Source organism: Streptomyces djakartensis (assembly GCF_014651075.1).
In the GTDB taxonomy this organism is placed as follows: Bacteria; Actinomycetota; Actinomycetes; order Streptomycetales; family Streptomycetaceae; genus Streptomyces; species Streptomyces djakartensis.
On sequence record NZ_BMWE01000030.1, the window covers coordinates 1 to 57122 of the forward strand.

The 57122-nt window shown below is 72.3% G+C and carries 38 protein-coding genes and 1 rRNA gene; 24 read left to right on the top strand and 15 right to left on the bottom strand.

Translation table 11 applies throughout. From position 1 onward, the window contains the following. The 9 genes from IE212_RS31970 to IE212_RS32010 all read left to right on the top strand — a co-directional run. Window positions 1-2791 (top strand): FtsK/SpoIIIE domain-containing protein (locus tag IE212_RS31970; RefSeq protein WP_229864668.1); only part of this gene is annotated, 2791 nt, incomplete at its 5' end. Window positions 2792-2975: 184 nt separating this feature from the next. Further along, window positions 2976-4379 (top strand): ABC transporter substrate-binding protein, encoded by a 1404-nt coding sequence (locus tag IE212_RS31975; RefSeq protein WP_190201482.1) that lies wholly within the window; start codon window positions 2976-2978, stop codon window positions 4377-4379. Between the two features lie 5 nt (window positions 4380-4384). Next, on the top strand, window positions 4385-5731 hold the full coding sequence (locus tag IE212_RS31980; RefSeq protein ID WP_190201483.1) for a carbohydrate ABC transporter permease: 1347 nt from the start codon (window positions 4385-4387) through the stop codon (window positions 5729-5731). After that, window positions 5728-6642: a carbohydrate ABC transporter permease gene (locus IE212_RS31985; protein ID WP_190201484.1), complete on the top strand. Its 915-nt coding sequence runs from the start codon at window positions 5728-5730 to the stop codon at window positions 6640-6642. The genes IE212_RS31980 and IE212_RS31985 overlap by 4 nt, the downstream gene beginning before the upstream one ends. Before the next feature lie 142 nt (window positions 6643-6784). Further along, entirely contained in the window at window positions 6785-9046 is a 2262-nt protein-coding gene (locus IE212_RS31990) for a bifunctional glycosyltransferase/CDP-glycerol:glycerophosphate glycerophosphotransferase (protein WP_190201485.1), read from the top strand. Between the two features lie 82 nt (window positions 9047-9128). Next, a complete protein-coding gene (locus tag IE212_RS31995; RefSeq protein ID WP_190201486.1) occupies window positions 9129-11330 on the top strand; it encodes a bifunctional glycosyltransferase/CDP-glycerol:glycerophosphate glycerophosphotransferase in 2202 nt (733 codons plus the stop codon). Between the two features lie 8 nt (window positions 11331-11338). Beyond that, window positions 11339-13579 carry a bifunctional glycosyltransferase/CDP-glycerol:glycerophosphate glycerophosphotransferase gene (locus tag IE212_RS32000; RefSeq protein ID WP_190201487.1) on the top strand — a complete coding sequence of 747 codons (2241 nt, stop codon included), beginning with the start codon at window positions 11339-11341 and terminating at the stop codon, window positions 13577-13579. Continuing rightward, window positions 13576-15381: an arabinofuranosyltransferase AftB family protein gene (locus IE212_RS32005; protein ID WP_190201488.1), complete on the top strand. Its 1806-nt coding sequence runs from the start codon at window positions 13576-13578 to the stop codon at window positions 15379-15381. The genes IE212_RS32000 and IE212_RS32005 overlap by 4 nt, the downstream gene beginning before the upstream one ends. A gap of 113 nt (window positions 15382-15494) precedes the next feature. Beyond that, entirely contained in the window at window positions 15495-17051 is a 1557-nt protein-coding gene (locus tag IE212_RS32010; RefSeq protein WP_190201489.1) for a hypothetical protein, read from the top strand. Window positions 17052-17062: 11 nt separating this feature from the next. On the opposite strand, the gene IE212_RS32015 is transcribed toward IE212_RS32010, so the two are convergent. Then, window positions 17063-17476 carry an organic hydroperoxide resistance protein gene (locus tag IE212_RS32015; protein ID WP_190201490.1) on the bottom strand — a complete coding sequence of 138 codons (414 nt, stop codon included), beginning with the start codon at window positions 17474-17476 and terminating at the stop codon, window positions 17063-17065. A 120-nt stretch (window positions 17477-17596) separates the two neighbouring features. Here IE212_RS32015 and IE212_RS32020 point away from each other — a divergent pair, with 120 nt between their 5' ends. Beyond that, the gene (locus tag IE212_RS32020; protein ID WP_190201491.1) at window positions 17597-18085 is read left to right on the top strand and encodes a MarR family winged helix-turn-helix transcriptional regulator; all 489 of its coding nucleotides are present in this window, start codon (window positions 17597-17599) and stop codon (window positions 18083-18085) included. Here the strand turns inward: IE212_RS32020 and IE212_RS32025 are convergent. After that, window positions 18042-19625: a glycosyltransferase family 39 protein gene (locus tag IE212_RS32025; protein ID WP_308430263.1), complete on the bottom strand. Its 1584-nt coding sequence runs from the start codon at window positions 19623-19625 to the stop codon at window positions 18042-18044. The two genes, IE212_RS32020 and IE212_RS32025, sit on opposite strands and share 44 nt — an antisense overlap. Before the next feature lie 91 nt (window positions 19626-19716). Between IE212_RS32025 and IE212_RS32030 the strand changes: the two genes are divergently transcribed. Both IE212_RS32030 and galE read left to right on the top strand, forming a co-directional pair. After that, window positions 19717-21375 (top strand): glycosyltransferase family A protein, encoded by a 1659-nt coding sequence (locus tag IE212_RS32030; RefSeq protein WP_190201492.1) that lies wholly within the window; start codon window positions 19717-19719, stop codon window positions 21373-21375. A gap of 76 nt (window positions 21376-21451) precedes the next feature. Continuing rightward, the gene (gene galE, locus IE212_RS32035; protein ID WP_190201493.1) at window positions 21452-22432 is read left to right on the top strand and encodes a UDP-glucose 4-epimerase GalE; all 981 of its coding nucleotides are present in this window, start codon (window positions 21452-21454) and stop codon (window positions 22430-22432) included. 24 nt (window positions 22433-22456) lie between these two features. On the opposite strand, the gene IE212_RS32040 is transcribed toward galE, so the two are convergent. Then, a complete protein-coding gene (locus IE212_RS32040; protein ID WP_190201494.1) occupies window positions 22457-23083 on the bottom strand; it encodes a TetR/AcrR family transcriptional regulator in 627 nt (208 codons plus the stop codon). Between the two features lie 122 nt (window positions 23084-23205). Here IE212_RS32040 and IE212_RS32045 point away from each other — a divergent pair, with 122 nt between their 5' ends. The 4 genes from IE212_RS32045 to IE212_RS32060 all read left to right on the top strand — a co-directional run bounded on the left by IE212_RS32045 (window position 23206) and on the right by IE212_RS32060 (window position 28883). Beyond that, complete coding sequence (locus IE212_RS32045) at window positions 23206-24120, top strand: ABC transporter permease (RefSeq protein WP_190201495.1); 915 nt, start codon at window positions 23206-23208, stop codon at window positions 24118-24120. Beyond that, window positions 24113-24955: an ABC transporter ATP-binding protein gene (locus tag IE212_RS32050; protein WP_190201496.1), complete on the top strand. Its 843-nt coding sequence runs from the start codon at window positions 24113-24115 to the stop codon at window positions 24953-24955. The genes IE212_RS32045 and IE212_RS32050 overlap by 8 nt, the downstream gene beginning before the upstream one ends. A gap of 80 nt (window positions 24956-25035) precedes the next feature. Next, window positions 25036-27240, top strand: coding sequence for a CDP-glycerol glycerophosphotransferase family protein (locus IE212_RS32055; protein WP_190201497.1), 2205 nt, complete (start codon window positions 25036-25038; stop codon window positions 27238-27240). Further along, the gene (locus IE212_RS32060) at window positions 27237-28883 is read left to right on the top strand and encodes a glycosyltransferase family 2 protein (RefSeq protein WP_190201498.1); all 1647 of its coding nucleotides are present in this window, start codon (window positions 27237-27239) and stop codon (window positions 28881-28883) included. The genes IE212_RS32055 and IE212_RS32060 overlap by 4 nt, the downstream gene beginning before the upstream one ends. 208 nt (window positions 28884-29091) lie before the next feature. Here the strand turns inward: IE212_RS32060 and IE212_RS32065 are convergent, their stop codons facing one another. From IE212_RS32065 to IE212_RS32075, 3 genes are all read right to left on the bottom strand, one after another. Next, a complete protein-coding gene (locus IE212_RS32065; RefSeq protein ID WP_190201499.1) occupies window positions 29092-34047 on the bottom strand; it encodes an NAD-glutamate dehydrogenase in 4956 nt (1651 codons plus the stop codon). Between the two features lie 585 nt (window positions 34048-34632). Next, window positions 34633-35301, bottom strand: a complete 669-nt coding sequence (locus IE212_RS32070; protein WP_190201500.1) for an HAD family hydrolase — start codon at window positions 35299-35301, stop codon at window positions 34633-34635. Window positions 35302-35374: 73 nt separating this feature from the next. Further along, window positions 35375-35890, bottom strand: a complete 516-nt coding sequence (locus IE212_RS32075; RefSeq protein ID WP_190201501.1) for a DUF6912 family protein — start codon at window positions 35888-35890, stop codon at window positions 35375-35377. 307 nt (window positions 35891-36197) lie between these two features. Here IE212_RS32075 and IE212_RS32080 point away from each other — a divergent pair, with 307 nt between their 5' ends. Continuing rightward, window positions 36198-36926: an Rv3235 family protein gene (locus IE212_RS32080; protein WP_229864669.1), complete on the top strand. Its 729-nt coding sequence runs from the start codon at window positions 36198-36200 to the stop codon at window positions 36924-36926. A gap of 78 nt (window positions 36927-37004) precedes the next feature. Here the strand turns inward: IE212_RS32080 and secA are convergent, their stop codons facing one another. Then, window positions 37005-39851: a preprotein translocase subunit SecA gene (gene secA / locus IE212_RS32085; protein WP_190201503.1), complete on the bottom strand. Its 2847-nt coding sequence runs from the start codon at window positions 39849-39851 to the stop codon at window positions 37005-37007. 279 nt (window positions 39852-40130) lie between these two features. Between secA and IE212_RS32090 the strand changes: the two genes are divergently transcribed. After that, window positions 40131-40700, top strand: coding sequence for a GNAT family N-acetyltransferase (locus IE212_RS32090; protein ID WP_190201504.1), 570 nt, complete (start codon window positions 40131-40133; stop codon window positions 40698-40700). A 256-nt stretch (window positions 40701-40956) separates the two neighbouring features. Continuing rightward, window positions 40957-42129: a winged helix-turn-helix domain-containing protein gene (locus IE212_RS32095; protein WP_190201505.1), complete on the top strand. Its 1173-nt coding sequence runs from the start codon at window positions 40957-40959 to the stop codon at window positions 42127-42129. Window positions 42130-42132: 3 nt separating this feature from the next. Here the strand turns inward: IE212_RS32095 and IE212_RS32100 are convergent, their stop codons facing one another. The 7 genes from IE212_RS32100 to mtnA all read right to left on the bottom strand — a co-directional run bounded on the left by IE212_RS32100 (window position 42133) and on the right by mtnA (window position 51168). Continuing rightward, a complete protein-coding gene (locus tag IE212_RS32100; RefSeq protein WP_190201506.1) occupies window positions 42133-42879 on the bottom strand; it encodes a response regulator in 747 nt (248 codons plus the stop codon). A 208-nt stretch (window positions 42880-43087) separates the two neighbouring features. Then, window positions 43088-43789 carry a ribosome hibernation-promoting factor, HPF/YfiA family gene (gene hpf / locus IE212_RS32105; protein WP_190201507.1) on the bottom strand — a complete coding sequence of 234 codons (702 nt, stop codon included), beginning with the start codon at window positions 43787-43789 and terminating at the stop codon, window positions 43088-43090. Window positions 43790-44101: 312 nt separating this feature from the next. After that, window positions 44102-44974, bottom strand: a complete 873-nt coding sequence (locus tag IE212_RS32110) for a ComF family protein (protein ID WP_190201508.1) — start codon at window positions 44972-44974, stop codon at window positions 44102-44104. A 155-nt stretch (window positions 44975-45129) separates the two neighbouring features. Then, the gene (locus IE212_RS32115) at window positions 45130-46956 is read right to left on the bottom strand and encodes an LpqB family beta-propeller domain-containing protein (RefSeq protein ID WP_190201509.1); all 1827 of its coding nucleotides are present in this window, start codon (window positions 46954-46956) and stop codon (window positions 45130-45132) included. Next, on the bottom strand, window positions 46946-49198 hold the full coding sequence (gene mtrB / locus IE212_RS32120) for an MtrAB system histidine kinase MtrB (RefSeq protein ID WP_229864670.1): 2253 nt from the start codon (window positions 49196-49198) through the stop codon (window positions 46946-46948). The genes IE212_RS32115 and mtrB overlap by 11 nt, the downstream gene beginning before the upstream one ends. Before the next feature lies 1 nt (window position 49199). After that, window positions 49200-49889 (bottom strand): two-component system response regulator MtrA, encoded by a 690-nt coding sequence (gene mtrA / locus IE212_RS32125; RefSeq protein ID WP_003990656.1) that lies wholly within the window; start codon window positions 49887-49889, stop codon window positions 49200-49202. A gap of 130 nt (window positions 49890-50019) precedes the next feature. Continuing rightward, a complete protein-coding gene (gene mtnA, locus IE212_RS32130) occupies window positions 50020-51168 on the bottom strand; it encodes an S-methyl-5-thioribose-1-phosphate isomerase (protein WP_190201510.1) in 1149 nt (382 codons plus the stop codon). Between the two features lie 140 nt (window positions 51169-51308). Here mtnA and IE212_RS32135 point away from each other — a divergent pair, with 140 nt between their 5' ends. The 5 genes from IE212_RS32135 to IE212_RS32155 are packed head-to-tail and all read left to right on the top strand — an operon-like array spanning window position 51309 to window position 56925. Beyond that, complete coding sequence (locus IE212_RS32135; protein WP_190201511.1) at window positions 51309-52655, top strand: proline-rich domain-containing protein; 1347 nt, start codon at window positions 51309-51311, stop codon at window positions 52653-52655. A 4-nt stretch (window positions 52656-52659) separates the two neighbouring features. Continuing rightward, window positions 52660-53430, top strand: coding sequence for a DUF4129 domain-containing protein (locus tag IE212_RS32140; RefSeq protein ID WP_190201512.1), 771 nt, complete (start codon window positions 52660-52662; stop codon window positions 53428-53430). After that, entirely contained in the window at window positions 53427-54626 is a 1200-nt protein-coding gene (locus IE212_RS32145) for a DUF4350 domain-containing protein (protein WP_190201513.1), read from the top strand. The genes IE212_RS32140 and IE212_RS32145 overlap by 4 nt, the downstream gene beginning before the upstream one ends. Next, window positions 54626-55615 (top strand): AAA family ATPase, encoded by a 990-nt coding sequence (locus IE212_RS32150; protein WP_190201514.1) that lies wholly within the window; start codon window positions 54626-54628, stop codon window positions 55613-55615. Before IE212_RS32145 ends, IE212_RS32150 begins: the two co-directional genes overlap by 1 nt. Further along, window positions 55615-56925 carry a DUF58 domain-containing protein gene (locus IE212_RS32155; RefSeq protein WP_190201515.1) on the top strand — a complete coding sequence of 437 codons (1311 nt, stop codon included), beginning with the start codon at window positions 55615-55617 and terminating at the stop codon, window positions 56923-56925. Before IE212_RS32150 ends, IE212_RS32155 begins: the two co-directional genes overlap by 1 nt. Window positions 56926-57004: 79 nt before the next feature. Here IE212_RS32155 and rrf read toward each other — a convergent pair. Then, window positions 57005-57121: ribosomal RNA gene (gene rrf / locus IE212_RS32160) — 5S ribosomal RNA — on the bottom strand. Between the last annotated feature and the right edge of the window lies 1 nt (window position 57122).

Sequence of the window (57122 nt, forward strand, 5' to 3'; positions counted from 1 at the left end):
GGCCGCGCGGGCGGCCGGCGCCCGTCCGGAGGGCGGCGGACCCGGGGACCGCGGGACGCGCGCGTCCCAGGCCCGGACCGACGCGGCCTCCGTCAGCTCGCAGGGTGACCTGACGCGCCCCGCCGCACCGGACGGCGGCACTCCGCAGCGGCGCGATGCGACGCAGGCCCGGCTCGGTGCCGGGGACACGCACGCGGGACGCATCGGCGCCGAGGCGCTGGACGGGGCGTTCGGCGCAGGCACGAACGGCTCCGGTCGGCGGGGAGGGACCGAGGGCCTCGCTCCCGGTACCGACAGCTCGGGCCGGCGGGGCGGAGAGGCGGGCGGCCATGCGCCCGGCACCGACGGCTCCGCATGGCACACAGGGACGGACGGACGCGCTCCCGGTACGGACGGTTCGGGCCGGCTGGACGGGGAGGCCGGCGGAGTCGGCGGTGGGCGCAAGGGCACGCCGCTCCGGGGCACCGAACTGCCGCAGGGCACGCGCAGGCGGGGCGGGCTCGGGGCGTGGGCGCGCCGGTTGGCCGGTGGGCGTGGTGAGCAGGACTCCGCGGCCCCGAGCGAGACGTACGAGGACGAACCGGCCGGAGTCGCCGTACAGCGGGCACCGGTCGCCCCGGCGGTGCCGGAGACCTGGCCGGACCCGGCGGCCGTGCTGCTGACGGCGCTCGGGCCGGGGCCCCGGCTGTGGGAGCGCGGGCCGGACCACCCGGAGGCGCTCGCGGTGCGCCTCGGGACGGCCGACCGCGCGGCGCCCGACGGCTCGGGTCTGCTGCCCGCGGTGCCGGTCACCGCCGGGCTGCGCGAGGTCGGCGCACTCGGGCTGGCCGGGCCGCGGGCGCGGCTCGCCGGGCTGGCCCGTGCCGTGCTGGCCCAGCTCGCCGTGCTGCACTCCCCCGACACGCTGGAGATCGTCCTGATCGCCGCGGACCGCTCCCGTCCACTGGAGGAGCGCACCGCCGAGTGGTCCTGGCTGGGCTGGCTGCCGCATGTCCGCCCCGGGCACGGCCAGGACTGCCGTCTGCTCCTCGCCCACGACCGTGAACAGGCTGCCGCCCGCACCGACGAGCTCCTGCGCCGTCTGGAGGACGAGCTGGCGGAAACGGGGCCGGCGGCCGGTGACGCCCCGGAGAGCGGCATCCGTCCCGGTGGAGCCCCCCGCCGTCCCTCCTGGGCCCAGGACGACCCCGGCACGGACGGAGCGCGCGCCTACCGGGGCCCGTACACCGTCCTGGTGGTGGACGGCGACCCCGGTGGCTCCGGCCTGCGCGACGCCGTGGCGCGGCTCGCGCTGGAGGGCCCCCGGGCCGGTATCCACGTGGTGTGTCTGGCGGAGACGGCCGCCGCGTCCCCGGCGTCCCCGGTGACGGAGACCTATGAGGCGGCCTGCTCGGTCTCGCCGACGTTCCGGCAGTGCGGCGCGATCGCACTGCTCAGTGGGGACGTGGCGACGGCGCTGAGGCTGATGCGGGTGGCCAGGGCCGGCGGTTCCGCCCCGGCCGGGCCCGTGGGCCACGGCACCGTCGCCACGGTCGACGCCGTCTCCGCCGCCTGGGCCGAGCGGTTCGCCCGGGCGCTGGCGCCCCTGCGTACGGACGGCGCGTCGAGTGAGCGGCAGCCGCGCGTCTCCGCGCCGCTGCCCCAGGCGGCCCGGCTGCTGGACGAACTGGGCCTGGCCCGGGCGACCCCGGCGTCACTGATGGCGCGCTGGGCGGACGCGGCCGACGACGGCGAGGCGCTGGGCGGGCGGGTGCGCGCGGTGCTGGGCGCCGGGCCGCGCGGCCCGGTCTGTGCGGATCTCGCCGCCCAGGGACCGCACCTGCTGGTCGAGGGCCCGCCGGGCAGTGGCCGGACGGAGCTGCTGCGGGCGGTCGTCGCGTCCCTGGCCGCCGCCGAGCGGCCGGACCGCCTGAGCGTCGTGCTGGTCGACGGGCGGGGCGGCCCCGGCGCGGTTGGCGGCGAAGGGCTGCGTGTGTGCACGGACGTACCGCATGTCACCACTTATCTCACCGCCCACGACCCGGTTCTGATGCGGGAGTTCGCGCAGTCGCTGAGCGCCGAGCTGAAACGGCGCGCCGAGCTGCTGGGGCGGTCCGGCTTCACCGAGTGGCACACCGGGCGCCAAGTGTCGGGCCGTATGGTCGCGCAGCGCACGGCGATATCCCGGGGCGGCGCCCAGACCGAGGCCGCCGCCGGTGCCGGGGATCTCGACAGCCCGGCCAGTTCCACGCTGCGGCTGCGGCCCGGAGCGGCCAGGCGGCAGACGCAGGCGGCGCCGCCACTGCCGCGGCTCGTCGTGGTCGTCGACGACCTGGACGCGCTGGTCTCCCCGGCGCTCGGGTCCACCGGACGGCCCGCGGCCGGATCGGTGATGCGCGCGCTGGAGGCCGTGGCCCGGGAGGGTGAGCGGCTGGGCGTGCACCTGGTGGCGGCCAGCGGGCCCTGTCCGCGTACGGCGGAGACGGAACCGGCGCGCCGCGCCACCCTTCGCGTGACCCTGGACGCCCCGGCGGCGGGCCCCGACGAGCCGGCTCCGGGTCGTGGACGCCTCGACCGCGCGGACGGGCGGAGCACCCCGTTCCAGGGCGGGCGCGTCACCGGCCGTATCCCCCGGACGGCGACTCTGCGCCCCACGGTCGTCCCACTGGAATGGCACCGCATGGGTGACCCTCCGGCCCGGCGTCCGGTGCGGGAACTCGGAAACGGCCCGACCGACCTGGCACTGTTGGCCAGCGCGCTGGAAAGGGCGGCGCGGGAGGTCTCGGCGGCCAAGGTGCCGTCACTTCTGTAGCCAGGGGGCACTGGCCGAATGCCGACCACGTCCTTCGATCAGGGACGAGCCCGCTGGTCACGACGGTGTCACGATCCCCCGCTTGACAGCCGATGCCATCTTGCCGCCCCCGCACACCGGGCGTAGACCAGATCGCACGGGAGCGCGCTCGACGTTCGACGAGGGAACGAAGAACGGGGCAGTCATGCGCATGACGAGCAGCACCATCCGGACACGTTGGTCGCCCGAGCGGAACAAGGCGACCCCTCACAGCCGCAGGTCCACCAGGGCCGCGGCGGCCGTCGCCGCGGGAGCGCTCGCGCTCTCGCTCACCGCATGCGGAGGCGACGACAACGGCAACAGTGGAAACACGGGCGGCACCGAGGAGACCGCCAGCCAGGTCACCCTGCCGAAGCTGGACGGCACGAGCCTGGAGATCGCCGCCGTGTGGAGCGGTACCGAACAGGCCAACTTCAAGAAGGTCCTCCAGGAGTTCGAGAAGCGCACGGGCGCCAAGGTCACGTTCGTGCCCGCCCAGGACCCGATCATCAACTTCATCGGCTCGAAGGTGGCCGGCGGGCAGCCGCCGGACATCGCGATGCTGCCGCAGCCGGGCGCCATCAAGCAGGCCGTCGACCGCGGCTGGGCCAAGCCTCTCGGCTCCGACGCCCAGAAGGAGCTCGGCGAGAACTACTCGCAGGGCTGGCAGGACATCGGAAAGGTGAACGGCAAGCCGTACGGCGTCTACTACAAGGCCGCCAACAAGTCCTTGATCTGGTACAACAACCAGGTCTTCGAGAACGCCGGGGCGAGTGAGCCGGAGACCTGGCCGGATCTGCTCAACACCGCGCAGACGGTCTTCGACTCCGGCGTCACCCCGTTCTCCATCGGCGCGGCCGAGGGCTGGACGCTGACCGACTGGTTCGAGAACGTCTACCTCTCCCAGGCCGGACCGGAGAAGTACGACCAGCTGGCCAAGCACGAGATCAAGTGGACGGACCCGTCCGTGAAGGACGCGCTGACCACTCTCGCGCAGGTCTGGGGCAAGCCGGACTGGATCGCGAACGGGGCGTTGCAGACCGACTTCCCGGCCTCCGTCACCCAGGTCTTCACCGGCGGGGACCAGCCCAAGGCGGCCATGGTCGCCGCGGGTGACTTCGCACAGGTCAACATCCCGTCGAGCATGAAGATCGGCACGGACGCGAAGGTCTTCCCGTTCCCGGCCGTGGGTGACCAGGGCCCGGTGGTCTCGGGCGGCGACGCGGCCGTGATCCTCGAGGACTCCAAGGGGTCCCAGGCCCTGGCCACCTGGCTCGCCTCGCCCGACGCGGCGCAGATCCAGGCCAAGCTGGGCGGCTACCTGTCGCCGAACAAGAACGTGCCGAACTCCGCGTACCCGAACGCGGTGCAGCAGAAGATCGCCAAGGCGCTCATCGACGCCGGTGACGACTTCCGCTTCGACATGTCCGACCAGGCCCCGCAGGCCTTCGGCGGCACCCCCGGCAAGGGTGAGTGGAAGATCCTCCAGGACTTCCTGAAGAACCCGAAGGACATCGCGGGTACGCAGGCGAAGCTGGAGGCCGAAGCGGCCGCGGCCTACGGGAACTGACGGAGATGACATCGGCCACGGCGGCAGGGGGCACCAAGCCCCCTGCCGCTCCCAAGTCGCGCAAGAGCGTGACCGGCACCCGCAGGATGGTGGCGGCGCTGTTCCTGCTGCCCGCCCTCGTCCTGCTCGGCGCGCTCGTGGTGTACCCGATCGGGTACTCGGTGGTCCGAAGCTTCTACGACCAGTCCGGCGACGGCTTCGCCGGCATCGACAACTACAAGGCCCTCTTCACCGACGAGGGCATCCGCACCGCGCTGAAGAACAACATCATCTGGGTGGTGTTCGCGCCGACGATCGCGACGGCGCTCGGTCTGATCTTCGCGGTGCTGACCGAACGGGTGCGCTGGGGCACGGCCTTCAAGCTGGTCGTCTTCATGCCGATGGCGATCTCGATGCTGGCGGCGGGCATCATCTTCCGCCTGGTGTACGACCAGGACCCGGACAAGGGCGTGGCGAACGCGGTGTGGGTGGGCGTGCACGACACGTTCGCCCAGTCGTCGGCGTTCCCGAAGGCCCACCCGGGCCGCCAGTCGCCGCTGAAGCCGGCCGGCGGCGGCGCGTTCATCACCAAGTCGCCGGTCAGCGCGGGCGAGGCCGTCTCACTGCCCCTGGTGGGTGTCGCGCCCGACCAGATGCCCGACGACGCGAAACCGGCCGTGGCGCCGAAGCCCGAGCCGGGCGAGGTCACCGGCACGACGTGGCAGGACTTCACGCGTGGCCGGGGCGTCGGCGAACTGGGCGGGGTCGATCCGTCGGAGCTCGGTTACGCGGGAATGAGGATCGAGGCCGTGAAGGACGGCAGGGTCGTGGCGTCGACGACGGCCGGCGACGACGGCACCTTCACACTGCCGGCATCGGCCGACGGGGCCCTGCTCCGGCTGCCGGAGAGCAACTTCAAGGAGCCGTACAACGGCCTGGACTGGCTCGGCCCGTCCCTGGTCACCCCGTCCATCATCGGCTCGTACATCTGGATGTGGGCCGGGTTCGCGATGGTGCTGATCGCGGCGGGGCTCGCGGGTGTGCCCCGTGAGCTGCTGGAGGCGGCCAGGGTCGACGGAGCGTCGGAGTGGCAGGTGTTCAGACGGGTCACGGTGCCGCTGCTGGCGCCGGTCCTCGCGGTCGTCACCGTCACCCTGATGATCAACGTGTTGAAGATCTTCGACCTGGTCTTCATCATCGCCCCCGGCTCCTCCCAGGACGACGCGAACGTCCTCGCCCTGGAGCTGTACCGCAAGGGCTTCTCCGAGGACCAGCCGGGCATCGCCAGCGCCATCTCGGTGTTCCTGCTGCTGCTCGTGATCCCGGTGATGTGGTTCAACGTCAGGCGGCTGAGGCGGGAGGTGCGGCGATGACCGCGGACGCGGGCAGTCTGCCCGGCAAGGCGGCGCGGCCCTCCGGATCGGTGAAGGCGAAGCACTCGCTGGCGTCCCGGCTGGTCGAGGGGGTCAGCGGCGGACTCGTGCGGGTGTTCCTCGTCCTGGTGGGTCTCTTCTGGCTGGTGCCCACCATCGGCCTGCTGCTGTCCAGTCTCCGCTCGCCGGAGAACATCGCGGCCAGCGGCTGGTGGAAGGTGTTCACCGAGCCGTCCCAGATCACCTTCGACAGCTACTCGAAGCTGCTGCAGAACGAGGACATCACCAGCAGCCTGCTGAACACCGTGTGGATCACGGTGCCGGCGACGCTGCTGGTCGTGGTCATCGGCTCGCTGGCGGGTTACGCCTTCGCCTGGATGGAGTTCCCCGGCCGGGACTGGTGGTTCCTTGGCGTGGTCGGCCTGCTGGTCGTACCGGTGCAGGTCGCGCTGATCCCGATCGCCGAACTCTTCGGCGCCATCGGCATCTTCGGCTCGGTGCTCGGTGTGGTGTTCTTCCACGTCGGCTTCGGCCTGCCCTTCGCCGTGTTCCTGCTGCGGAACTTCTTCGCGGAGATCCCGAGGGAGCTGCTGGAGGCGGCGCGCCTGGACGGGGCGGGTGAACTGCGGCTGTTCTTCCGCGTCGTGATGCCGCTCGGGGCTCCGGCGATCGCGGCCCTCGGCATCTTCCAGTTCCTGTGGGTGTGGAACGACCTGCTGGTCGCGCTGATCTTCTCGGACTCCGGGAGCCAGCCGATCACCGTGGCGCTCCAGACGCAGGTACGGCAGTTCGGCAACAACATCGACGTGCTGGCACCCGGCGCGTTCATCTCGATGGTGGTTCCGCTGGTCGTCTTCTTCGCGTTCCAGCGGCAGTTCGTGTCCGGCGTGATGGCGGGCGCGGTGAAGTAGTTCCCGGTACACGGCAGTTGAGGGGGCGGGCCGGTCGCGGTGCGCCCCCTCGGCGTTCCCCCGGATGCCGTAGCCGCCGTAACCAAGTCGCCCCACCGGCCGTTCCCGGGCCGAACGCCCGCGCCGACCGATGGATGGCCTCTTGCCCAGGTTCAGTGTGATTGTCCCCGTGTACCAGGTTCAGGCGTATCTGCACGAGTGCCTCGAATCGGTGCTCTCCCAGTCCTGTCCCGATCTGGAACTGATCGCGGTCGACGACTGCTCGCCGGACGCGTGCGGCGCGATCATCGACGAGTTCGCCGCCCGGGACGCGCGTGTGCGGCCCGTCCACCTGGCGCAGAACGTGGGCCTGGGCCCCGCCCGCAACGCCGGTGCGGCGCAGGCGAGCGGTGACTACCTGCTGTTCCTGGACGCCGACGACACCTTCACGCCCCACGCGCTGCGGTCGATCGCGGACCGGTTGAAGGAGACGGGTGATCCGGAGGTCCTGGTCTTCGACTACGCGCGCACGTACTGGAACGGCGAGACGGTCCGCAACCAGGCGGCCCTCCACCTCACCGAGCAGGGCCCCGCCCCGTTCCGGCTGGAGGACCGGCCGGGGCTGCTGAGGCTGCTGATGGTCGCCTGGAACAAGGCCTACCGGCGGGAGTTCATCGAGGAGCAGGGGTTCGTCTTCCCGCCCGGGTACTACGAGGACACGCCGTGGACGTATCCGGTGCTGATGACCGCCGAGTCGATCGCCACCCTCGACCGGGTCTGCGTGCACTACCGGCAGCGCCGGCGGGGCAGCATCCTGCGCACCACCAGCGAGCGGCACTTCGACGTCTTCGAGCAGTACGACCGGGTCTTCGCCCATCTCGACGCCCGCCCGGAACTGGCCAGGTGGCGGCCCGACCTGTTCCGCCGCATGGTCCATCACCTGGCGGTGGTGTACTCCCGCCGGGACCGGCTGCCGCACGGTTCGCGCGCGGACTTCATGCGCCGGGCCCGTGCCCACTACCGCCGTTACCGCACGCCGGGCGTACCGCTTCCCCCTCGCAGCCGGATCCAGCACGTCCTGATCCGCTTCGGCCTGCACCGCACCTACCGCACGCTGCAAGGGGCGTCCGCTCTGCACCGCGCGACCGCCCGGACCTCCGGGCAGTTGCTGCGGGGCCTGAGTTCCGCCGCGCTCAGGTGTCACTACCGCGTCCAGCGCTGTCTCCCGCTGCGCGCCGACCGGGCCGTGTTCACCGCCTACGACGGCCGCGGCCACGGCTGTGGTCCGGGTGCTCTGGAGTCGGCGTTCCGCGACCTCGCGCCGCACATCCGCACGGCGTGGATCGCCCGTCCCGAGCACCACCACACGATCCCGCCGGGCACCCGCCGCCTCGTCCCCGGCACGGCCGGCTACTGGACGGCGCTCGCCCGGTCCGCCTACCTGGTCAGCAACACCGACTTCGACGACCGCCTGGTCAAGCGCCGGGGCCAGGTCCTCATCCAGACCGGGCAGGGCACCCCGCTGGGGCACATCGGCCTCGACCTGCTGGAACGTCCGGCGGCCGCCCGCGGCCGGGACTTCGCCCGGCTGCTCAGGGGCGTCGACCAGTGGGACTACGTGCTGTCCGCCAACCGCCACACCACACTCACCCACCAGCGCGTCCACCCCGGCCGCTACACGGTGCTGGAGTACGGCAACCCCCGCAACGACGTGTTCCGGACGGCGACCGCGGCGGACGTGACCCGGCTGCGTGCCTCGCTGGGCATCCCCGAGGGCACGGTGGCGATCCTGTACGCGCCGGCGCACCGCGACTACCGCCGCTCCCAGCGCCGCAGCCTCGACCTCCACCGGATCGTGCGCCGGCTGGGCCCCCGCTTCGTGGTGCTGGCCCGCGCCCACCAGGCCTACGACGCCCCGCTGACCAGCACCTGCGGCAGGGTCGTCGACGTCAGCGGCCATCCGAGCGTGTCGTCGCTGTGCCTGGCCTCGGACGCCCTGGTCACGGACTACTCGTCACTCATGTTCGACTACGCCAACCTGGACCGGCCGATCGTGATCCACGCCGACGACTGGGAGGCGTACGAGGCGGCCCGCGGCACCTACTTCGACCTGCGGTCCTTCCCGCCGGGCGCGGTCGCCCGCGGTGAGGACGAACTGATCGACATCTTCGCCACCGGCCACTGGCGCGGCTCCCGGTCGGCCCAGCTGCGTTCGGCGTTCCGCGAGCGGTTCTGCGCCTACGACGACGGCCGGGCCGCGGAACGGGTCGTACGCCGGGTCGTCCTCGGGGAGCCGGAACCGCCGCCGGTCGTACCACTGGGCGAGCGCCGTCCGGTGCCCTCGGCCGCGGCGTCGCTGACGCGCGAACCGCTCGCCACGATCGCCCTGCCGGTCACCGCCGCCGTCGCCGCCGACAGCGCGTGAACACGCCTCGTACCCCGGCGAGCCCACCGCCGTGCCGCGTACGGCCGCCCCGCACCTGAAGGTCTCCGACAGGAAGAGCAGAATGCCCCGCTTCAGTATCGTCGTTCCGTCCCATGGGGTCGCCGGCCGGCTGTCCCAGGCGCTGGACTCGATTCTCGGCCAGTCGTTCGGCGACTTCGAGCTGATCCCGGTGTGCGACGCCCCCGACTCACCCGCGGCGGACGTCGTGGCCGGGTACGCCGAGCGGGACTGCCGGGTGACGCCGGTGGAGTCCCCGCCGTCGGCCGGTCTGGCCGGGGCGCGCAACACCGGGCTGCGGGCGGCGGTCGGCGGCCATGTGCTGTTCCTCGACGGGGACGACGTCCTGGTCCCCGGGGCGCTGGCGGCGCTGGACGCCCGGCTGAGCGAGGCCGGCGACGTGGACGTGCTGTACTTCGAGCACGAGCGCACCCCCTGGTGGGAGGGCGAGCCGGCCAACCCCGCCGCGCTCCTGCTGGCCGGCGCGCCGGACGGGGCCTTCTCGCCCGTCCGGGCCCCGCGGCTGACGGGTGTGGCGCTGCCGGCGTGGAGCGCCACCTACCGCCGTGCCTTCCTCACGGAGCGCGGCATCACCTTCCCCGGGGAGCACTTCACCGATGTCGGGTTCGGCGGGCTGGTGGCCCTGCGGGCGGAGCGGGTGGCGGTCCTGCGCACGGTCGTGGTCCGGCACCTGCTGCGCCGGCAGGGCAACCGGCTGGGCCTCCCCGGCGGGCATCACAGGGAACTGCTCGACCAGACGGAGCTGGTGCTGACGCGGGCCGGGGAGCTCGGGCTGCCGCCGGACCGGCTGAAGCCGCTGTTCGAGCAGCTCTTCGCCGCCGTGCTGAAGACGGCCGCCCACCCACGGCGGCTGCCTGCCGGACGCCGCGCCTTCTTCCGGCGGGCGAGCGCGCTCTACCGGCGGCACCGCCCGGCCGGTTACCGGCCGCCGGGCGGCAGCCTCGGCGTCCAGCACCGGCTGCTGGCGACCGGGTCGTACGCGGCGTTCCGCACGCTGCGCGCCGCCAACCGGGGGGCGGTGCGGGCCGCCGCGCTGCTCCCCCGCCCCCGGGGGCTGCGCACCCGCCTGCGGTACGCGGCGCAGCTGCGCCGCCCGCTCGACGAGAACCTCGTCGTGTACTGCGCGTACTGGGGCCGCGGCTACGCCTGCAGTCCGGCCGCGATCCACGCCAAGGCCCGCGAACTCGCCCCGCGTCTGCGCTCGGTGTTCCTGGTGGAACCGGACGCGGTGCACAGCGTGCCGAAGGACGTGGAGTACGCGGTGATCGGCAGCCGGAGGTACTGGGAGGTGCTCGCCCGCGCCAAGTACCTCGTCAACAACGCCAACTTCGCCGACGCGGTCGTCAAACGCCCGGGCAGCGTGCACCTCCAGACGCAGCACGGGACACCGCTGAAGAAGATGGGGGCCGACCAGGCGACGTACCCGGTGGTGGCGGCGGCGACCGGAAGCATCGGCAGGCTGCTGGCCCGGGTGGACCGCTGGGACTACAACCTCACCTCCAACCGGCACTCCACCGAGATGTGGGAGCGGGCGTTCCCCAGCAGCCACGAGATCCTCGAATACGGCTACCCCCGCAACGACGTGTACTACACCGCGTCCGCCGAGGACGTCGCCCGCGTCCGCAGGGAACTGGGCGTCCCGGAGGGCAAGAAGGCCCTGCTCTACGCGCCCACGCACCGCGACTACGCCACCGGCTTCGCCTCGGGCCTGGACCTGGCGGAGTTCTGCGAGGCGATCGGGGACGACTACGTGGTGCTGCTGCGCGCCCACTACTTCTACGACCGGGGCGAGGGCCGGGGCGGCGGCCGGATCATCGACGTCACGGGGCACCGCTCCTCGGAGGACGTGTGCCTGGCCGCCGACGCGCTGATCACCGACTACTCGTCGATCATGTTCGACTACGCCAACCTGGACCGGCCGATCGTCGTGTACGCCGACGACTGGGACGTCTACCGGGAGGTCCGGGGCGTCTACTTCGACCTGATGCGGCTGCCGCCCGGCCGGGTCGCCCGCACGCCGGAGGAGCTGGCGGCCGTCTTCCGCGACGGCACGTACGCGGACGAGTCCGCCGCGGCCCTGCGCGCGGCGTTCCGGGAGCGCTTCTGCCAGTTCGACGACGGGCGGGCCGCCGAGCGCGTCGTACGCCGGGTGCTGCTGGGGGAGCCGCCCGAGTCGATCCCGCCCGTGGTCCCGCTCGCGGAGCGCGTACCGGCCCCCGCCGCCGCCACCCTCGTAAGGAGCTGACCGAAGACGTGCCCCGCTTCAGCATCATCGTCCCCGTCTACAAGGTGCAGGGCTTTCTGCGCGAGTGCCTCGACTCGGTGCTCGGCCAGTCGTACGGCGACTTCGAGGTGATCGCCGTCGACGACCGGTCGCCCGACGGCAGCGGCGCCATCCTCGACGAGTACGCCGCCCTGGACGGCCGGGTGCGGGTGCTGCACCTGCCCGAGAACGTCGGCCTGGGCGGGGCCCGCAACGCCGGCCTCGACCAGGCGGCCGGTGACTACCTCCTGTTCCTCGACAGCGACGACCACTACACGCCGGGCCTGCTGGCGGCCGTCGCCGCGCGGCTGGAGGCGACCGGCGGCCCGGACGTCCTGGTCTTCGACCATGTGCGCACCCACTGGTGGGGCCGGGGCGGGCGCAGTGAGGCGGCGGATTTGCTGGACGCGGCGGGCCTGGGGACGTTCCGCGTCCGGGAGAGCCCCGAGTACCTGAACCTGTTCCTGGTGGCCTGGAACAAGGCTTACCGGCGGGCCTTCTTCCAGGAGCACGGCCTGCGGTACGCGCCGGGGCTGTACGAGGACGCGCCGGTCACCTACAGGGCGATGGTGCTGGCGGACCGGATCGCGTGTCTGGACCGGATCGGCGTGGAGTACCGGCAGCGCAGGCAGGGCGCGATCACCAGGACGCCGGGGCGCCGGCACTTCGAGATCTTCCCGCAGTACGAGGGGCTGTTCGCGTTCGTGGAGCGGCGACCCGACCTCGACTGGGCGCGGCCGCTGCTGCTGGAGCGGGCGCTGGACCACATGTTGTTCGTGCTGGCCCGCGAGGACCGGGTACGGCCCGCCGACCGTGGCGACTTCTACCGGGAGATCCGTTCCTTCCGCCGACGTCACCTCCCGGAGGGCGGCTGCGCTGACCCCGGCGGCTGGCGCGGGGCCGAGATGCGGCTGCTGGCCTCGGCGCCCTACGCGTCGTACGCGGCGGTGCGCGGGATGCGGGGCCTGCGCGCGAGCGCCCTGGGCGGTAAGCGGCGGGTGGCCGGGAAGGTGTCGGAGACCGCCCAGCGCGCCTATTACCGCGGCCAGTCGAAGCGTCCCCTCGACCCGCACCTCGCGGTCTACTCGGCGACCCACCACCGGGGCGTGACCGGCGACCCGGCCGCGATCCACGCCAAGGCCCGGGAGATCGCCCCGCACATCCACGGCGTGTGGGTGGTCCGGGAGGACGCCGTGGACGCGCTGCCGCCCGGCATCGACCATGTGACACCGGGCTCACGCCGCTACCACGAGGTCATGGCGCGGGCCACGTACTGGGTGAACAACGTCAACTGGCCCGGCACCCTGGCCAAACGGCCCGGCAGCGTGCACATCCACACCCACCAGGGCACCCCGCTCAAGTACATGGGCGCCGACCTGCTGACCAAGCCGGGCGCCCGGTACGGCTTCGACGTGCCGCAGATGCTGCGCCGGGCCGACCGGTGGGACTACAGCCTGGTCGCCGGGCGGCACGCGGAGCGGGCCTGGGAGCGGGCCTACCCGTGCCACTTCACCTCGCTGCGCACCGGCAGCCCGCGCAACGACGTGCTGGTGGGCGCCGGGCCGGAGCGGGGCGCGGCGGTGCGCGAGCGGCTCGGTGTCCCGGCCGGTGACACAGTCGTGCTGTACGCGCCGACCCGGCGCGACTACCGGCGCGGCGGCCACGTCGACCGGTTCGACCTGGCCCGGTTCGCCGCGGACCTCGGGCCCGGCCACACCCTCGTCGTGCGCCTGCACCCCTCGCTGGCCGGGGGTGTGACGCGCCGCCTGGGGCTGACCGACCTGCACCGGCGGGGCGTGCTGGTGGACGCGACGGACGAACCTCACGTGGCGGACGTGATGCTCGCCTCCGACGTACTGGTGACCGACTACTCCGCCCTGATGTTCGACTACGTCCTCCTCGACCGGCCGGTCGTGGTCCACGCCGACGACTGGGGCGCGTTCGCGGCCAGCCGGGGCGCCTACTTCGACATCACGGCCGACCCACCGGGGCACGTGTCGCGCTCCTACCGCGAGCTGACCTGGCTGTTCGCCTCCGGCACCTGGCAGGACGCGCAGGCGGCGCGGCTGCGGGCCGCCTTCCGGGAGCGGTACTGCGAGTTCGAGGACGGGCAGGCCGCCGAGCGGGTCGTGCGGCTGCTGATGCTGGGCGAGGGCGGTGGCGCGCCGCTGCCCGCGGCCCGCCGGACCCCGGGTGTGCGTGCCCGGTCCGGGGCTCTGGTCGAGCGATGAGGACTCCCGCCACCCCCGAGGCCGTTCCCTCGCTGCCCGGTCAGCGGGCCTCCTCACCGCGGCCGCCGGCCGCCGCCGAGCGGCTGCGGCCGGTGCACTGGTGGCACGCGGCGCTGGTCGCCGTGCCCACCGCGGTGCTGTTGGTGCTGGGCTACCGGCGGCGCTGGATCTGCGACGACGGGCTCATCTACCTGCGTCCGGTCCGCCAGATCCTGGCGGGCAACGGGCCCGTGTTCAACGTGGGGGAACGGGCGGAGAGCTCCACCGGCACCCTGTGGCAGTGGCTGCTCGCGTTCGCCACCTGGGTGACCGGTGAGGACCCGGCGTTCCTCGCGGTCGGGCTCGGGCTGCTGCTGAGCGCCGCCGGGTTCGCACTCGCCCTGTACGCCACCTGCCGGCTGCACCGGAGCGCGGGGCCGCTGCTTCCGGCCGGCGTGTTCGTGCTGCTGGCCGTGCCGCCGTTCTGGTCGTACATGACCTCGGGTCTGGAGAGCGGCCTGGGCGCCTGCTGGACCGGCCTGTCGTGGTGGCTGCTGACGTGGACCCGGCGCGGTCAGCGGACCCGGGTGACGTACACGGCCGCGTTCGTGTTCGGGCTGGGTCCGCTGGTCCGGCCCGATCTCGCGGTGGTCACGGTGTGCTTCCTGGCGGCGCAGTGGTGGGTGCTGCGCCCGCCCCGGCGGGGCGTGGCCGCGACGCTGGCGTCGGCGGTGGCGCTGCCGCTGGCGTACGAGGTGTTCCGGGCGGGCTACTACGGGATCCTGGTGCCGCTGCCCGCCATCGCCAAGGAGGCGGGCGCCAGCGACTGGGGCCGGGGCGCCGGCTATCTGCGGGAGACGTTCGGGCCGTACTGGCTGTGGCCCGTCGTCCCCGTGCTCGGCGTGCTGGCCGCCTCGCTGGTGCGGCGCACGCGCGCCCAGCGGCAGTCCGGGCATCCGGGGCGGGCCTCGCTCGCGGTGCTGCTGGCGCCCCTGGCCGCCGGCCTGCTGCTGGCCGGGTACGTGGTGCGGGTCGGCGGCGACTACATGCACGCGCGCATGATCCTGCCGGCCCTCCTGCTGCTGCTCCTGCCGGTCCTGGTGGTCCCCGCGACCAGGTTCACGGGCGTGGCGAGCGCGCTGCTGGCGGTGTGGCTGTGCGCGGTGGTCAGTCCGCTGCGGGAGCCGTTCGACGTGCGCTCGACGCCGACGACCTTCAACGTGCGCAGCTCCGACGTGGAGGGCCTCGGCGACCACAACCCGGTGCGCACCGCGACCTGGGTGGCCAACTGGCCGGCCCTGCCTGAGGGGCGCGGCATGCTGGCCCGGGCCGTGCGCGCGGACCGGCCGACGCTGCTGTACTTCGACGCCGGGCGCAGGCTGCACGCCACGCCGATGCGGGCGGACTCCCCGTACCACGTGGTGATCGTCGGACGTCATCTCGGGGTCACGGGAGCCGCAGCGCCGCTCGACTCGTACGTCAACGACGCCTGGGGGCTCGCCAGTCCCGTCGGCGCGCATCTGGCACTGGAGCGGTGGAGCTGGCCCGGGCACGAGAAGTTCCTGCGCAACCACTGGATCTTCGCGGAGTGGGCGGCCGGGCACCCGCCGCGGGGCGACCTGTTGCGGGCGGGGACCTCGCGGGAGGCGGTCGGGGCGGCCCGGGCCGCGCTGGGCTGCGGTGAGCTGGCCGAGCTGAGGGAGTCGGCGCGCGCGCCGCTCACCGCCGGGCGGTTCTGGAAGAACCTCACGGGGTCCTTCGAGCGGACCCGGTTCCGCTTCGCGCGCTGGCCGGCGGCGGCGGAGCGGGCGCTGTGCGACTGACGGTGGCAGGTGGGCGTAGCCGCCTCACCCGATGAAGTGACGCGGGGTCAGGCCCGCGGCGCGGGCGGGAACATTCGGCGCATGCCCGAATCCCTTCCCCTTCCGACAGCCCGGTGAGCGCCCAAGTCGCCGTCCGGCGGACCGTGCGGGGCGCGACGGCTCTGCGCGGCGGTGTGCGGCGGCCGTCCCCGTACCAGTTCTTCGGCGCCCTGTTCTGGCTGGTGATGACGCTGGCGTACTGGCGGATCCCGCTGTGCTGCGACGCCGGGCAGCACGCCGCGGTCGTCGAGCGTCTCGCAGCCGACCTGCTCCACCCGGCGCACAGCATGGCCGACCTGCCGGGCGAGGGCAGCCCCTACTACGGGCCGTACGCCGTGGCCCAGGGGGTGCTGGCGCGGCTGACCGGGTTGTCCGGCTGGGAGGTCGTGAAGCTGGCCGGTCCGGTGCATCTGCTGGTGCTGCTCACGGGGATCGGCCGCTTCGTGAGGACCGTCACCGCACGCCCCTGGGCGCCGGTCCTGGCCCTGCTGTTCATGACGCTGCTGTGGGGCACCGCGCGGATCCTGTGGAGCGGTTACCTCGGGCTGATGCCGATGACGACGAACCTGGGGTATCCGTCCGCGGTCGCGATCGGCCTGACGTTCTGGGCGTGGGCCTGGACCGGCGGGTGTGCGCGAGCGGGGACACCGGCCGTGCGGTTCGTCGGCCCGAGCGGGCTGGGCGGCTGGTGGGCGTACGCCGCCCTAGGCGTCCTGTACGGGCTGATCCTGCTCATCCACCCCGTCACGGCGGCCTCGGCACTGGTGGGGGCGGCGGCGATGGTGGCGGCGTGTCAGCGGGGGTGGCGGCGCCCGGTCGTGGCGCGCTGGGCGCTCTGCGCGGCGGTCTGCGCGGCCGTCGCCGTGTCGTGGCCGTACTACGACGTCCTGGCACTGGTGGGCGACACCGGCATGGACGCGATGCACCTGCGGCTGTACGAGGGGATGCCCGCCAACTCCTGGCTCGCGCTGATCGGCCTGCCGGCGCTGTGGGTGCGGGCCCGCCGGTCGGCGCGCGACCCGCTGGTGCTGATGTTCCTGCTGGAGTGCGTGTTGCTGGCGTACGGCTGGGTGAGCGGGCACTACACCTACGCCCGGACGCTGTGGGCGGCGCTGGTGCCGCTCCAGTTCGCGCTCGCGGTGGAGCTGGCGGCGCCCCGGCCGTGGCGGTGGGGCCGCAGGGTGCTGGGCGGTGTGGCGGCGGCCGGGATGTGCGTCGGGTTCGTCACCGTCCACGCCGGGGCGGTCGTGCCGCGCTCGGTCGACCCGGTGGGGTTCACGCAGCCGACGCGCTGGCCGTCGTACGACTGGGCGGCGCGGCACATCGGGCCGGGTGAGGTGGTGATCACCGACGGGTACTTCGCCAGTCGCTCCATCGCCGGGTACGGGCCGAACCTTGCCGCGCCTGTCTGGCCCGACCCGGCCCTGAACGAGGAGGAGCGCAGGCGCCGGGCGGCCGACGTCCGCGCCTATCTGGCCCCCGGCTCGACCCGCGCCGGGCGTGCCGCCGTCGTCCGCCGCTACCACGTGCGCTGGCTGCTGCTGACGCGCTGGCACCCGGTGCCCGAGGAGGCCGTGGTGGTGGCGTGGAGCAGGCGGACGGGGGAGGTGCTGGCGCGGGTCGGGGGGTGAGCCGCGCGGCCCTACTCGATGACGAGGTCGACGTCGATGTTGCCGCGGGTGGCGTTGGAGTAGGGGCAGACCTGGTGGGCCTGCTCGACCAGCTTGCGGCCGGTCGCCTCGTCCACGCTGTCCGGGAGCTCCACGCGGAGGGTGACGGCGAGGCCGAAGCCCTCGCCCTGCTTGCCTATCGAGACCTCGGCGGTCACGGCGGCGTCGCTGACGTCGACCTTGGCCTGGCGGCCGACGAGGCCGAGGGCGCTGCCGAAGCAGGCGGCGTAACCGGCGGCGAAGAGCTGCTCCGGGTTGGTGCCCTGGCCGTTGCCGCCCAGCGCCTCGGGCATGCCCAGGGCGAGGTCCAGCACGCCGTCGGAGCTGACGGTCCGGCCCTCGCGGCCGTGGGTGGCGGTGGCGACAGCGGTGTAGAGCGCGTCCATGGAAAACCTTCCCTCTCACGTCAACGTTCGGCGGCCCGCTTCCGGACCGCCCGACGCCACGATTAGAGCACACAATTAAGTTGCGCGCAATTAAATGACGGTGGGAGCTACCCTGGATCCATGAACACGCCGGACGACGACTGGCTCCGCCTGGACCAGCAGATCTGCTTCTCCCTGCACGCGGCCTCCCGCGCCTTCAACAGTGTCTACCGGGTGATCCTCAAGGACCTCGGGCTCACCTACCCGCAGTACCTGGTGATGCTGGTGCTGTGGGAGCACGACGAACTGCCCGTGAAGAAGCTCGGGGAGCATCTGCGCCTGGACTCGGGCACGCTGTCGCCGCTGCTCAAGCGACTGGAGGCGGCCGGTCTGGTACGCCGGGAGCGCAGCGCCCGCGACGAGCGGTCGGTGGAGGTGCGGCTGACCGAGGAGGGCACCGCGCTGCGGCAGCGGGCCCTTCAGGTGCCGCGCCGGATCGCCGCCTCGACCGGCTTCGGGCCCGAGGAGGTCCGGACCCTGCGCGCCCACCTCGACGAGCTCACGACCGCGCTGGACGCGGCCGCCCTCACGGGGACTCCGGGCGACTCGCCGGCCGACGGGCGGTCGTAGCGGCGCCGGGCGGCTCGCCCTTGCCGCGGGGCGGCTTCCGGACGTGCAGGCGCAGGACCACCCCCTCCCGCACGTGCTGCTCACGGACGGTGAACTCCGCCTCCAGCACGGCGAGTTTCGTCCGCTCGACCGGATCCGCCGGCGACCAGCGCGGTTTCAGCGCGTACGGCTCGGCGACGACCCAGACGCGGTCCACCGCGGCGAGCCTGCGCCGCAGCTCCCCGGGGGTCGCCTCAAGGCCCCACAGCGTCCCGGACCGGGGCGCCGGCTCACGCAGCGCGATGTCCCGAGCCTGCCGGAAGCCCTTCGGGTAGGCCAGCGCGGCGAGCCTCCCGACGGACGGCAGGAACAGCACCGGGTCACCCGGGCGCACCTGCCGGACGGCGAACGCGGAGACGGCGGCGAGGTTGTCGGGGCGGTGCGCGGCGGAACGGTCCCGGCGGTGGTCGGGGAGCTGATGGACGAACGCGGCCAGGAGGGTGACGACGCCTGCCACGCCCAGCAGGGCCCGGGCCCTCCGGCCGCCGGTCCGCGCCCGCCGCCCCTCGCACAGCGCGCGTTCCAGCCGACCGGCCACCCGCCCGGCCCCCGCGGCCACCAGCAGGGGCGCTCCCGCGAGCGCGTAGAACACGTACCGCTCGTGGAACAACGGCCGGACCTGCGACACGGTCAGCAGCATCCCCGGCGGCAGGAGCAGCAGCGGGAGCGCGACCGCCGCCGGCCTCCGCTCCAGGAGCCCCACGGCCAGCAGCGCCAGGGCCGCCCAGAACACCACCCCGGCCCGGCCCGGAGAGAAGTGCCGCAGGACCCGCCCGGCCTCGTCCCACCCGGGCGTCGCCAGCCACGCCACCTGCCCGGCCTGCCCCCGCGACACCCACACCAGCGGCAGCAGGAGCAGCACCGCCACCCCCGCCGCACCACCCCAGCCGGACCACGCCCTCCTCGGCACCCGCAGCGCCGCCAGCGTCACCGCGTGCGCGCAGAGCGCCAGCACCGCCAGCTCGTGCAGCAGACAGGTCAGGGCGACCACGGTGCCGTACGGCCACCAGGCCCGGGCGGTGGCCGCGTCCACCGCCCTCAGCAGCAGCAGCGTCGCCCCGGCGACCCCCGCCGCGACGAGCGCGTACGACCGCCCCTCCTGGGCGTAGTGGCCGGTCATCGGCGTGATCGCGTAGAGGAGACCGGCCCACAGACCGACCCGGGGCCCGGCCAGCCGGACGCCGAGGGCCGCCACCAGGCCGGCCGTGGCCGTCGCCGCGCACACCGACGGCAGGCGCAGGACGACCTCGCCCGGGTGGACGGTGAGCACGGCGTGCATGAGGAGGTAGTACAGGCCGTGCACCGCGTCCACGTCGTGCAGCAACCGCCAGATCTGCGGGACCGTGCGCCGTGCGACCAGGAAGGTGACGCTCTCGTCGCCCCACATGCCGCCGCGGTCCACGCCCCACAGCCCGACCGAGGCCATCACCGCCGTCGGGACCGCCACGGGCACCACGCCCGTGCCGAACCGGCCGCTCCCCGTCGACTGCCCGATCGTCACGGGCCGATTCTCGGCTGTTTTGTGGCGGGGAATGGGGCTTGATGGTGTGTTATCACTTTCGTGTCATTCGCCCGGCTTACGATCCGTCGTGATGAACGCCGCCGTGGATGTCGCCGTGGATGCCGCCGTGAACGCCGGGAGGCCGGTCCCCGAGGTCGCCGTCGTGGTCATCGGCTACGACGACGCCGCCCATGTGACGGACGCCGTGCGCTCGGCGCTCGCCCAGGGTCCGGCCGTGCGCGAGGTCGTGGCCGTCGACGACTGCTCGACGGACGGCAGCGCCGGCCTGCTCGACCGGCTCGCCGCGTCGGAGCGCCGCCTGAGGGTGATCCGCCGCCGGGTCAACAGCGGCGGCTGCGGCACCCCGCGCAACACCGGCCTCGCCGCGGTGACGTCGCCGTACGTGATGTTCCTGGACAGCGACGACATCCTGCCGCCCGGCGCGGTCGACGCGCTGCTCGCGGCGGCGCGCGGCGCGCACGCGGAGGTCGCGAGCGGCCTGTGCGTGCGGCGGGAACTGCCGTCGGGGCGCGAGGTGCCCTGGCAGGCGCGCCTGTACGCGCACCACGCCGTGGTCCCCCACCCCGCGCGGCGCCCCCGCCTGGTCCACGACACGCTGTGCGTCAACAAGCTCTACCGCACCGGCTTCCTGCGCGAGCACGGCATCCGTTTCCCCGAGGGCCGCTTCCCCTACGAGGACGTCGTCTTCACGGCTCGCGTGCTGGCCGCGGCACCGCGCGTCGCCCTGGTCCCGGACCGGGTGTACGTCTGGCACGTGCGCCGGTCCGCCGAGCGGCTGTCGATCTCGCTGGACCGGGCCGGTGCCGACAACTGGCGAGCTCGTACGGAGGCGTGCCGGCAGGCGTACGAGGTCCTGCTGGGCGCCGGGCAGAAGGAACTCGCCCGGGTGGCGCGCGCCAAGTTCCTCGACCACGACCTGCGGATGTACCTGCGCGAACTGGGGTTGCGTGACGCCTCGTACCGGCGTGCGTGGTGGGAGCTCACGCGGGCGCATCTCGCGGAGTACGACGCGGACGACTGGGCCCGCGACCCGGCCGCTCCCGGGCGGCTGGCCGGGCGGGTCGTCCTGGCCTCCCCGGAGCCGCGCGACCTGCCGCGGCTGCGGGAACTGGCGGCGCGCCCGGCCCGGCTGTACCCGCCGTACGCCCGCGCCGCGGACGGCACGCCCGTCTGGTCGGCGGACCTTCCGCAGATCTCCCTCGAACCCCTGCTGACCCGGCCGGTGCGGGAGCTGCCCCTCGCCGTCGACGCGGAACTGCGCCCCCACGCCCGCGGTACCCGGCTGCGGCTGCGCCTGCACGAGCTGTACGGCCGGCTGGCTCAGGCGGGCCCGGAGGCGGTGGAGGTGGAGTGGCGGAACCGGGACGACGGGAACACGAGGGGCGGCGGCACGGCCGCGCTGACGGCCGACGACCGCGCGGCGGATGCGGCCGGCGGCTGGTCGGCGGAGACGGTCGTGGATCTGGCCACGCTGGCCGCGCCCGGTGTGAGCACCTGGGACCTGCGGCTTCGCATCCGCTTCCGTGAGGGCGTGAGCCGCGAGGTCACAGCGCACGCCCTCACGGGCGCCGGGGTGCTGCGCCGCAGAGCCGTCCCTGCCACCCGGCACGGCCTGGTGCTCGTGCAGCCGTACGTCACCCACTCCGGCGCGCTGGCGCTGCGCGTCGCACCCGGCGTACGCGGCGCACTGTCGGTGACACGCGCGAGACTGCGCCGCCTGCTTCACTGAGACCGGGACACGACCAGCACGACCAGCACGGACACGCGACACCGGTACAGGTCGACTGACGAGGGGACGGCCGCACATGACCTGGTTGATCACCGGCGGCGCCGGCTACATCGGGGCGCACGTCGTACGGGCGATGACCGCGGCGGGCGAACGGGCGGTGGTGTACGACGACCTGTCCACCGGAGTCCCCGAGCGCGTGCCCGGCGGTGTTCCGCTGGTGGTGGGCTCGACGCTGGACGGCGAGCGGCTCGCGCGGGTCCTCGCGGAGCACTCGGTCACCGGCGTCGTCCATCTCGCGGCGAAGAAGCAGGTGGGAGAGTCGGTCGAGCAGCCGCTGCGCTACTACCGGGAGAACATCGAGGGTCTGCGGGTCCTGCTGGACGCCGTGACGGCGGCGCAGGTGGCGTCGTTGGTCTTCTCCTCCTCGGCGGCCGTGTACGGCATGCCGGACGTGGCCCTGGTCACGGAGGAGACGCCGTGCCTGCCGATCTCCCCGTACGGCGAGACGAAGCTGGCCGGTGAGTGGCTGGTGCGCGCGACGGGCCGGGCGACCGGGCTGTCGACCGCGTGCCTGCGCTACTTCAACGTGGCGGGCGCGGCGAGCCCGGAGCTCGCGGACACCGGTGTGTTCAACCTCGTCCCCATGGTCTTCGAGAAGCTCACGGAGGGCGCGCCGCCGCGCGTCTTCGGCGACGACTACCCGACCCCGGACGGCACCTGCGTGCGGGACTACATCCACGTCGTGGACCTGGCCGAGGCGCATGTGGCGGCGGCCCGGGTCCTCAGCGCCTCCCCCGGCCGCGAACTCACCCTCAACATCGGACGGGGCGAGGGCGTCTCCGTCCGCGAGATGATCGACCGCATCACCGCGGTCACCGGTTACGACCTGCCGCCCACGGTGGCGCCCCGCCGTCCGGGCGACCCCGCTCGCGTCGTCGCCTCCGCCGACCGCGCCGCCGCCGAACTGGGCTGGAAGGCCCGGCACGACGTCCAGGACATGATCGCATCGGCGTGGGAGGGCTGGGTACGGCTGCATCCGGAGGCGGCGCGGAGCTGATCCGCGTCACCTGCCGGAAGACCTCTACAGCGCCTTCAACGCCTCCGCCGTCGCCCTGGCCAGCGACCCCAGATACCCCTTGGGCAGCTTCGGGCTGCGGATCACCACCGAGCGCCAGTAGAGCGGGCCGGAGATCAGGTCGAGGGCCAGGTCGCGGTCGAGCCCCCGGCGGAGCTCGCCGCGGGACTCCGCCGCCGTGACGATGCCGGTGGCGACGCCGTCCTGGCCCTCGCGCAGGGCCTTCTGGAGAGCCTCGGCGATCTCGGCGTTGCGGGCCGCCTCGGCCTGCAGGTCGGGGATGATCTGCGAGGCGACGGGGTGGCGCAGGGCGCGGGACGTCACCTCGTAGAGCAGCCGCAGGTCGCCCTCCAGGGAGCCGGTGTCCGGCGCGGGAAGGCCCTGCACGGCGAGTGCCGAGACGATGTCGAGGACCAGGTGCAGTTTCGAGCGCCAGCGACGGTACACCGCCGTCTTCCCCACACCCGCCCGGCGAGCGATCCCCTCGATGGACATCCGCGCGTAGCCGACGGCCGCGAGCTCCTCGAACACGGCCGCCCGGATGGCTTCCGTCACGTCCTGCCGCAGCACGGCCGCCCCCGCGGGGGCCCGGCGGCGCGGACTCGTCCGGGGCTCGTCGGCGTTGGTCGTCATGCCGACAGCATAGGGCGTCACGACGAAACGGTTGCGTTCCGACGCACCATCGCCGTACGCTCGCGTTGCGACGATACGGTCCCGTCCCGACGTAAGAAGTCCCCCGAACGAAAGCAGCGGATGTGAGCCAGGTCCTCCACACACCGCCCCACGCCCCGGCCCCGGCCGACGACGACCTCGCGGCCCTGGCCGCCCGCCACGGACTCTCCGTCAGCGGCGCCCGCCCCTCCCTGCCCGGGTACGTTCGACAGCTGTGGGCCCGCCGCCACTTCATCACCGCGTTCGCCACCGCCAAGCTCACCGCCCAGTACAGCCAGGCGAAGCTCGGCCAGGTCTGGCAGGTGATGACGCCGTTGCTGAACGCGGCGGTCTACTACTTCATCTTCGGCGTGCTGCTCGGTACCAAGCACGGCGTGCCGGACTACGTCCCGTTCCTGGTCACAGGCGTGTTCATCTGGACGTTCACCCAGAGCTCGATCATGGCGGGCACCCGCGCCATCTCCGGCAACCTCGGCCTCGTCCGGGCCCTGCACTTCCCGCGCGCCGCGCTGCCCCTGTCGTTCTGCCTCCAGCAGCTCCAGCAGCTGCTGTTCTCGATGGCCGCCCTGGTCGTCATCCTGCTCTGCTTCGGCGTGCCGGTCGGGGTGTCGTGGCTGCTGGCGCTGCCTGCGCTGTTCCTGCAGTTCACGTTCAACGCGGGTGTCTCCATGGTGATGGCCCGGATGGGCGCCAAGACCCCCGACATCGCCCAGCTGATGCCGTTCGTGCTGCGCACCTGGATGTACGTCTCGGGGGTCATGTGGAGCATCGACCAGCTGGCGGACAAGGACAGCCTGCCGCGCGTGGTGACGGTCCTGCTGGAGACCAACCCGGCCGCGATCTACATCGACCTGATGCGCTTCGCCCTGATCGACAGCTTCCAGGCGAGCCAGCTCCCCGCCCACGTGTGGGCGATAGCCGCCGGCTGGGCACTGCTCGCCGGTGCCGGCGGCTTCATCTACTTCTGGAAGGCTGAGGAGACGTACGGCCGTGGCTGAACACCCGAGCGAGAAGATACCCACCGTCATCGCCGACGGCGTCGACATCGTCTACCGCGTCAACGGCACCGGCGCCGGACGCGGCTCCGCGACCGCCGCCCTCAACCGCATCCTGCGCCGGGGACAGGCCGAGAAGGCGGCGGGCGTACGCCGGGTGCACGCGGTGAAGAACGTGTCGTTCGTGGCGTACAAGGGCGAGGCGATCGGCCTGATCGGCACCAACGGCTCCGGCAAGTCGACCCTGCTGAAGGCCGTCGCCGGGCTGCTCCCCGTCGAGAACGGCCGCATCTACACCGACGGCCAGCCCTCCCTGCTCGGCGTCAACGCGGCCCTGATGAACGACCTGACCGGTGAGCGCAACGTGCACCTCGGCGGCCTGGCCATGGGCATGTCCCGCGAGCAGATCAGGGACCGCTACCAGGAGATCGTCGACTTCTCGGGAATCAACGAGAAGGGCGACTTCATCACGCTGCCGATGCGCACGTACTCCTCCGGCATGGCCGCCCGGCTGCGGTTCTCCATCGCCGCCGCCAAGGACCACGACGTACTGCTGATCGACGAGGCGCTGGCCACCGGCGACCGCTCCTTCCAGAAGCGCTCCGAACAGCGCATCCGCGAGCTGCGCAAGCACGCCGGCACGGTGTTCCTGGTGAGCCACAACAACAAGTCGATCCGCGACACCTGCGACCGCGTGCTGTGGCTGGAGCGCGGCGAGCTGCTCATGGACGGGCCGACGGAGGACGTCCTCAAGGAGTACGAGGCGTTCACCGGGGACAAGTCCGCGAAGCCCGGTCCGAAGCCGAAGGCGGCGCCCAAGGTTCCCGTTCCCTCGTGAGGCCGTGCCGGGTCGGCCGTTTTGTCGCATTGATGGCACCATGACCGAATACGGTGCAGTCGCGAGAAGGAGTCCCCGTGATGGCCGAGCTCAGCGTCATCGTGCACGGGCCGAACGTCCAGGACCATCTGACGGAGCTCCTCGACTCCCTCGCCGCGCACCCCCTGCCGGACGCCGAGCTGATCGTGGCCGCGGTGGGCGACTGGGCCCGGGAGACAGCCGAGCGGCACACCCCGGACGTCCCCGGCCTGCGGGTCCTGCCGCTGCCGGACGGCACGGGCGACGCGGCGGCCCGGGCGGCGGGCGCGGCACGGGCCTCCGGACGCTGGCTGCACTTCGTCCACGCCAAGGACGGCCTGCCCGCCGGCGCCACCCGCACGGTCGCCGAGCGGGTGGCCGAGCTTTCCGGTGAGGTGGACGTGCTGCTCCTCGACCACGTCCGCAGCACCTGGCGCGCCTCCGGCCTGCCCTCCCCGGACGGTTTCCTGCTCGCCCGGGCGGGCCGTGCCGACGTCGCCCTGGACGACTTCGCGCCCCTGCTGCGTCTCACCCCGCTGCTCGGCACCCGCGTCCTGCGCACCGACTTCTACAGGGCGCACGAGCAACGGCTCACCACCGATGACGAGCCGTACGCCGCCCTGGCCGCCCTGCTGCTCGCCGGCCGTGTCGCCTGCCTGCCGCACGTCGCCTACGAGGACCGCAGGCTGCGCCCGGCGAGCCTGCCCCCGGTCACCCCCGAGCAGCGTTACGGCCTCGTCGAGCGCTACGAGTCCCTCCTCGACCTCGCCCGGGGCCGCCGCGCCGCGCACGCCGCGCTCTACGACGTGATGGTCCGCGACTTCCTGCGCACGTTCGCGCGCGGCGGCATGACGGAGGAGGTCGCGCGGGAGTTCTTCCGCCGGGCGTCCCTGGCCGCCCTGCGCCGCCGCCCCGAGGGCTACCGGCACCCCGCCGGTCTCGAAGGCGTCCGCCGCTCCCTGCTCGAAGAGGGCGCCTACACGAAGTACCGGGCCTTCCAGGCCGCCAACCGCACCCGCCGCACGGCCCAGTCGGCGGTACGGACCCGACGGCGCCAGGTGGGCACCAGGCTCCGCGGCCACCAGTACCGCAGGGCCCTCGGCCGCCCGGTCGATCCCGGCCTGGCGGTGTTCGCGGCGTACTGGAACCGCGGCGTCGCCTGCAACCCCGCCGCGATCGCCGCGAAGCTCACCGAACTCGCCCCGCGGATCCACCAGGTGTGGGTGGTCACCGCGGAGAACGCGGCCCTGCTCCCGCCCGGCACCGACCATGTCGTGCCCGGCACCCGCCGCTACTGGGAGGTGCTGGCGAGGGCCAAGTACCTCGTCAACAACGTCAACTTCCCCAACGCGGTGGTCAAACGCCCCGACGCGATCCACGTCCAGACCCACCACGGCACGCCCCTGAAGCGCATGGGCCTGGACCAGATGGCGTACCCGGCGGCCGCCCAGGGGATGGACTTCCAGGCGCTGCTGGAGCGCGTCGACAAGTGGGACTTCAGCGTCTCCGCCAACAGCCACACCACTCGCATGTGGGAGCGGGCGTACCCCTCGCACTACGTCAGCCTCGACCACGGCTACCCGCGCAACGACGTCTACTACACGGCCGGCGCCGAGGACGTCCGCGCGATCCGCGACCGGCTCGGCATCGCGCCGGGCCGCCGGGCCGTCCTCTACGCGCCCACCCACCGCGACTACGAGGCCGGCTGGACCCCGCGCCTGGACCTCGCCGCCCTCGCGGACGACCTCGGCGACGACACCGTCCTCCTCGTCCGCGGCCACTACTTCTACAGCGGCGCCGCCTCCCCCCTCGCCCACCTGCGCCGCACGGGCCGGATCATCGACGTCTCCTCCTACGACCCGGTGGAGGAGCTGTGCCTGGCGGCGGACGCCCTGGTCACGGACTACTCCTCGATCATGTTCGACTACGCCAACCTCGACCGTCCGATCGTGATCCACGCCGACGACTGGGAGACCTACCGCACCACCCGCGGCGTCTACTTCGACCTGATGGCCGAGGCCCCGGGCCCGGTGGCCCGCGGCCAACGGGAGCTGACGGAGATCCTCACCACCGAGGCCTGGCGCGACGAGGGCGCGGCGAAGGCCCGTGCCGTCTTCCGGCGCCGGTTCTGCGAGTACGACGACGGACGCGCCGCCGAACGCGTCGTCCGCCGGGTCTTCCTCGGCCAGGACGAGAGGGACCTGCCGCCGGTGCTGCCGATCGAGGAACGCACCCCGGCCCCGACCCCGCAGGAGGCGACCGCATGAGCACTCCCGACGTCACCGTGACGGTCATCGTCCACAACGACGCCGAACGCCTCGCCCGCGCCGTCTCCTCCGTCCGCCGGCAGACCCACACGAACCTCGAGATCATCGTCAGCGACGACCACTCGACGGACCGGACCCCGGACGTGGCCAGGCGTCTGGCCGCCGCGGACCCCCGTGTCCGCCATCTCCGTCTGGAGCGGAACAGCGGTGGCTGCGGCGTGCCGCGCAACCGCGCGATGGAGATCGCCCGGGCGCCGCTGCTGATGTTCCTCGACAGCGACGACGAACTCCCCGGCAACGCCGTCGAACTGCTGCTCGCCGCGCACCGCGAGCGGGAGATCGACTTCGCGATGGGCGCGGTGCAGCGGGTCCGGGTGGACAACGGCCGCCGCTCGACGTGGATGCCGCACCTGGTGGCCGAGCGCCGCACCCTCGCGGGCATCGGGGCCGACCCGCGCCTGTTCTTCGAGCACCTGGCGACGAGCAAGATGTACGCCCGCGCCTTCCTCGACCGGCACGGCCTGCGCTTCCCTGAGGGCATCCACTACGAGGACCAGCTGTTCTCGGCTCAGGCGTACTGCCTCGCCAAGAGCTTCACGATCATCCCGGAACCGGTCTACCGCTGGTACGTGGCCCCGTACGCCGCCTCCGACGCGGCGTCGATCTCCAACCAGCGGCACAAGCTCGCCAACGTCCGCGACCGCATCCACGTCCAGCACCTCATCGACGCGTTCCTCACCGAGAGCGGGCACGAGTGGCTCCGCGAGGACAAGGACCACAAGTTCCTCAAGCACGACTTCCGGATGTACGCCGGTGACCTGCCGTACCGGGACGCGGAGTGGCTGTCCTCCTTCGCGGACCTGGTCACCCCGTACCTGGACACGCTCGCGCCGGGCGCGTACGCGCGCCTTCCCCGCACCGAACGCGTGGTCATCCAGCTGATCCGCGACCGCCGCCTGCCGGAGGCCCGCTCGGCGGCCCGGGGCCTGGGCCAGAGCGTGGCACCCAGGCAGCTCACGACGGACGCGGAGGGCCGCGTCTACTGGGGCGGCGAGGTCCCTGCCACCGCATGGTCCCGCCGGGAACTGGACGTCTCGGATCTGGAGCTGGAGACCTGTCCCTTCCCCAGCGCCCGGTTCCGCCACGAGATCACGGAGGTCGGCAGAGGCCCGGGCGCGTCGATCGACCTGGCGATCCGCACCTACGACCCGGCGCTGCGCCTCCCCGTCGGCCCCCGGCGCGCGACGCTCCTCATCGCCCCCGGCGGCCGCCGGCTCCACGTCCACTTCCGGCTCTCCCCGGTCCGCCCCGGCATCTTCGAGGGCCACGCCCACCTGGACCTGACGGCGGTCTCACTCCCCCTCCAGGGCTTCGCGGGGATCCGTCATCCGCTGCTCCGCCTCCAGCACCAGGGCCTGACCAACACGGGCCTGCTCCTGGCTCCCTTGGCCTTCCCGGCCCTCACGGCCCAGGTGCCGTCCCACCGTGTGACGGTGGAACCGGAGGGCCACGGCCCCGGCCGCCTGCAGGTCCGCTGGGAGCCGCTGGGAGTGACGGCAAAGGTGGTACGCCCACTGGTACGCCGAGTGGCAGGGCCCAGACTGAAGCGGGCAGCACACCTGCTGGCCGGCGCCCTGAAGTAGCACCGCCCCAGCTGCGGGCAGTCGTGCCGCTGGGGCGGCACGGGTGGGCGCAGCGGCACCCCGCAACGCCGGGCTGCGCAACCCCCCGCCCCGAGCACCGACGCCGAGCACCCCTGCCACCCGGCCCGAACCACACCGGCCGACAGGAAACGCCCCGGACCGACCGACCGACCGGTCCCGGCCCGGGGCGTTCAGAACGCCGTAGTCGCTACGAGTGCTGCCGCAGCAGCGTCCGCATCGTCCGCATCGCCACCGACAGGTTCGCGAGATCGAACGTCTCAGAGCTCTGGATGTCCTCCAGCGTGGTACGGGCCCGCCCGAGAATCGCCGCGTTCTTCTGCTCCCACGCCTTGTACCGCTGCTCGGGCGTCGAGCCGCCGTTGCCCACCGCCAGCACGTCGGCGGTCAGCGCCGCGTGCGCCGCGTACAGGTCCTCGCGGATCGCCGCGCGGGCCATGGACTGCCAGCGGTCGGCGCGGGGCAACTCGATGATGCGGTCCATCAGCTGGGTGATCCGCAACCGGTCGGCGAGGTCGTAGTACACCTCGGCGACGTCCAGCGGCTCACGGCCCATGCGGTCGGCGATCGAGACGATGTCGAGCGTCGGGAAGGCGGAGGAGAAGCCGGCCACGCGGGTGGCCAGTTCGTCCGGGACGCCGGCGCCCGTCAGCTCGTCGTAGATCTTCCCGTACCACTCCAGGTCCGCGCCCCGCAGCAGCTTCGGCAGCTGCGCCCAGACCTGCTCGACACGGTCGGCGAAGAAGTCGACCGTCTCGGCCAGCCGCAGCGGCTGCGGCCGGTTGTTGAGCAGCCAGCGCGTGCCCCGCTCGACCAGGCGCCGCGCGTGCAGCCGGATGCGGGTCTGGACCTCGGCCTCGACCTTGTTGTCGAGCGCCTCCACCCCGTCCCACACCGGGGACTGGCGGAAGATCGCCCGGGCCGCGGTCTGCGCCCGCACGATCTCCTCCAGCGACGCCCCGGTCTCCTCGCGCAGGCGGTGCAGATACGTCGTACCGCCCGTGTTGACCGTGTCGTTGACCAGCACGGTCGTGGTGATCTCGCGGCGCAGCGGGTGGCTGACGAGGTGCTCGGGGAACTGTTCGCGCAGCTCGGTCGGGAAGTACGCGTGCAGCAGGGTGCTCAGGTACGGATCGTCCGGCAGCGAGGTGTGCAGCAGCTCCTCCGCGACGGTGATCTTCGTGTACGCCAGCAGCACGGCCGTCTCCGGGCCGGTCAGACCCTGGCCCTGGGCGAGCCGCTCGCGGATCTGCCGGTCGGTGGGCAGGAACTCCAGCGCCCGGTCGAGGTGACCCTCCCTGACGAGGTGCTTCATGAAGCGCTGCTGGGCGTGGAGCATGGCGCTGGACTGGGCGAGGGCGTTGGCGATCGCCGTGTTCTGCGCGTAGTTGTTGCGCAGCACCAGCCGGCCGACCTCGTCGGTCATCTCGGCGAGCAGCTTGTTGCGCTGCTTGACGGTCATGTCGCCGTCCGCGACCAGGCCGTTGAGCAGGATCTTGATGTTCACCTCGTGGTCGGAGGTGTCCACGCCCGCGCTGTTGTCGATGGCATCGGTGTTGATCCGGCCGCCGTGCAGCGCGAACTCGATCCGGCCCAGCTGGGTCAGGCCCAGGTTGCCGCCCTCGCCGACGACCTTGACGCGCAGGTCCTGGCCGTCGACGCGGATGGCGTCGTTGGCCTTGTCGCCCACGTCGGCGTTGGACTCGGCCGAGGACTTGACGTATGTGCCGATGCCGCCGTTCCACAGCAGGTCCACCGGGGCGTGCAGGATCGCCTTCATCAGGTCGGCCGGGGTCAGCTTGGTGACCTTGGACTCGATGCCGAGGGCCTCACGGATGTGCGCGTTGACCGGGATCGCCTTGGCCGTGCGCGGGAAGATGCCGCCGCCGGCCGACAGCAGGTCCGTGTTGTAGTCCTCCCAGCTGGACCGCGGCAGCTCGAACAGGCGGCGGCGCTCGGCGTAGGAGGTGGCGGCGTCCGGGTTCGGGTCGATGAAGATGTGCCGGTGGTCGAAGGCGGCCACCAGCCGGATGTGCTCGGAGAGCAGCATGCCGTTGCCGAACACGTCACCGGACATGTCACCGATGCCGACGACCGTGAAGTCCTCGGTCTGGGTGTCCACGCCCAGCTCCCGGAAGTGCCGCTTGACGGACTCCCAGGCGCCGCGGGCGGTGATGCCCATGCCCTTGTGGTCGTAGCCCGCGGAGCCGCCGGAGGCGAAGGCGTCACCGAGCCAGAAGTTGTACGTCTCGGCGACCTCGTTGGCGATGTCGGAGAACGTGGCGGTGCCCTTGTCGGCGGCGACGACGAGGTAGGTGTCGTCCCCGTCGTGCCGGACGACGTCCGCCGGGGGCACGACCTCGCCGGCCACCATGTTGTCGGTGATGTCGAGCAGCGCCGAGATGAAGGTCTTGTAGCTCCTGATCCCCTCGGCCAGCCACGCGTCGCGGTCCACCGACGGGTCGGGCAGCTGCTTGGCGACGAATCCGCCCTTGGCGCCGACCGGCACGATGACGGTGTTCTTCACCATCTGCGCCTTGACCAGGCCGAGGATCTCGGTGCGGAAGTCCTCACGCCGGTCGGACCAGCGCAGGCCGCCGCGCGCGACCTTGCCGAAGCGCAGGTGCACGCCCTCGACGCGCGGCGAGTACACCCAGATCTCGTACGCCGGGCGGGGCGCGGGCAGGTCCGGGATGGCCTGCGGGTCGAACTTCATGGAGACGTACTCGTGCGGCCTGCCGCCGGCCGCCTCCTGGAAGAAGTTGGTCCGCAGCGTCGCCTTGATGACGGTGAGGAAGGACCGCAGGATCCGGTCCTCGTCCAGGCTCGCGACCTGGTCGAGGGCCGCGTCCACCTCTTCGAGCAGGGCGTCCACGATCTCGTGCCCGGCGCGCTGCCGGTCCGGCGACATCCGCGCCTCGAACAGGGAGACAAGCAGGCGGGTGGTGTGGACGTTGTTGCGGAGGGTGTCCTCCATGTAGTCCTGGCTGAACGTCGAGCCCGCCTGGCGCAGGTACTTCGCGTAGGCCCGCAGCACCATCGCCTGCCGCCAGGTCAGTCCGGCGCTCAGGACGAGGGCGTTGAAGCCGTCGTTCTCGGCCTGGCCGGTCCAGGTGGCCGCGAAGGCGTCCTGGAACCGTTCACGGGCGTCGTCGCCGAAGTGGTCACCGCTGCCGTTCTTCGACCGGGGCATCCGCAGCCCGAAGTCGTAGATCCAGGCCACGCTGCGGTCCGAGCAGCGCAGCTCGTACGGCCGCTCGTCGACGACCTCGACGCCGATCCGGCTGAGGACCGGCAGCACGGCCGAGAGGGAGATCGCCTCGCCCGTGCGGTAGATCTTGAAGCGGCGCTCCTCGGGGGCGGCGCCCACCGGTTCGTACAGGCTGAGCGCGAAGTCCGTGCCCTCCTCGGCCTTCAGCTCTTCGAGGTGGACGAGGTCCGCGACCGCGGCACGCGGGTTGTGGTCGGCCTTGTAGCCCTCGGGGAAGGCGTGCGCGTAGCGGCGCAGCAGCTCGGCCGCGCGCTCCTCGCCGAGCTCGGCGTCGAGCGCCTCGGCGAAGGCGTCCTCCCAGGACCGGGCGGCCTCCATCAGCCGGGCCTCGATGCGCTCCTTGTCGAGGTCGGACAGCTCCGGCAGTTCGGTGCCCTGCGGGACCCGGACCACGAAGTGCAGCCGGGACAGGATCGACTCGGTGTTCCACGCGGTGAAGTCGACGCTGATGCCGCCCAGCTCCTCCTTCAGGATCTCGATGATCCGCAGGCGGACGGCCGTGGTGTAGCGGTCGCGCGGCAGGTAGACGAGGGCGGAGTAGTAGCGCCCGTACTCGTCCTGGCGCAGGTACAGCCGCAGGCGCCTGCGTTCCTGGAGGTAGAGGACGGAGGTGACGATGGACCGCAGCTCGTCGACCGGGGTCTGGAAGAGCTCGTCGCGCGGGTACGTCTCCAGGATCTGGAGCAGGTCGCGCCCGTCGTGGCTGTTGGGCGAGAACCCGGCCCGCTCGAGGACCTCCTCGACCTTGCGCCGGATGACCGGGACCCGGCGCACCGACTCGGTGTAGGCGGCGGAGGAGAACAGTCCGAGGAAGCGCCGCTCGCCGACGACATTGCCCTCGGCGTCGAACTTCTTGACGCCGATGTAGTCCAGGTACGAGGGCCGGTGCACGGTCGCCCTGCTGTTCGCCTTGGTCAGGACGAGCAGCTTGTGCTCGCGGGCCTTGGCCCGCGCGTCGGCGGGCAGCCGCTCGAAGGACGGGCTGACCGGGTGGCTCTCCTCGTCGGCGTGGTGCGGGTCGGCGCGCAGTATGCCGAGGCCGGTGCCGGGCACCGCGGCAAGCGAGTCGTCGTCGCGCAGCTGGTACTCGCGGTAGCCGAGGAAGGTGAAGTGGTCGTCGGCCAGCCAGCGCAGCAGCTCACGGGCCTCCTCGACCTGCGGTCCGGGCAGGTCACCGGGGATGGGCTCGTCCGGCAGCCCTTCCGCCAGCCGGATCGCCGCGTCCCGCATCTTGCTCCAGTCCTCGACGGCCTCCCGGGCGTCGGAGAGCACGCGCAGCAGGTCGGCGGTGATCTGCTTCAGGTCGGACCGGTCGGTCTCGCGGTCGATCTCGACGTGGATCCAGGACTCGACGTGCGCGTCGTGCGGCAGGTCGCCGGACGGCGGGGTCGGCACCACCTCGATGAGCTTGCCGGTGACGTCGCGCCGCACCACGAACTGCGGGTGGATGACGACGTGGATCCCGCGCCCCTGCCGCGTCAGCTCGTTCGTCACGGAGTCGACGAGGAAGGGCATGTCGTCGGTGACGACCTCGACGACCGAGTGGCTGCACGTCCAGCCGTTCTCTTCCACGGTGGGGGTGTGCACCCGGACGTTGGCCGTGCCCTGGGGGCGGTTCTCGGCCAGCCGGTAGTGCGAGACGGCGGCTCCGAAGACATCGACCGGGTCGCGGTCGGTCATGTCCTCCGGGGCCGTGTGCAGGTAGTAGCGCTGGAGGAATGAGATGAGGGAATCGCGGTCCGGGGCTTCCTGGGCGTCTGGGGTCTCCTCGCCCGTCGACCCGGTCGGTAGGTGCCCCCCGACCGGGCTGTTCTCAGCTACCCGGGCGGCCCTCTCGAGCAACTCGGCCTTGGCTTCGTCCAGCTTGGTCTGCATTGTCCTCTGGCTCCTGTCGCGCGCCGTTGCGTGACGTAGAAGGAAGTACGGCCTCTGCGCTCACGGCCTCACGTCCTGACACGGGGTATCCGGTCTGTTCCGACGCTATGCCGCAAGGCGAGATGAGCGGGGGTGTCTGAGCCAATTTTGAGCTGACCCGGGGGTGTGAGGCTGCTCTCTGTGGCGCCTCGGTCCGGTCGGTGCTCGGCGTCCCGGGAGCCCTCGATGCCCCGTCCCGCCCGCGAAGACCAGCGACCGCCGCCCGGACACGGATGTCGTCCGTGCTCTCCGGGCGCAGGGCAGGGACGACGATGTCCCCGCGAACTATCGCGCTGATCACGCCACCAGGCTATCGCTCCGCACAGGGGCCCCGTCATGAGCCGTATCTGTACAAATCCAGACCCAGAAGTTTGACGTTCTGCACAGTGCGGCCGCCTAGCTGCGGGCAGTCGTGCCGCCCTAGCTGCGGGCAGTCGTGCCGCTTGGGGCGGCACGGGTGGGCGCAGCGGCACCTCGCACCTCCGAGCGGCGGACCCACCCCCGACCCCGGCAACAGCGCCGAGCACCTGAAGCCGCTGGCTCGGCTCACGCCGCCGCCAACCGCTCCGCCTCCGCAACCGCCTCCTCCAGCGTGTCCACGACCGGCACCCCCACCGCCTCCAGACTCGCCCGACTGTGCGACCCCCCGGTGTACAGCACGGCCCGAGCCCCCACATGCAGCGCGGCCACCGCGTCATCCGCCGCGTCCCCGATCACCACGGTCCGCTCCGCCGCCACCCCACTCAGCGACTCCAGATGCCGCACCATGTGCTCGGCCTTGCTGCCCCCCGACGGCCCGGTCCGCCCGTCCACCCGTATGAAGTGCGGCTCGATCCCGAACCCGCGCACCAACGGCACGAGCTCCTCATGTACGTACATGCTCAGAATCGACTGGCTGCGCCCCGCCGACCGCCACCCCGACAGCAGCTCCACCGCCCCCATCGTGAGCTCACAGGCTCCCCGGTGCTCGGCGTAGTACCGGTGGAAGATGTCGTCCATGACCTCCCACTCGGCTTCCGTCGGCAACCGCCCCATGAGCCGCTCATAGAACTTCGGCACCGGCACGCAGTACAGCTCCCGGTACTTCTCCAGCGTCAGCGGCTCCAGCCCCAGCTCGGCGAAGGCCGCGTTCGTAGCGCCGATGATCGCGTCGATGTCATGGAACAGCGTCCCGTTCCAGTCCCACACGATGTGCGCGCCCGTCTTCGTCCCCATGCCACAGAACGTACCCGCCCCCACTGACAATCAAGAGGCCGGAGCCTCAACGCGCCCCCGGCCGGGAGGCGGCTCAGTCCCCGCGCCCCACCAGGTTCGGAATCTCCTGCGTGGCGAACCACAGCAGCTCGTGGTCCTCCGCGCCGTCCACGACGAACTGCGCGTCGTCGTCCCCGCCGTCCGCCGCGGGCAGGGCCTCGGCGGCCGCCGTGACATCCGCCTCCGCGTCCGCCGCGTCGACATGCACCGCCGCCGCCTTGGCCAGCGCCACGGGACCGGAGACCCGTACCTCCCCCAGCGCCGCAGGGTCGAGTCCGCGGTCGGGATCGGCGCTCGCGTCCCGGTCGGGCACGTCGACGGCGATCACGACCCGCCGCCGCGGCGCCTCCGGCTCGGCCGCCAGCCGCCGCAGCGAGGCCAGCGCGGCCCGGCTCAGCGCCGCGTACTCCAGCTCCTCGATGTCGTCGGAGAGGTACCACTCGCGCAGCGCGGGCGTCACCGCGTAGGCGACGAACGGCCCGGCTCCCAGCTCACCCGTCTTGTACGCCTCGGCGAGACCGGGGAGGGTCAGGGGCACGTAGACACGCATGGGCTGGCCGCTTTCGTGGTCGGGGAGCTCCGGAGGTCCTTCAGGATACGTGCGGGACGTCCCCTTTCGAGCCCTGCCCCGTGACGCCGGACCCGTCCACCCGACGCCGGGAATTCACCCGGCGCGCCCCCACGCCCACGGCGTCCAAGCCCCCCACATCACCCGGATAAGTGAACCTTCCGGCGCCCCGGCTCCGCCTCCCCGCCGCCTTGCCCCGCCGCCCGCTGTCCCCGTACAAGATCACCGACCCGAAGTTACTCCCCGGTACCCACCGGGCCCACGAAACGGGGACCCCATGCACAAGGTCATGACCAGGGCACGCCGTCTGCCCGCGCGCCGCGACCAGCGCAGTTCCGGCAGCGCGGCCCCGCCGCCGGGAGCCCGCCCATCCGCCGCGGAGACCAGCTCCCCACCGCGCGCCTCCGGCAGCACCGCCCCACCCCGCGTCCCGGGCGGCGGACGCCGCACCCCGGTGGCGGACGGCCGCCCCCCGGCCTCCGGCCGCGCCAAGCGCTCTCAGACCCGTCCCGCCGACACCCGCCCACCGGCCCTCTCCGGACCCCGCACAGCACCCCGCGGAACGCCGCACAACACCCACTCCGCGTCGCGGGGAACCGTCACCCGGGCGTCCGCACCGGCCTCGCCGGACGAGACATCCCGCGCCCCTTCCCCCGGCCCCCGCCATCCGATCCCCCGGCCCCTGCCCACCGACCTCTTCGCCGACCTCCTCCTCGCCGTGCTGAGCGGCCACCGGCCCGTCCACTCGATGCTCCGCCACACCCGGGGCCGTGCCTACGACGAACTCGCCTGGCTCGCCGAGCGCGGCCCCCTGCGCACCCGCGGCGCCCGTCCCGTCGTCCGCGACATCGGCTGGTGCGAACCTCGCCCCGGCGCCATCGAGGCGTTCGCCCGCATCGGGGCCGGCGACCGGCTCCGCGCCATGGCGTTCCGCCTGGAACTCGGCCAGGACCTTCGCTGGCGCTGCACAGCGGTGGAACTCGGCGGTCCCCGCCCGCCCCGCGCCGACGCCGACTGACGCCCTGCCCCCCACGGCGAAGGGCCGGACACCCTGAGGTGTCCGGCCCTTCACGCCGCTATGGTGCCGCGGTCACCGTCACTTCTTGCGGCGGCCCCGGCTCCGCGCCTGCTTGCGGCGCTCCGCGCGCGTGAGGCCGTCGGCCTCGGAACGCACCGGCTCGCCGTCCTCGGTGAAGTCGCCCTCGATCGTGCCGCCCTCACCGTCGACCGTCGGCGCGGAGAAGTGGAGGTTGCGCCGCTGCGGGACGTCGAGGCCCTTGGCGCGGATCTCCGGGCGGGCGCCCGCCTGCGCCGGCACCGCGTCGTGCTTCTCCAGGTCGGCCACCGGCTTGGTGTCCTCGACCGGGACCTCCTCGACCTGCTGCTCGACCTGGACCTCCAGGTTGAACAGGTAGCCGACGGACTCCTCCTTGATGCCCTCCATCATCGCGGTGAACATGTCGAAGCCCTCGCGCTGGTACTCGACCAGCGGGTCCTTCTGCGCCATCGCGCGCAGGCCGATGCCCTCCTGGAGGTAGTCCATCTCGTAGAGGTGCTCACGCCACTTGCGGTCGAGGACCGACAGCACGACCCGGCGCTCCAGCTCACGCATGATCTCGGAGCCGAGCTGCGCCTCACGCGCCTCGTACTGCTCGTGGATGTCGTCCTTGATGGAGTCGCCGATGAACTCGGCGGTCAGACCGGCCCGGTCGCCGGCCGCCTCCTCCAGCTCCTCGACCGTGACGTTGCACGGGTAGAGCTGCTTGAAGGCGCCCCACAGCCGGTCGAGGTCCCAGTCCTCGGGGAAGCCCTCGGCGGTCTCGGCCTGGACGTAGGCGTCGATGGTGTCGTCCATGAAGTGCTGCACCTGCTCGTGCAGGTCCTCGCCCTCCAGGACGCGGCGCCGCTCGCCGTAGATGACCTCACGCTGGCGGTTGAGCACCTCGTCGTACTTCAGGACGTTCTTACGGGTCTCGAAGTTCTGCTGCTCGACCTGCGACTGGGCGGAGGCGATCGCGCGCGTGACCATCTTGTTCTCGATCGGCACGTCGTCCGGCACGTTCGCCATGGACATCACGCGCTCGACCATCTGGGCCTTGAACAGCCGCATCAGGTCGTCGCCGAGGGAGAGGTAGAAGCGGGACTCGCCGGGGTCGCCCTGACGGCCGGAACGACCGCGCAGCTGGTTGTCGATGCGCCGCGACTCGTGCCGCTCGGTGCCCAGCACGTAGAGCCCGCCGAGCTTCTCGACCTCCTCCTTCTCGGCGCGGACGGCCTTCTCGGCCCGCTCCAGCGCCTCGGGCAGGGCGTGCGCCCACTCCTCGATGTGCTCCTCGGGGTCGAGGCCGCGCTGGCGCAGCTCCGCCTCGGCGAGGTCCTCGGGGTTGCCGCCGAGCTTGATGTCCGTACCACGGCCGGCCATGTTCGTGGCCACCGTGACCGCGCCCTTGCGGCCGGCCTGGGCGACGATCGTCGCCTCCCGGTCGTGCTGCTTGGCGTTGAGCACCTCGTGCTGGATGCCGCGCTTGCTGAGCTGCTGCGAGAGGTACTCGGACTTCTCCACGGAGGTGGTGCCGACGAGGATCGGCTGCCCCTTGCGGTGCTTCTCCTCGATGTCGTCGACGACCGCCTCGAACTTGGCGACCTCGGTCCGGTAGATCAGGTCGGACTGGTCCTTGCGGACCATCGGCCGGTTGGTCGGGATCGGCACCACGCCGAGCTTGTAGATCTGGTGGAACTCGGCGGCCTCGGTCATGGCCGTACCGGTCATGCCGCACAGGCCGGGCTGTTCCTTGCCGTTGTGGTCGTGGCGCTTGTAGAGGCGGAAGAAGTTCTGGAGGGTGATCGTGGCGAGCGTCTGGTTCTCGTCCTTGATCGGCACCCCTTCCTTCGCCTCGATCGCCTGGTGCATGCCCTCGTTGTATCGGCGGCCCGCGAGGATACGTCCGGTGTGCTCGTCGACGATCATGACCTCGTCGTCGATGATGACGTAGTCCTTGTCCTTCTTGAAGAGCTCCTTGGCCTTGATGGCGTTGTTCAGGTAGCCCACCAGCGGCGTGTTCACCGACTCGTAGAGGTTGTCGATGCCCAGCCAGTCCTCGACCTTGCTGACGCCGGACTCGTGGATGGCGACCGTGCGCTTCTTCTCGTCGACGTCGTAGTCGCCGGTCTCCTCGATGCCCTTGAGCGGCTGGCCGGCCTCACCGCGCTTGAGGCGCTTGACCAGCTTGGCGAAGTCGCCGTACCACTTGGTGGCCTGGTCGGCCGGGCCGGAGATGATCAGCGGCGTACGGGCCTCGTCGATGAGGATGGAGTCGACCTCGTCGACGATGGCGAAGTTGTGGCCGCGCTGGACGAGCTCGTCCTTCGACCACGCCATGTTGTCGCGCAGGTAGTCGAATCCGAACTCGTTGTTCGTGCCGTAGGTGATGTCGCAGGCGTACTGCTCACGGCGCTGAGCCGGCGTCATGTTGGCGAGGATGCAGCCGACGCTCAGGCCCAGGAAGCGGTGGACGCGGCCCATCATCTCGGAGTCGCGCTCGGCCAGGTAGTCGTTGACCGTGATGATGTGGACGCCGTTGCCGGACAGCGCGTTCAGATACGCCGGCAGCGTGCCGACGAGGGTCTTGCCCTCACCGGTCTTCATCTCGGCGACGTAACCCATGTGGAGGGCGGCGCCACCCATCATCTGCACGTCGTAGTGCCGCTGGCCGAGCACGCGCTTGGCGGCCTCGCGCACGGTGGCGAACGCCTCGGGCAGCAGGTCGTCCAGGGGCTCGCCGTCGGCGTACCGCTGCTTGTACTCGTCGGTGAGGGCGCGCAGCTCGGCGTCGGAGAGGTCGACGAAGTCCTCTTCGATGGAGTTGACCTGGTCCGCGATGCGGTGCAGCTTGCGCAGGATCTTGCCTTCGCCTGCACGCATGATCTTCGAGAGGACGGACACGGGGGTTGGTCTCCTTGCCGGTCGGGCCTGGGACGGTCGGTTACCACTTGACTTACTGAGCAACGGCCATCGTATGCGAGGACCCCGCCGCGCCGGGAGGGCCTGCCGTGACGGCGGCCGTCCGCTGCTTCGTTCGTCTTTCACTTGCTTCAAAGGGCACAACGTCCGGGCCCCTCGGATAGTGCCGCATCCCCGGACCGATTTGCGCGAAGCGTGACCGTCCCCTCACCCAAGGCGAAGAGATGGCGTCTGCGAGGAGCCTGCGAGCAGAATCGGGCGATGGACCCCGTCACACTGACCACGGACCGCCTCCTGCTGCGCACGGTCGGCCCCCAGGACACCGACGCGGTGCACGACGCCTGCCAGGATCCGGAGATCCAGCGCTGGACCCTACTCCCCTCGCCCTACCTCCGCGAACACGCCGAGGCCTTCACGCAACGGATGGCCCCCGACGGCTGGGCCGACGGATCCATGTTCACCTTCGGCGTCTTCCTCCACTCCGGGGAGCTCGCCGGGATGCTCGGCATCACCATGCGCGCCCTGAGCACGGGCGAGCTCGGCTTCTGGGCCGCGAAGCAGCACCGCTCCAACGGCTACATCACGGAAGCCGTCCTCACCGCCTGCCGATGGGCCTTCGTCCATGCGGCGATCGACCGCATCGAATGGCGCGCCGAGGTGGGAAACCGGGCCTCCCGCGCGGTCGCGGAACGAGCCGGCTTCACGATGGAAGGCACCCTGCGCTCCGCGACCACCCACAACGGCATCCGCCGAGACACCTGGATAGGCTCCCTCCTCCCCTCCGACCTGGCCCTGCCCTCCACAGCCCCGTACTTACCTTCACCTTCCTAGCCGCGGGCCCTCGCGCCGCCTGAGCCGCGGGCACTCGCGCCGCCTGAGCCGCGGGCACTCGCGCCGCCTGAGCTGCGGGCACTCGCGCCGCCTGAGCTGCGGGCAGTCGTGCCGCTGAGGGCGGCACGGGTGGGCGCAGCGGCGCCCCGCCACGCCGGGCTGCGCAACGCCCCCCCGGCGCCAACCCCCAGCACCACACAGCCAACCCCCGCAGCTCACGCCCCACTGTCAGCCCCACCCCCTATCGTGCGGACCCATGACCACCCCGCGCCCCACAGCAGAACTCTCCGCAGCCGAGGCCCGCAGAATCGCCCTCCGCGCCCAGGGCTTCCTCGGCGCCCCCGACCGCCGCTCCGGCGTCCGCGGCATCCTCCGCCACCTGGGCGCGATACAGCTCGACACGATCTCGGTCCTGGCCCGCTCCCACGAACTCGTCCCCTACGCCCGCCTCGGCGCGGTGGGCCGGGAAACGGTCGAGAACGCTTACTGGAAGGACACGCACGCCTTTGAATACTGGTCGCACGCCGCCTGCATCCTCCCCATCGAGGAGTGGCCCCACTTCGCCTTCCGCCGCCGCGCCTACCGCAACCGCCCGCACTGGAACCACGACCTCCCGGACGGCGTCTACGACCAGGTCATCGAACAACTCCGCTCCGAAGGCCCCCTGACCGCGACGGAGTTGGGCGGCGCGAAGAAGACGAACGACTGGTGGGACTGGTCGGGCTCGAAGGTCGCGGTGGAACGCGCTCTGATGTACGGCGAGGTGGTCTGCGTGGAGCGCCGCGGCTGGAAGCGTGTCTACGACCTCGCCGAGCGGGCGGTCCCGGACACCCTGCTGCACGACGAGCTGGACGACACCGAGTGCGTACGCCGCCTGGTCCGCCTGGCGGGGCAGTCCCTCGGCGTCGGCACCCGCGCGGACATCGCCGACTACCACCGTCTCAAGGGCGAGCAGGTCGACGCGGTGATCGCCGACTCGGGGCTGGTCCCGGTCACGGTCGAGGGCTGGGGCAAGCCGGCCTGGGCCGACCCCGTGGCTCTGGAGACGCCCCCGCGCGGCCGCCACCGCACCACGCTCCTGTCGCCCTTCGACTCCCTGATCTGGGAGCGGGCGCGCACCGAGCGGATCTTCGGCTTCACGCACCGCCTGGAGGCCTACGTCCCCAAACAGAAGCGGGTGCACGGCTACTTCGCGATGCCGGTCCTGGCCGGCGGCCGGCTCGTCGGCCGTGTGGACCCGGCCCGCGAGGGCCGCACACTGGTGGCCAAGCAGGTCACGCTCGACGGTCTGAAGGCGGTCCCAGCCGTGGCCCAGGCCCTGACGGAGGCGGCGACCTGGGTGGACTGCACGGACGTCCGCGTGGAACGGGTCGACGCACCGCACCTGCACGAGCCCCTGGTGAAGGAACTCGCCCGGACGACCGCCTGACGGTCAGCGGATCTCGAGGATCTTCTCCCGCATCGCGTACACCACCGCTTCCATCCTGGAGTGCAGCTGCAGCTTCTCCAGGATGTTGCGCACGTGGTTCTTCACGGTGTTCTCGGAGATGAACAACTCCTTGGCGATGTCGCGGTTGTTCATACCCGTCGCGACGAGCTTGAGGACTTCCAGTTCGCGGTCCGTCAGCCGCGGCGCGGGCACCAGCCGGCGCTCGTCCGTGCGCTGGATCATCGACTTGAACTCGGTGAGCAGCTTGGACGCCATGGAGGGGCTGATCTGCGACTGCCCGTCGGCGACCGCCCGGATGGCCGTGGACACCTCGTCCGTGGAGATCTCCTTGAGGAGGTAGCCGGTCGCACCCGCCTTGATCGCTTCGTAGAGGTCGGCTTCCTCGTCGCTGATCGTCAGCATGATGATCTTGGCGCTGGGCGCCACCTCCTTGATGGAGGTGCAGGCCTCGATCCCGCCCCGCTTGGGCATTCGCACGTCCATCAGGACGATGTCGGGCAGCAGGTCGGCGGCCTTCTCGACGGCTTCGGCGCCGTCCCCGGCCTCCCCGACGACCTGGATGTCCTCCTCGGCCGCGAGCACGATCTCCAAGCCACGGCGGAACAGCGCGTGGTCGTCCACCACGAGGACTCTGATCGGTTCCTTGCGTGGAGTCTCCGTGTCCGGGCCCATGCCGACGACGCCGTCGTGGGCATCCTCGTCACGCATCGGTCCGAAGCTGTCCGCCATCGTTCCTCCCCCTGAAGGCTGTGGCCTGTGGTGGTCCTGAGCCATCGCCAACCCAGAGCGACGACCCACCGGTTGGGCCGTCGCCACCATGATTTCATGCCCGGACGGCGCCGGGGTGACAGAGCGGGGCGCGCAGTGGTCGCACAGAGGTGCCCCTGGGGGCGCACACGCGCTCCAGGGGCACCTGCTCCGCTGTCACCCGGCACGGTCAGCCGCCGAGCGCACCGCCCGCGTCGGGGGAGTGCGTCTGGGTGACCATCGTGTCCGTCCTGAGGTGGATCACGCCGTAGTCGTAGGCGTGCCGTCGGTAGACGACACTCGGTTCCTTGGTCTCGGAGTCGACGAACAAGTAGAAGTCGTGCCCGACCAGTTCCATCTCGTAGAGAGCCTGGTCGAGGGTCATGGGCGCTGCGACGTGGGTCTTCTCCCGGACGACGATGGGTCCGTCACCCTGTACCTCCAGCGAGCCGATCTTCTTCGTGGGGACGGCTGCTTCCGGCTCCTCCTCCGGTGGTGCCGTCGCCAGGCCGTTCCCGTTGAGCGTGGCCACACCCGGCACGTGGTCGGCGACCTCGGCGGCCGAGATCCGGCGCGAGCCACGGCGCGAGAACCGCTTGTCGTGTTGCCGGCGCAGCCGTGCTTCCAGCTTTTCCGCCGCCAGGTCGAGCGCCGCGTACGGATCGCTCGCCGCCGCCTCCGCCCGGATCACCGGACCGCGGGAGCGGAGCGTGATCTCCACTCGGTCACAGCGGTCGGCCTGCCGCGGGTTGGGCTCCTTGGACACCTCGACGTCGAGGCTGATCACCTTGCCATCGAGCTTCTGGATCTTCTCCAGCTTCAGCTTCTCGGCCACGTGCTTCCGGAACCGCTCGGGCACCTCGGTCTTGCGGCCCTTGACGACGATGTCCACGCAGAACTCCGTTCCCGGATCACTCCGCTTCGGTGCGGAGCGTCTCCCTTTGCACCAGGTTCCGGTGGGCCCCGGAACCTCGGACTCGGTGACTTCCACCTCCTCCCCCGTGGGCGGGATCTCCACTCCACCGTCGCGAGTGATGAAGAAAAACCCGCGGCACGGCATTCGGATTCGAGAGGTGTGTGGCCTGCGGCTTTCCCTCTCAACCGAACATATCTCGCCCGGACGGATGTCGTCACCCTCTACTGCGGCGTACCTCCGTTCAGTTGAATAAGTCCCCTCGTTACCTGCAACGACGCAAGATCTCGGTCAGTTCCGGTTCATTTCGAAAGAGTCCGGTGGGGCAGCGACCACGGCCGCGCACACCACGTCAACGACCGCGCCGGGGCCAGCCGGGATCGCGATTACCTCCCGGCCGGGCCGCCGGGCCGTCCGCTCCCGCCTTGATCCCACGTTCTGTTCTTCTCTGCCTTCCCACGTCTCTTCCTCATACACGGCCGTGGTTCCCGCAGCGTTCGAAACCAGCCCCGTCGCCCGCACGGCCCGCGCGGCCTCCGCCATGGACGCCCCCGTGGTCATCACGTCGTCGACGAGGACGACCGGCCCTTCGGTGAGCAGCCGGGCACCGCCGGACGCGACCGTCAGCGCGCCCGCGAGGTTCTCCAGGCGCTGCCGGGAGTTGAGCTCCGCCTGGTCGGCCACGGCCCGTCGCTGCCGCAGCACGCCGAGCACCCGGGCCGGAGTCCCGCTCCGCCTCAGCTCAGCCGCCGCCGCGAGCGCGATCCGCCGCGCGGGATCATGCCCGCGGGCCCGCACGGCCCGCCGCCCGGACGGCACGGGCACGAGCAGCACGGGAGTCCCGCAGATCCACGCCTGCTCGCCGCCGGCGCTGTGAAGCCCTGCCCGTACCGCTCCCGCCAGGGCCGTCCCGAGCGGAGCCGCCAGCGCCAGGGCGCCTCGTTCCTTGTGGGCCAGCAGCGTCGCCCGCACCTCGTCCGCGTACCGGGCCGCCGCATGCACGACGGGCAGCCCGGGCGGCTCCGGCACCGGCCGCACCCGGCACGCCGCGGCTCCGCTCAGCACCGCGCGGCACTCCGGGCAGAGCACCGCACGAGGCCTCCCGCAGCCCCCGCACTCGGCCGGCAGCACCAGGTCGGTGAGGTCCTGCCACCACCCCCTCATGGCCACCACTGTGCCAACAGCGACCGCACCCGGCCACCCCTGTGGACAACGGCCTGTGGACAACTCACCACCGGGCCACCCGTGCCTCACTCACACGAGTGATGGCCCCTGGAGGCAGGCGCATCCCGGGGCACCTGCCCCGGGGCCACGGCACCTCACCCGGGGTAAACCGGCGCCGTTCCCTCCGTCACCTTCTGCCACTGCGCGCCCGACGGCAGCCGCACGATCCCGTCCACCGAGTACGCCACCAGCGGCAGCCGGTCGTCCTCGGCGGCGGTGACGTCCTTCACGCCGGTCAGAGCCGCGGGCGCAGGCACGTCCGGCGTGGAGCCGTCGACCTGGACGTACCGCATCTGCTCCACGCCGCCGCGCTCGCGTCCCACCACCACGAGCCGGCTGTCCCCGGCCCACGACATGGCGGTGATCTCCTCCAACTCCGGGGTCGCGGAGCGCGGTTCCACCACCCGGACGGTCTCCTCGCCCGGCCTCCCCTCCCGTTCGATCAGCCCGATGAGCAGGGTCTTCTTCCCGCCCTTCTCCACGACGAGCGCGATCCGTACCCCGTCGGCGGCCACCCGCACGGCCTGGATCCGCCCGTCCAGGTGCGGTGTGCGCACCTCCAGCGGATCGCCCTTGCCCTCCTCGAGCAGGAGCAGCCGGGGCTTGTCCGGGTCACGGTCGGCGACCCACAGTCCGTCGTGCGCGTCCCAGCTCGGCGTCGTCAGCCGGTCGTGCTCGGTCCGGCCGTGGCTGCGCAGCACCGGCTCGCCCAGCGAGCCGCCCGAGACCAGCGACCCCACGTACAGCGACCTGCCGTCGAGGCCGACACCGGCCGCGGTGCGCTCGTCACGCGACACCGCCACCGACCGCAGTGCCGTGTCGCCCTCACCCAGCGCACCCGGCGCCGGGTCGGGCTCGGAGTCGCTGCTGCCCGCCGGGATGCGTACCAGCCGGTCCTTGGCGTCGACGAAGTACAGATTGGCGGGGCGGCGCGTCGAGCTCCGGGAGGCCGCCGTGTCGGCCGCGTCCTGAGTGAGCGAGCACAGTTCCGCCCCGTCGGCCCGCAGCTCGACCTCGTCCACCACGGGGCTGAGGTTCTGCAGCGTGAACAGCAGCTGTGCCGCCATCTCCTCGCATCGGTTGTTGCCGATGCCCGCGGCCTTGTCGTTGAGCGGGACGGTCAGCTTGTTCCGGTCGTCGGGCGTCAGCGCGCCGGCGCCCTTCGCCAGCGCCGTACCGGTCGGGAAGCTCGACCTGACCACCGGCCCCAGCCACCGCGTCGGCCCGGTGAGAAGGGACCGCACCATCTGCGCCATGGGTTCCACCCGGCGACGGACGTAGACGGGGTCGGCGACCGCGGTGGGCTGCGCGTTCCCGGCCGCCTCGGTGTTCGAAGCGAAGTAGTACTTGTTGACGGACATGTAATTGCGCTGGAAGTCCGACTCACCCATCACGACGCCCTGCGGCAGCGCGTCGATCCGCCACTGCTTCTTCCTGTCCTGCGTCAGGTGCACGGTCCCGCCGTACGCCCCCGTCGCCGGCGCGTACGCCTGCTGCGCGTCGACGGTGGCCACCTTGGTGCCGGTGAGCACGTACGTGATCTCGCCGGCCTCCGCACGGCCGCCGCTCGTGCCCTCGGCCTTGGCGCCCGGCCCGTCCGTCAGCACGGTGGTGGACAGCTCCGGCCGCCAGGTCTTCGCGGCGTCGCCGGTCAGGTACTGGCGCGCCGTCTTGTACTGCGGATCGTCGCTGGTGAGCGCCTCGAGGAAGCCCTGCACGATCTCCGAGGGCGCCGCGTCCTCGCCGGGCGGCACGGCGAACACCCGCACCTGGGTGTCCTGGCGCGGAGTGGACTCCACACCCCGAAGATCCCCGCTGTCGGGCATCGAGGCACACCCCGCCAGCAGCAGGACGCCCCCGGCGGCGTACACCATGGCACGGGCGGGCGTACGCCGGCCGCGCCCCTCGCGGTCAGCGCCCACGAGATGCCTCCCCTTGCCTGTCCACATCCCCCGGCTCGGCTTCCCGCCCCGGGCCACCGCTTCCGTCGTCCACCACATCCGCGTCCCGCGGTTCACGTGCCCGCTGGTCCCGGGCGGGACCGCTCCGGCCGTCTCCCGCGCCGTCACGGGCGGATCCCGCCGGAGAGCCCGCCACACCATTGCGAGCCGAGCCTGCCGCGCCATCCGCGCTCTCGTCCCCGTCCGGCTGCTCCCCCGCCCCCGGGTCCTCGGGCCGCCGGGGGCCCGGGCCCGAGGCGGGCCGGGGCACCACACGCGCGCCACTGCCGGGCAGCGCCGTCGGGTCGGCGGTGGGCGGCGCGGTGGCCGCCCGCGGAGGTATCGGGTTCCGGCCGGTCCCGACCGGCCCCGGTCCGTTCGCGGACTGCGCCGGTACGGTCGCCCGCTTCTGTCCGTCCCCGCCGCCGCGCGGCAGACCCGCGTCGTCGAGCCCCCGGTTGCGCCGCGAGTCCTTGGGCTCCAGCGGTATCGGGGAGCCCCGCAGCGGCTCGTCCGCGGTCCTCGGCAGCGTCAGCCGGAACTGAGAGCCGCCACCCGGCTCGCCCCACGCCTGGAGCCAGCCGCCGTGCAGCCGCGCGTCCTCCAGGGCGATGGACAGCCCCAGACCCGTGCCCCCCGTGGTGCGCGCTCGTGCCGGGTCGGCCCGCCAGAAGCGGCTGAACACCCGGGTCGCCTCGCCCGGCTTGAGCCCGACCCCGTAGTCCCGTACCGCGACCGCGACCGCGCCACCGGCCGCGGCCAGCTTGACCACGACGTCCCGGCCCTCACCGTGCTCGACGGCGTTGACGACGAGGTTGCGCAGCACGCGCTCCACGCGCCGGGCGTCGGCCTCGGCGACCACGGGCTGCTGGTCTCCGAGGACTCGGATCCGCGTGCCCTTGCGCTCCGCGAGCGGCTCGGCCCCGCTGACCACCCGCCGCACGACGTCCCTGAGGTCTATCGGCTCCGCCTCCAGCGCCGCGGCACCCGCGTCGAACCGGCTGATCTCCAGCAGGTCCGCGAGCAGCGACTCGAACCGGTCCAGCTGGTCGGTGAGCAGCTCCGCCGACCGCGCGGTCACCGGGTCGAAGTCCTCGCGCGCCTCGTGGATGACGTCCGCGGCCATCCGCACGGTCGTCAGCGGTGTGCGCAGCTCGTGCGACACATCCGACACGAACCGGCGCTGCATCCGCGACAGGTCCTCGAGCTGGCTGATCTTGAGCTGGAGGTTCTGGGCCATCTTGTTGAAGGCCTCGCCGAGCCGCGCGATGTCGTCCTCGCCGGTGACCTTCATCCGTTCCTGCAGCCGCCCCGCGGACAGCCGCTCAGCGATCCCCGCCGCCATCCGCACCGGCGTGACCACCTGGCGCACCACGAGCCAGGCGATCGCACCGAGCAGGACGACCACGAACAGCCCGGCCGTCGCCAGGGTCCCCTTGACCAGGCTGAGCGACTTCTCCTCCTGGGTGAGCGGGAAGAGGTAGTAGAGCTGGTACGGATCCCCGTTCGGGTCGTTGACCTGCTTGCCGATGACCAGTCCCGGCTGGGAGGCCTTGGTCTCGTTGTTGTAGGTGATACGGGTGTAGCTCTGAGCGGCCGTCGCACTGCTGCCCACCCGCTCGCGCAGAGCGGCGGGCACGCTCGTACTCCAGTCCACCTCGCCGGACGCGCGCTGTCCGCGACCGCCGGCGCCGGCCGCGCCCGAGGCCGGGAGCGTGACCACGTCGAAGGCGCCCTGACCACCGCTGGACAGGGACGAGACGAGGTCGCTCATCCACTGGGTGACGTTCTGCGCGGGCCGGCCGTCCGCCGTGGCGACGTCGTCTCCGGTGCCGCTCGCCGCCTCGTCGGCCCGTTGCTTGGCCACCGCGAACCCGCCGGTGGCCTGGCTCTGGGACGCCTTCACCTTGGCGTCCAGCAGCCCGTTGCGCACCTGCCCGATGACGACGAAACCCAGCAGCAGGACCACGCCCAGCGACATCAGCAGCGTCGTGACGACGACCTTGAGCTGGATGTTGCGCCGCCACAACCGCATGACGGGCAGCAACGGCCGGCGCACCCACCGCATGAACAGGCGGATGACCGGACTGCCCTGGACCCCGCCCTGGAGCAGCCCGCTCTCCAGGAACCGTCCCCAGCGGGACGCCGCCCGCTTCCGCCCGACAGGCCGCCCCGGGCGGGCCCCGGACGGTCCGGGCGCCGAAGCGGCACTGTCGCCGGACATGTCAGCTCGGCCCTGCCTTGTACCCGACACCACGGACGGTCACCACGATCTCCGGCTTCTCCGGGTCCTTCTCGACCTTGGAGCGCAGCCGCTGCACATGCACGTTGACCAGCCGCGTGTCCGCCGCGTGCCGGTAGCCCCACACCTGTTCCAGCAGCACCTCACGCGTGAACACCTGCCACGGCTTGCGCGCGAGCGCGACCAGCAGGTCGAACTCCAGCGGCGTCAGCGCGATCGACTGCCCGTCCCGCTTCACGGAGTGCCCGGCCACATCGATGACCAGGTCACCGATGGCGAGCTGCTCCGGAGCAGGCTCCTCCGACCTCCGCAGCCGCGCCCGGATCCGGGCCACCAGCTCCTTCGGCTTGAACGGCTTCACGATGTAGTCATCGGCACCCGACTCCAGGCCCACGACGACGTCGACCGTGTCGCTCTTCGCGGTGAGCATCACGATCGGCACCCCGGACTCCGCCCTGATCAGACGGCACACCTCGATGCCGTCCCGGCCGGGCAGCATCAGGTCGAGCAGCACCAGATCGGGCTTGGACTCGCGAAAGGCGGCCAGCGCCTTGTCGCCGTCCGCCACGAACGACGGCTCGAAACCCTCACCACGCAGCACGATGCCGAGCATCTCGGCCAGTGCGGTGTCGTCGTCGACGACAAGGACTCGTCCCTTCATAAACGACATCATCCCATTCTCATAACAGTGGCGAGGGCAGCGGTGAGGTAGGACACCGGCCAGTGACCATAGTCGCAGCAAGCGCTACTGTCTGCCGCGTCCGCCCACCATTGATCGACGCACTCCCGCGGCCGCTCGCCGCTCAGCCCTCCGCCACCCGAGGCGACCGGGCGCACACCTCGGCGAGCGCCTCAGCGGTCACCGGCGAGACGACTCCCTCCTCCGTCACGATCGCCGTCACCAGCTCCGGCGGCGTCACGTCGAACGCCGGGTTGTACGCCGTGGTCCCCAGCGGCGCCACCGGAATCCCGCCGCCGGCCTCCGTCCCGGCCACCGGCACCTGCGGCGCCACCAGCTCGGTCACCTCATGCCCGGCGCGCTGCTCGATCTCGACGGACGCCCCGTCCGGTGTGTCCAGATCCACCGTCGTCACCGGCGCCACCACGATGAACGGCACATGGTGATACCGGGCCAGCACCGCCAGCGGATAACTCCCGACCTTGTTCGCCACCGAGCCGTCCGCGGTGATCCGGTCCGCCCCGATCAGCACCGCGTCCACCTCACCGGCCGCGAACAGCGACCCGGCCGCGTTGTCGGTGAGCAGCGTGTACGCCATCCCGCTGCGCGCCGCCTCGTACGCCGTCAGGCGGGCGCCCTGCAGCAACGGACGCGTCTCGTCCACCCACAGACGCCGGAGCCGGCCGGCCCGGTGCCCCGCGAGCGCCACCGCGAACGCCGTTCCCTCTCCGCCCGACACCAGCGAACCGGTGTTGCAGTGGGTGAGGATCCGGTGCCCGCCGCCGGGCAGCAGCTCGTCCAGCAGTGCCAGACCGTGCTCGGCCATCCGCGCACTGGCCTCGGCGTCCTCCCGGTGCAGTTGCCGAGCCGCGGCCAGCGCCGCCGCTGCCGCCTGCCGCACGTCACCGCCCTTGGCCAGGGCCTCGTCGTGGGCCTTCTGCGCCCGGCGCACACCGACCGCCAGGTTCACCGCGGTCGGCCGGGCACTCGCCAGCGCGTCCGCGGCCTCGCCCACGTCGAAGCCCCGCACGGCGGCGAGCGCGACACCGTACGCCCCCGCGATGCCGAGCAGCGGCGCCCCCCGCACGGCGAGCGAGCGGATCGCCTCCACCAGCGCGGGCGCGTCCGTACAGACCAGCTCGACCTCCTCGGCGGGCAGCCTCGTCTGGTCGAGCAGGACCAGAACCGGGCCTTCCGGTGGCTCTTCCCAACGGATCGCCGGGATACCCGTCGGCCGCTTGTCATCGCCGCTGTGCGCGTACTGATCAGCCATGCGGCCAGTCTGCCCCCTCTCGAGCGGACAATTGAAGGTACGCAGCGCATACCGCGGCCAGTTACTCCAAGACCACCCCATGGCACGATGGCAGCCAACCTGCCGCCGCGACCGCGGACGGGCACCGTGAAGGAGCGACGATGAACGACACTCCGGGCTGGGCCTCGCCCGGATCCGCCCCGTCCGACGGGCAGAAGCCTGACGCGTCCGGCCCTGCCGAGCCCGCCGACCGCCCCGGCCCCGCACAGCCCGCGGACCAGCCGGGCCACGCCCCCCAGGGCTCCGGCCCGAATTGGTCCAAGGAACAGCCGCCACCCGCCCAGTGGTCCGCGCCCGGCAACCCGGCCGGCCCGGGCCAGGCACCCCCGCCACCGCCACCCGGCCCGGGCTGGGGCACTCAGCCCCCCGGCGGCCCCGCGGGCTACGGCGGGTACGCAGGCCCGGGCGGCCCCGCCGGCTACGGCGGCTGGGGAAGCGGCTGGGGCGGCCCTCCGCCCGCCGCCAAGCCCGGCGTGATCCCGCTCCGCCCGCTCGGCGTGGGCGAGATCCTCGACGGCGCTGTCTCCACCATGCGCACCTACTGGCGCACGGTCCTGGGCATCTCCCTGACCGTCGCGGTCCTCACCGAGGTCATCGCCGTACTGTTCCAGGGCCTCGTCCTGGGCGACTCCAGCACCGACGCCCTCAACGACCCGAGCGCCACCCTCAGCGAGCTGAGCCGCGCCATGGGCGACGCCATGCTGAACTCCACCGTCGTCTTCGTGATCTCCCTGGTCGGCACCGTCATCGCGACCGCGCTGCTCACCACCGTCACGAGCCGCGCCGTGCTCGGCAAATCGGTCACCATCGGCGAGGCCTGGCGCGACGCCCGCTCTCAGATCGTCAAACTGTTCGGCCTCATCTGCCTCTTGCTGCTCATCACCGCCGGCATCGTCACCGTGGGCACCCTGCCCGGCGTCCTCGTCACCGTCGCCGGGAGCACCGGGGCGGGCGTCGCCCTCACCGTCCTGGGCGTCATCGGCGCCGGCATCGTCGCCCTGTGGCTGATGATCCGCTTCTCCCTGGCCTCGCCCGCCCTGATGCTGGAGAAGCAAGGCATCAAGAAGGCGATGGGCCGCTCCGCGAAGCTGGTCCGGGGCACCTGGTGGCGGATCTTCGGCATCCAGCTGCTCGCCACGATCATCGCGAACGTCGTCGCCTCGATCATCGTCATCCCCTTCACCTTCCTCGCCGCGGCCTCCAGCGGCGACGGCATCACCGGCTGGCTCAACAGCGGCGGCCCCAGCCTCGGCTGGACGTTCCTCATCATCAGCGGCATCGGCGCGGTGATCGGCTCGACGATCACCTTCCCGATCACGGCGGGCGTCACCGTGCTCCTCTACATCGACCAGCGCATCCGCCGCGAGGCCCTCGACCTCGAACTGGCCCGCGTCGCCGGTGTCCAGGGCCAGGGCCCCACCGCCCCCGGCGCCACCCCGGGGAGCTGATGCGGTGAGCTGGGCGGGGGGAGTTCTCACACTGGCGCTGCCACGCGCCGCCGTACGCACGCTGCTGACCGCCGGTGACACCGGCGTGCTCTCGGCGGCGCGCTCCACCGACGAGCCGCCCCTCACCATCCCGCGCGACCCCGCGCAGGACGCGGCCCGGCGCGAACTGTCCAAGCGGATGTACCACGAGAACGACCCCAGCCTCCTCCAACGCGCGCTCAACGCCTTCTGGGACTGGATCGGCGAACTGTTCAGCGCCGCCTCGGGCGCCACGCCCGGCGGCGCGCTCGGCCTGGTCGTCATCGTCCTGGCCGTCGTCGCGCTCGTGGCCGCCCTCTGGTGGCGCCTGGGCACCCCGCGCCGCCGGCCCACCTCGTCGGCCGCCCTGTTCGACGACCGCCCCCGCAGCGCCGCCGACCACCGCTCCGCCGCCGAGGCACATGCCGCCCAGGGCCACTGGAACCAGGCCGTCCAGGAACGCATGCGGGCCCTCGTCCGTGCCCTGGAAGAACGCGTCCTCCTCGACATCCGCCCCGGCCGCACCGCCGACGAGGCCGCCGCTGAAGCCGGCCGCGCCCTGCCCGCCCACACCGACCGGCTGCGCGCCGCCGCCCACGCCTTCGACGACGTGACGTACGGCGGCCGGACCGCGACCGAACAGTCGTACCAGCGCATCGCCGAACTCGACCGCGACCTGGAACGCGCCAAGCCCCAGCCGGCCACCAGCAACGCCCGGAACACGGCCCCCAACTCCCGCCGGGGAGCCGCCCGATGACCACCGAGACCACGCTCTCGTCCACCTCGGCCTCGCCCACCGCACGCCAGGTCTGGACCCGCGCGCGCGGTATCGCCCTCGCCCTGGTGGTACTCGTCGCCGGAGCCATCACCATCGCGGTACTCCGCTCCGACGCCCGGCACGGCGAACTCGACCCGCGCTCCGCCGACCCGGGTGGCAGCCGCGCGGTCGCCGAACTCCTCGCCGACCGGGGCGTGGACACCCGCGTGGTCACCACCCTGGACGAGGCAGCCACCGCCTCCGGCCCGGACACGACCCTCCTCGTCGCCACCCCCGACCTGCTGACCCGCAGTCAGCAGTCCAGGCTGCACGACGCGTTCGCCGGATCCGGCGGCCGCACCGTCCTCGTCGCCTCCGGCAGCGCCTCCATCGAACGGCTCGCCCCCGGCGTCACCGCCGACCCCGCCACCAGCCTCGACTCGACGCTCTCCCCCGACTGCGACCTGCCCGCCGCACAGCGCGCCGGCACCGCCGAAACGGGCGGCGTCCGCTACACCACCACCCACCTCGACGCCGTCAAGTGCTACCCCAGCGAGCGCCTGGCCACCCTGCTGCGCGTCCCGGCCCGGACCGGAGACGGCGACACCGTCGTCGTCGGCGCACCCGACATCCTCCTCAACAACCGCCTCGACAAGCAGGGCAACGCCTCGCTCGCCCTTCAACTCCTCGGCTCCCGCCCCCATCTGGTCTGGTACCTCCCCTCGCTTTCCGACGCCTCGGCCACCGGCGCCGACGACGAACGCGGCTTCTTCGACCTGCTCCCCTCGGGCTGGCTCTGGGGCACCCTGCAGCTCTTCATCGCCGCGGCCCTGGCCGCACTGTGGAGGGCCCGCCGGCTCGGCCCCCTCGTGCCCGAAAAACTCCCCGTCGCGATCCGCGCCTCAGAGACCGCGGAAGGCCGCGCCCGCCTCTACCGCAAGACCGCCGCACGCGACCGCGCCGCGGACGCTCTTCGCTCCACCACCCGCACCCGCCTCGCCCCCCTCACAGGCGTCCCCGTCACCCAGGCGCACTCACCCGAGGCCCTGCTCCCCGCCCTGTCCTCCCACCTTGACGACAGTGGCGGACAGGACCTGCACGCACTCCTCTTCGGGCCTCCGCCCAGCGACGACACAGCACTCATCGCACTCGCAGACCGACTCGACGCCCTCGAAAGAGAGGTACGCCGTCCATGATGGACCCGACCACTGACAACGCCGGGCAGACCGGGGACCCGGACACCACCCGGGCCTCCCTGGAGGCCCTGCGCGCCGAGATCGCCAAGGCCGTGGTCGGCCAGGACCCCGCCGTCACCGGCCTCGTCGTCGCCCTGCTCTGCCGCGGCCACGTCCTCCTCGAAGGCGTCCCCGGCGTGGCCAAGACCCTCCTGGTCCGTGCCCTCGCCTCCGCCCTCGAACTCGACACCAAGCGCGTCCAGTTCACCCCCGACCTGATGCCGAGCGACGTCACCGGCTCCCTGGTCTACGACACCCGCACCGCCGAGTTCTCCTTCCAGCCCGGCCCGGTGTTCACCAACCTTCTCCTCGCCGACGAGATCAACCGCACGCCCCCCAAGACCCAGTCGTCCCTCCTGGAAGCCATGGAGGAGCGCCAGGTCACCGTCGACGGCACCCCTCGCCCCCTCCCCGAGCCGTTCCTGGTGGCGGCGACGCAGAACCCGGTGGAGTACGAGGGCACCTACCCCCTCCCCGAAGCCCAGCTGGACCGCTTCCTCCTCAAGCTCACGATCCCCCTGCCCTCCCGCGAGGACGAGATCGACGTCCTCACCCGGCACGCGGAAGGCTTCGACCCACGCGACCTCCGCGCCGCCGGCGTGCGCCCCGTCGCCGGCGCGGCCGATCTGGCGGCGGCCCGCGCAGCGGTCGCCAAGACGACGGTCTCTCCGGAGATCACCGCCTACGTCGTCGACATCTGCCGCGCCACCCGCGAGTCACCGTCCCTCACCCTCGGCGTCTCCCCCCGAGGCGCCACGGCCCTGCTGGCCACCGCCCGCGCCTGGGCCTGGCTGACCGGCCGTGACTACGTCATCCCGGACGACGTGAAGGCTCTGGCCCTGCCCACCCTCCGCCACCGCGTGCAGCTCCGCCCGGAGGCAGAAATGGAAGGCGTGACGGCCGACTCGGTCATCAACGCGATCCTCGCCCACGTCCCCGTCCCCCGCTGATGGCTCTCACCGGGCGAGCCGCCCTCCTCGCGGCACTGGGCTCCCTTCCCGTCGGCATCTGGGATCCCAGCTGGACGGGCATCCTGGCCGTCAACGCACCCCTGGCCGTCGCCTGCGCCTGTGACTTCGCGCTGGCGGCCCCCGTGCGACGTCTCGGCCTGGCCCGCTCCGGCGACACCTCGGTACGCCTGGGCGACACGGCGGACGTGACCCTCACGATCACCAACCCGTCCCGCCGCCCTCTCCGCGCCCACCTGCGCGACGCCTGGCCCCCCAGCAGCTGGCGGCCGGGCACCGAACCGACGGCCTCACGCCACCACGTCACGGTCCCCGCGGGCGAACGCCGACGAGTGACAACCCGCCTGCGGCCCACGCGCCGAGGCGACCGTGAGGCCGACCGAGTCACCATCCGCTCGTACGGCCCTCTCGGCCTCTTCTCCCGTCAGGGCATGCACCAGGTCCCCTGGACGGTCCGCGTCCTGCCCCCGTTCACCAGTCGCAAGCACCTGCCCTCCAAACTGGCCCGCCTACGGGAACTGGACGGCCGCACCAGCGTGCTCACCCGCGGCGAAGGCACGGAGTTCGACAGCCTGCGCGAGTACGTCCCAGGTGACGACACCCGCTCCATCGACTGGAGGGCAACGGCCCGCCAGACGACGGTCGCTGTCCGCACCTGGCGTCCGGAACGGGACCGCCACATCCTCCTGGTCCTCGACACCGGCCGCACTTCGGCAAGCCGAGTGGGCGACGCACCCCGGCTCGACGCCTCCATGGACGCGGCCCTGCTCCTCGCAGCCCTCGCCTCCCGAGCCGGCGACCGAGTCGATCTCCTCGCCTACGACCGGAAGACCCGGGCCCTCGTCCAGGGCCGCACCGCAGGCGACCTGCTCGCCTCTCTGGTGAACGCCATGGCCACGCTCGAACCCGAGCTCGTGGAAACGGACGCACGAGGCCTCACGGCCACGGCTCTGCGCAGGTCCCCCCGCCGCTCTCTGATCGTCCTCCTCAGCACCTTGGACGCGGCCCCGATCGAGGAGGGCCTTCTCCCGGTCCTGTCCCAGCTCACCCAGCGGCACACAGTCCTGCTGGCATCGGTGGCGGATCCGCACATCGCGGAGATGGCCAACGCTCGCGGAGACGTGGACGCCGTGTACGAGGCAGCCGCAGCCGCCCAGGCCCAGTCCGAACGCCACCGCACAGCGGAGCAACTCCGCCGTCATGGCGTCACGGTCGTCGATGCCACTCCGGACGATCTGGCACCGGCTCTGGCGGACGCGTACTTGGCGTTGAAGGCAGCAGGACGTCTCTGACGACAGGGGTCCCCGAGAGGGGACCCCAGACAAAAGAAAAACCCCCGCATCCGAAGATGCGGGGGTTTTTCCAATATTTGTTCGGCGGCGTCCTACTCTCCCACAGGGTCCCCCCTGCAGTACCATCGGCGCTGTAAGGCTTAGCTTCCGGGTTCGGAATGTAACCGGGCGTTTCCCCTACGCTATAACCACCGAAA

What these genes read in the sequence shown, in the direction of transcription:
- IE212_RS32110 (WP_190201508.1), bottom strand. Translation starts at nt 44,974, where the DNA reads ATGAGGGGGTGGTGGCAGGACCTCACCGACCTGGTGCTGCCGGCCGAG.
- mtrA (WP_003990656.1), bottom strand. Translation starts at nt 49,889, where the DNA reads ATGATGTCGTTTATGAAGGGACGAGTCCTTGTCGTCGACGACGACACC.
- IE212_RS32040 (WP_190201494.1), bottom strand. Translation starts at nt 23,083, where the DNA reads ATGACGACCAACGCCGACGAGCCCCGGACGAGTCCGCGCCGCCGGGCC.
- IE212_RS32145 (WP_190201513.1), top strand. Translation starts at nt 53,427, where the DNA reads ATGACCACCGAGACCACGCTCTCGTCCACCTCGGCCTCGCCCACCGCA.
- galE (WP_190201493.1), top strand. Translation starts at nt 21,452, where the DNA reads ATGACCTGGTTGATCACCGGCGGCGCCGGCTACATCGGGGCGCACGTC.
- mtnA (WP_190201510.1), bottom strand. Translation starts at nt 51,168, where the DNA reads ATGGCTGATCAGTACGCGCACAGCGGCGATGACAAGCGGCCGACGGGT.
- IE212_RS32065 (WP_190201499.1), bottom strand. Translation starts at nt 34,047, where the DNA reads ATGCAGACCAAGCTGGACGAAGCCAAGGCCGAGTTGCTCGAGAGGGCC.
- IE212_RS32090 (WP_190201504.1), top strand. Translation starts at nt 40,131, where the DNA reads ATGGACCCCGTCACACTGACCACGGACCGCCTCCTGCTGCGCACGGTC.
- IE212_RS31995 (WP_190201486.1), top strand. Translation starts at nt 9,129, where the DNA reads ATGCCCCGCTTCAGTATCGTCGTTCCGTCCCATGGGGTCGCCGGCCGG.
- IE212_RS32095 (WP_190201505.1), top strand. Translation starts at nt 40,957, where the DNA reads ATGACCACCCCGCGCCCCACAGCAGAACTCTCCGCAGCCGAGGCCCGC.
- IE212_RS32020 (WP_190201491.1), top strand. Translation starts at nt 17,597, where the DNA reads ATGAACACGCCGGACGACGACTGGCTCCGCCTGGACCAGCAGATCTGC.
- IE212_RS32030 (WP_190201492.1), top strand. Translation starts at nt 19,717, where the DNA reads ATGAACGCCGCCGTGGATGTCGCCGTGGATGCCGCCGTGAACGCCGGG.
- IE212_RS32100 (WP_190201506.1), bottom strand. Translation starts at nt 42,879, where the DNA reads ATGGCGGACAGCTTCGGACCGATGCGTGACGAGGATGCCCACGACGGC.
- IE212_RS32060 (WP_190201498.1), top strand. Translation starts at nt 27,237, where the DNA reads ATGAGCACTCCCGACGTCACCGTGACGGTCATCGTCCACAACGACGCC.
- IE212_RS31980 (WP_190201483.1), top strand. Translation starts at nt 4,385, where the DNA reads ATGACATCGGCCACGGCGGCAGGGGGCACCAAGCCCCCTGCCGCTCCC.
- IE212_RS32080 (WP_229864669.1), top strand. Translation starts at nt 36,198, where the DNA reads ATGACCAGGGCACGCCGTCTGCCCGCGCGCCGCGACCAGCGCAGTTCC.
- IE212_RS32070 (WP_190201500.1), bottom strand. Translation starts at nt 35,301, where the DNA reads ATGGGGACGAAGACGGGCGCGCACATCGTGTGGGACTGGAACGGGACG.
- IE212_RS32155 (WP_190201515.1), top strand. Translation starts at nt 55,615, where the DNA reads ATGGCTCTCACCGGGCGAGCCGCCCTCCTCGCGGCACTGGGCTCCCTT.
- IE212_RS31985 (WP_190201484.1), top strand. Translation starts at nt 5,728, where the DNA reads ATGACCGCGGACGCGGGCAGTCTGCCCGGCAAGGCGGCGCGGCCCTCC.
- IE212_RS32135 (WP_190201511.1), top strand. Translation starts at nt 51,309, where the DNA reads ATGAACGACACTCCGGGCTGGGCCTCGCCCGGATCCGCCCCGTCCGAC.
- IE212_RS32075 (WP_190201501.1), bottom strand. Translation starts at nt 35,890, where the DNA reads ATGCGTGTCTACGTGCCCCTGACCCTCCCCGGTCTCGCCGAGGCGTAC.
- IE212_RS32055 (WP_190201497.1), top strand. Translation starts at nt 25,036, where the DNA reads ATGGCCGAGCTCAGCGTCATCGTGCACGGGCCGAACGTCCAGGACCAT.
- IE212_RS32005 (WP_190201488.1), top strand. Translation starts at nt 13,576, where the DNA reads ATGAGGACTCCCGCCACCCCCGAGGCCGTTCCCTCGCTGCCCGGTCAG.
- IE212_RS32015 (WP_190201490.1), bottom strand. Translation starts at nt 17,476, where the DNA reads ATGGACGCGCTCTACACCGCTGTCGCCACCGCCACCCACGGCCGCGAG.
- IE212_RS32150 (WP_190201514.1), top strand. Translation starts at nt 54,626, where the DNA reads ATGGACCCGACCACTGACAACGCCGGGCAGACCGGGGACCCGGACACC.
- mtrB (WP_229864670.1), bottom strand. Translation starts at nt 49,198, where the DNA reads ATGTCCGGCGACAGTGCCGCTTCGGCGCCCGGACCGTCCGGGGCCCGC.
- IE212_RS31975 (WP_190201482.1), top strand. Translation starts at nt 2,976, where the DNA reads ATGCGCATGACGAGCAGCACCATCCGGACACGTTGGTCGCCCGAGCGG.